General features: G+C 43.4%; 48 protein-coding genes (1 of these 48 running past the window's edge). 22 read left to right on the forward strand and 26 right to left on the reverse strand.

Annotated features, from left to right (window positions below; all coding sequences use genetic code 11):
- The first annotated feature begins 189 nt into the window (after positions 1 to 189).
- From AB6E30_RS03960 to AB6E30_RS03985, 6 genes are all read left to right on the forward strand, one after another.
- A complete protein-coding gene (locus tag AB6E30_RS03960; RefSeq protein ID WP_017059802.1) occupies positions 190 to 402 on the forward strand; it encodes a DUF1656 domain-containing protein in 213 nt (70 codons plus the stop codon).
- 10 nt (positions 403 to 412) lie between these two features.
- On the forward strand, positions 413 to 1279 hold the full coding sequence (locus AB6E30_RS03965; RefSeq protein WP_017059803.1) for an HlyD family secretion protein: 867 nt from the start codon (positions 413 to 415) through the stop codon (positions 1277 to 1279).
- Between the two features lie 9 nt (positions 1280 to 1288).
- A complete protein-coding gene (locus AB6E30_RS03970) occupies positions 1289 to 2644 on the forward strand; it encodes an FUSC family protein (protein WP_102319722.1) in 1356 nt (451 codons plus the stop codon).
- A gap of 326 nt (positions 2645 to 2970) precedes the next feature.
- The gene (locus AB6E30_RS03975; RefSeq protein WP_104216369.1) at positions 2971 to 4629 is read left to right on the forward strand and encodes a hypothetical protein; all 1659 of its coding nucleotides are present in this window, start codon (positions 2971 to 2973) and stop codon (positions 4627 to 4629) included.
- 251 nt (positions 4630 to 4880) lie between these two features.
- Positions 4881 to 7115, forward strand: coding sequence for a carboxylesterase family protein (locus AB6E30_RS03980; protein WP_372102679.1), 2235 nt, complete (start codon positions 4881 to 4883; stop codon positions 7113 to 7115).
- A 79-nt stretch (positions 7116 to 7194) separates the two neighbouring features.
- Complete coding sequence (locus tag AB6E30_RS03985) at positions 7195 to 8652, forward strand: phospholipase D family protein (protein WP_372102681.1); 1458 nt, start codon at positions 7195 to 7197, stop codon at positions 8650 to 8652.
- Positions 8653 to 8753: 101 nt separating this feature from the next.
- On the opposite strand, the gene AB6E30_RS03990 is transcribed toward AB6E30_RS03985, so the two are convergent.
- The 7 genes from AB6E30_RS03990 to AB6E30_RS04020 all read right to left on the reverse strand — a co-directional run bounded on the left by AB6E30_RS03990 (position 8754) and on the right by AB6E30_RS04020 (position 17921).
- Positions 8754 to 9518: an aspartate/glutamate racemase family protein gene (locus AB6E30_RS03990; protein WP_017070494.1), complete on the reverse strand. Its 765-nt coding sequence runs from the start codon at positions 9516 to 9518 to the stop codon at positions 8754 to 8756.
- Between the two features lie 228 nt (positions 9519 to 9746).
- Positions 9747 to 11465, reverse strand: a complete 1719-nt coding sequence (locus tag AB6E30_RS03995; RefSeq protein WP_102319724.1) for an autotransporter assembly complex family protein — start codon at positions 11463 to 11465, stop codon at positions 9747 to 9749.
- Positions 11466 to 11696: 231 nt separating this feature from the next.
- The gene (locus tag AB6E30_RS04000) at positions 11697 to 12986 is read right to left on the reverse strand and encodes a DEAD/DEAH box helicase (RefSeq protein WP_017059810.1); all 1290 of its coding nucleotides are present in this window, start codon (positions 12984 to 12986) and stop codon (positions 11697 to 11699) included.
- A gap of 201 nt (positions 12987 to 13187) precedes the next feature.
- Positions 13188 to 13928, reverse strand: coding sequence for a DUF1223 domain-containing protein (locus AB6E30_RS04005; protein WP_017059811.1), 741 nt, complete (start codon positions 13926 to 13928; stop codon positions 13188 to 13190).
- 175 nt (positions 13929 to 14103) lie between these two features.
- The gene (locus AB6E30_RS04010) at positions 14104 to 14292 is read right to left on the reverse strand and encodes a hypothetical protein (protein WP_017059812.1); all 189 of its coding nucleotides are present in this window, start codon (positions 14290 to 14292) and stop codon (positions 14104 to 14106) included.
- A gap of 313 nt (positions 14293 to 14605) precedes the next feature.
- Positions 14606 to 15607 (reverse strand): TerC/Alx family metal homeostasis membrane protein, encoded by a 1002-nt coding sequence (locus AB6E30_RS04015; protein WP_017059813.1) that lies wholly within the window; start codon positions 15605 to 15607, stop codon positions 14606 to 14608.
- A 574-nt stretch (positions 15608 to 16181) separates the two neighbouring features.
- Complete coding sequence (locus AB6E30_RS04020; RefSeq protein ID WP_372102682.1) at positions 16182 to 17921, reverse strand: bifunctional UDP-sugar hydrolase/5'-nucleotidase; 1740 nt, start codon at positions 17919 to 17921, stop codon at positions 16182 to 16184.
- A gap of 238 nt (positions 17922 to 18159) precedes the next feature.
- Here AB6E30_RS04020 and AB6E30_RS04025 point away from each other — a divergent pair, with 238 nt between their 5' ends.
- On the forward strand, positions 18160 to 19959 hold the full coding sequence (locus tag AB6E30_RS04025) for an ATP-dependent endonuclease (protein ID WP_372102684.1): 1800 nt from the start codon (positions 18160 to 18162) through the stop codon (positions 19957 to 19959).
- Positions 19960 to 20130: 171 nt separating this feature from the next.
- On the opposite strand, the gene AB6E30_RS04030 is transcribed toward AB6E30_RS04025, so the two are convergent.
- The gene (locus AB6E30_RS04030; protein WP_017059817.1) at positions 20131 to 20625 is read right to left on the reverse strand and encodes a DUF1097 domain-containing protein; all 495 of its coding nucleotides are present in this window, start codon (positions 20623 to 20625) and stop codon (positions 20131 to 20133) included.
- Between the two features lie 204 nt (positions 20626 to 20829).
- A complete protein-coding gene (locus AB6E30_RS04035; RefSeq protein ID WP_136978571.1) occupies positions 20830 to 21735 on the reverse strand; it encodes a LysR substrate-binding domain-containing protein in 906 nt (301 codons plus the stop codon).
- A gap of 273 nt (positions 21736 to 22008) precedes the next feature.
- Between AB6E30_RS04035 and focA the strand changes: the two genes are divergently transcribed.
- A complete protein-coding gene (gene focA / locus AB6E30_RS04040) occupies positions 22009 to 23460 on the forward strand; it encodes a formate transporter FocA (protein ID WP_136978570.1) in 1452 nt (483 codons plus the stop codon).
- A gap of 274 nt (positions 23461 to 23734) precedes the next feature.
- Here the strand turns inward: focA and AB6E30_RS04045 are convergent, their stop codons facing one another.
- From AB6E30_RS04045 to AB6E30_RS04055, 3 genes are all read right to left on the reverse strand, one after another.
- A complete protein-coding gene (locus AB6E30_RS04045) occupies positions 23735 to 24304 on the reverse strand; it encodes a YceI family protein (protein ID WP_017064630.1) in 570 nt (189 codons plus the stop codon).
- Positions 24301 to 24840 carry a cytochrome b gene (locus tag AB6E30_RS04050; RefSeq protein WP_372102685.1) on the reverse strand — a complete coding sequence of 180 codons (540 nt, stop codon included), beginning with the start codon at positions 24838 to 24840 and terminating at the stop codon, positions 24301 to 24303. Before AB6E30_RS04050 ends, AB6E30_RS04045 begins: the two co-directional genes overlap by 4 nt.
- Positions 24841 to 24993: 153 nt before the next feature.
- Entirely contained in the window at positions 24994 to 25239 is a 246-nt protein-coding gene (locus tag AB6E30_RS04055; RefSeq protein ID WP_229647529.1) for a DUF2164 domain-containing protein, read from the reverse strand.
- A 252-nt stretch (positions 25240 to 25491) separates the two neighbouring features.
- Between AB6E30_RS04055 and AB6E30_RS04060 the strand changes: the two genes are divergently transcribed.
- Together AB6E30_RS04060 and AB6E30_RS04065 are read left to right on the forward strand one after the other, a co-directional pair.
- Positions 25492 to 26127, forward strand: a complete 636-nt coding sequence (locus AB6E30_RS04060; RefSeq protein ID WP_372083712.1) for a hypothetical protein — start codon at positions 25492 to 25494, stop codon at positions 26125 to 26127.
- Between the two features lie 577 nt (positions 26128 to 26704).
- Positions 26705 to 27442, forward strand: coding sequence for an EAL domain-containing protein (locus AB6E30_RS04065; RefSeq protein ID WP_372102687.1), 738 nt, complete (start codon positions 26705 to 26707; stop codon positions 27440 to 27442).
- Between the two features lie 196 nt (positions 27443 to 27638).
- Here AB6E30_RS04065 and AB6E30_RS04070 read toward each other — a convergent pair whose 3' ends face one another.
- The 3 genes from AB6E30_RS04070 to AB6E30_RS04080 are packed head-to-tail and all read right to left on the reverse strand — an operon-like array spanning position 27639 to position 32838.
- On the reverse strand, positions 27639 to 30698 hold the full coding sequence (locus tag AB6E30_RS04070; protein ID WP_372102689.1) for an efflux RND transporter permease subunit: 3060 nt from the start codon (positions 30696 to 30698) through the stop codon (positions 27639 to 27641).
- Positions 30695 to 31750, reverse strand: a complete 1056-nt coding sequence (locus AB6E30_RS04075) for an efflux RND transporter periplasmic adaptor subunit (RefSeq protein WP_372102691.1) — start codon at positions 31748 to 31750, stop codon at positions 30695 to 30697. The genes AB6E30_RS04070 and AB6E30_RS04075 overlap by 4 nt, the downstream gene beginning before the upstream one ends.
- The gene (locus AB6E30_RS04080) at positions 31750 to 32838 is read right to left on the reverse strand and encodes an efflux RND transporter periplasmic adaptor subunit (protein WP_372102693.1); all 1089 of its coding nucleotides are present in this window, start codon (positions 32836 to 32838) and stop codon (positions 31750 to 31752) included. Before AB6E30_RS04080 ends, AB6E30_RS04075 begins: the two co-directional genes overlap by 1 nt.
- Before the next feature lie 150 nt (positions 32839 to 32988).
- Between AB6E30_RS04080 and AB6E30_RS04085 the strand changes: the two genes are divergently transcribed.
- Positions 32989 to 33729 carry a TetR/AcrR family transcriptional regulator gene (locus AB6E30_RS04085; RefSeq protein WP_102393232.1) on the forward strand — a complete coding sequence of 247 codons (741 nt, stop codon included), beginning with the start codon at positions 32989 to 32991 and terminating at the stop codon, positions 33727 to 33729.
- A 127-nt stretch (positions 33730 to 33856) separates the two neighbouring features.
- Here AB6E30_RS04085 and AB6E30_RS04090 read toward each other — a convergent pair whose 3' ends face one another.
- The 3 genes from AB6E30_RS04090 to AB6E30_RS04100 all read right to left on the reverse strand — a co-directional run bounded on the left by AB6E30_RS04090 (position 33857) and on the right by AB6E30_RS04100 (position 36131).
- On the reverse strand, positions 33857 to 35128 hold the full coding sequence (locus AB6E30_RS04090) for a DEAD/DEAH box helicase (protein WP_372102695.1): 1272 nt from the start codon (positions 35126 to 35128) through the stop codon (positions 33857 to 33859).
- 57 nt (positions 35129 to 35185) lie between these two features.
- Positions 35186 to 35797 (reverse strand): ACP phosphodiesterase, encoded by a 612-nt coding sequence (locus AB6E30_RS04095; RefSeq protein WP_048612524.1) that lies wholly within the window; start codon positions 35795 to 35797, stop codon positions 35186 to 35188.
- Between the two features lie 205 nt (positions 35798 to 36002).
- Positions 36003 to 36131 (reverse strand): hypothetical protein, encoded by a 129-nt coding sequence (locus tag AB6E30_RS04100; RefSeq protein ID WP_017059831.1) that lies wholly within the window; start codon positions 36129 to 36131, stop codon positions 36003 to 36005.
- Between the two features lie 443 nt (positions 36132 to 36574).
- Between AB6E30_RS04100 and AB6E30_RS04105 the strand changes: the two genes are divergently transcribed.
- Entirely contained in the window at positions 36575 to 37798 is a 1224-nt protein-coding gene (locus AB6E30_RS04105) for an aromatic amino acid transport family protein (protein WP_017059832.1), read from the forward strand.
- Positions 37799 to 37946: 148 nt separating this feature from the next.
- A complete protein-coding gene (locus AB6E30_RS04110) occupies positions 37947 to 39371 on the forward strand; it encodes a methyl-accepting chemotaxis protein (protein WP_017064641.1) in 1425 nt (474 codons plus the stop codon).
- Between the two features lie 408 nt (positions 39372 to 39779).
- On the opposite strand, the gene AB6E30_RS04115 is transcribed toward AB6E30_RS04110, so the two are convergent.
- The 3 genes from AB6E30_RS04115 to AB6E30_RS04125 all read right to left on the reverse strand — a co-directional run bounded on the left by AB6E30_RS04115 (position 39780) and on the right by AB6E30_RS04125 (position 43173).
- Positions 39780 to 40505, reverse strand: a complete 726-nt coding sequence (locus AB6E30_RS04115) for an HAD-IA family hydrolase (RefSeq protein WP_372102696.1) — start codon at positions 40503 to 40505, stop codon at positions 39780 to 39782.
- 304 nt (positions 40506 to 40809) lie between these two features.
- Complete coding sequence (locus AB6E30_RS04120; RefSeq protein WP_372102697.1) at positions 40810 to 42618, reverse strand: HD domain-containing phosphohydrolase; 1809 nt, start codon at positions 42616 to 42618, stop codon at positions 40810 to 40812.
- Positions 42619 to 42678: 60 nt separating this feature from the next.
- Positions 42679 to 43173, reverse strand: coding sequence for a hypothetical protein (locus AB6E30_RS04125; RefSeq protein ID WP_017064644.1), 495 nt, complete (start codon positions 43171 to 43173; stop codon positions 42679 to 42681).
- A gap of 248 nt (positions 43174 to 43421) precedes the next feature.
- Between AB6E30_RS04125 and AB6E30_RS04130 the strand changes: the two genes are divergently transcribed.
- From AB6E30_RS04130 to AB6E30_RS04145, 4 genes are all read left to right on the forward strand, one after another.
- Entirely contained in the window at positions 43422 to 43901 is a 480-nt protein-coding gene (locus tag AB6E30_RS04130; RefSeq protein WP_372102699.1) for a CreA family protein, read from the forward strand.
- A 129-nt stretch (positions 43902 to 44030) separates the two neighbouring features.
- The gene (locus AB6E30_RS04135) at positions 44031 to 45335 is read left to right on the forward strand and encodes an inosine/guanosine kinase (protein WP_017069885.1); all 1305 of its coding nucleotides are present in this window, start codon (positions 44031 to 44033) and stop codon (positions 45333 to 45335) included.
- Between the two features lie 294 nt (positions 45336 to 45629).
- On the forward strand, positions 45630 to 47378 hold the full coding sequence (locus AB6E30_RS04140; RefSeq protein ID WP_372102701.1) for a formate--tetrahydrofolate ligase: 1749 nt from the start codon (positions 45630 to 45632) through the stop codon (positions 47376 to 47378).
- A gap of 237 nt (positions 47379 to 47615) precedes the next feature.
- Entirely contained in the window at positions 47616 to 49520 is a 1905-nt protein-coding gene (locus AB6E30_RS04145; protein ID WP_372102703.1) for a diguanylate cyclase, read from the forward strand.
- A gap of 63 nt (positions 49521 to 49583) precedes the next feature.
- Here the strand turns inward: AB6E30_RS04145 and AB6E30_RS04150 are convergent, their stop codons facing one another.
- Positions 49584 to 50189 carry a beta-phosphoglucomutase family hydrolase gene (locus AB6E30_RS04150; RefSeq protein WP_017069882.1) on the reverse strand — a complete coding sequence of 202 codons (606 nt, stop codon included), beginning with the start codon at positions 50187 to 50189 and terminating at the stop codon, positions 49584 to 49586.
- Between the two features lie 87 nt (positions 50190 to 50276).
- Here AB6E30_RS04150 and arfB point away from each other — a divergent pair, with 87 nt between their 5' ends.
- Entirely contained in the window at positions 50277 to 50687 is a 411-nt protein-coding gene (gene arfB / locus AB6E30_RS04155; protein WP_372102705.1) for an alternative ribosome rescue aminoacyl-tRNA hydrolase ArfB, read from the forward strand.
- 93 nt (positions 50688 to 50780) lie between these two features.
- Here the strand turns inward: arfB and AB6E30_RS04160 are convergent, their stop codons facing one another.
- Positions 50781 to 51098 (reverse strand): helix-turn-helix transcriptional regulator, encoded by a 318-nt coding sequence (locus tag AB6E30_RS04160; RefSeq protein ID WP_017059843.1) that lies wholly within the window; start codon positions 51096 to 51098, stop codon positions 50781 to 50783.
- A gap of 200 nt (positions 51099 to 51298) precedes the next feature.
- Here AB6E30_RS04160 and AB6E30_RS04165 point away from each other — a divergent pair, with 200 nt between their 5' ends.
- Complete coding sequence (locus AB6E30_RS04165) at positions 51299 to 51625, forward strand: hypothetical protein (protein ID WP_102427961.1); 327 nt, start codon at positions 51299 to 51301, stop codon at positions 51623 to 51625.
- 116 nt (positions 51626 to 51741) lie between these two features.
- On the opposite strand, the gene AB6E30_RS04170 is transcribed toward AB6E30_RS04165, so the two are convergent.
- From AB6E30_RS04170 to AB6E30_RS04180, 3 genes are all read right to left on the reverse strand, one after another.
- On the reverse strand, positions 51742 to 52812 hold the full coding sequence (locus AB6E30_RS04170) for a trypsin-like serine protease (protein ID WP_136978562.1): 1071 nt from the start codon (positions 52810 to 52812) through the stop codon (positions 51742 to 51744).
- A gap of 279 nt (positions 52813 to 53091) precedes the next feature.
- Positions 53092 to 54225 carry a glycine cleavage system aminomethyltransferase GcvT gene (gcvT, locus tag AB6E30_RS04175; RefSeq protein ID WP_136978561.1) on the reverse strand — a complete coding sequence of 378 codons (1134 nt, stop codon included), beginning with the start codon at positions 54223 to 54225 and terminating at the stop codon, positions 53092 to 53094.
- A 447-nt stretch (positions 54226 to 54672) separates the two neighbouring features.
- Positions 54673 to 55296, reverse strand: coding sequence for a helix-turn-helix domain-containing protein (locus AB6E30_RS04180; RefSeq protein WP_017059847.1), 624 nt, complete (start codon positions 55294 to 55296; stop codon positions 54673 to 54675).
- Between the two features lie 440 nt (positions 55297 to 55736).
- On the opposite strand from AB6E30_RS04180, the gene AB6E30_RS04185 reads away from it, so the two are divergent.
- The 3 genes from AB6E30_RS04185 to gcvP form a co-directional block, all read left to right on the forward strand.
- A complete protein-coding gene (locus AB6E30_RS04185; protein ID WP_008216961.1) occupies positions 55737 to 57029 on the forward strand; it encodes a serine hydroxymethyltransferase in 1293 nt (430 codons plus the stop codon).
- Positions 57030 to 57080: 51 nt separating this feature from the next.
- Complete coding sequence (gcvH, locus tag AB6E30_RS04190) at positions 57081 to 57461, forward strand: glycine cleavage system protein GcvH (RefSeq protein ID WP_017067508.1); 381 nt, start codon at positions 57081 to 57083, stop codon at positions 57459 to 57461.
- A gap of 90 nt (positions 57462 to 57551) precedes the next feature.
- Positions 57552 to 57671, forward strand: the beginning of a protein-coding gene (gene gcvP / locus AB6E30_RS04195; protein ID WP_372102707.1) for an aminomethyl-transferring glycine dehydrogenase. It continues 2760 nt past the right edge of the window; only the first 120 of its 2880 coding nucleotides appear in the window; its start codon is at positions 57552 to 57554; the stop codon falls past the right edge of the window.

A 57671-nucleotide genomic window follows, 5' to 3' on the forward strand; every position in this document is an offset into this window, starting at 1 on the left:
GTGTTTCCACTTCAAGAACGACAACCTACCTACCGTTGTTTTACTGGCTTACGGCTCTCAACAAAGAGGCAGTTGGCATAATCACCGAATAAAGTTGGATTTTGACGGGTACGATCCTCTATAAGCGATTATCACAATAAATCGAACTCCGTTATCGTTGCATTCATCAAACAAATAGAGAACAGAACCATGAATACCATGCCGCATGAGCTTGTGTGGGATGAAGTCTACTTCCCACCGCTGTTATTGGTTATCGCACTGGCTTACATACTGACAATGCTAACAGGGTCAATCGCGACACGGTTTGGCCTTCATAAGTACGTCGCCTTTCCTGCAATAGCAGAACTGAGCTTGATCGTGATTTTTACTGGCGCTATCGGCCATTTTATTACCATTTTTTGAGGCACTTACTGTGATCAAACGTTATCTCATCACACTTTTATTATTGGCTGCTGCGGGAACTGTGGTTTATAGCTATTACCAGTCGTACTCAAGTAACCCATGGACCAGAGACGGACAAGTCAGCGCTTATATCGTCTCGATTACACCTCGAGTCACGGGTCAAGTCATTGAAGTGCATGTCGAAGACAACTCGAAGGTAAAAAAAGGCGATCTTCTTTTTGAGATCGATCCGAGTATTTACAAGGCGACCTACAGAAAAGCACTTGCGACTCAAAAACAAGCATTTGCCCTACTCGCCAAAGCCAAAAACGAAGAGCAACGCGCGTTGAATTTAGAGAAAAGAACGCCCGGTGCCGTGCCCGTGCTGACACTAAACAACTTGAACAACGCGGTAGAAACCAGCGCCGCAAATGTCGAACTGGCAAAAGCGAACGTAGAAGAAGCACATCTCAACCTTGAGTACACCAAGGTATATGCGCCTACTAACGGCTATATCACCAATCTGAACCTACGTGTTGGCTCTCAAGTTGTCGCGAATTCACCTGTGGTTGCGCTAATTGATGAAGATAGCTTCTGGATTGAAGGTTATTTCAAAGAGACTGATTTAGTCGGTGTCGATGCTCAGGACACTGCTTATGTGACCTTAATGATGCACAACAATGTTCAGCTAGAAGGACATATCAAAAGTATTGGTTTTGGTATCGCGAAGCAAGACGGCAGCACAGGTAATGATTTATTGCCAAACGTGAATCCAAACTTCCAATGGATACGCCTAGCTCAACGCATCCCTATCAAAGTGAAGTTAGACAAAATACCAGAAGACGTACAACTGCGTGTTGGTATGACTGCCTCGATCAAAATAATCAAAAATAGCTAGGTGATTCTTATGTTCACTGCATCGACTAAAGACGCGATTAAAGTCGCACTCTCTATAGTTATCGCAATCTGCCTAGCGTTGTGGTTTGGTTGGGAAAAACCGTATTGGGCTGCGATAGCCGTCGCAGTGATGGCATTGAACGAGAGCTTCGCCCATTCAATAAACAAAGGCCATAACCGGTTAATGGGAACCTTGTTAGGGACCGGTTATGCCTTTTTCCTCATTGCGATGTTTTCACAAGATCGATTTTTGTTTCTAACATTTCTTACCGTGTTCTTGGGCACTTGTATTTTCATGTCTAGTGACGAGAAATACGGCTACATCTTTTCAATAGGATTTACCGTGTGTTCGATTGTTGCTTGTCTGGGCGGGTTTGATAACCAAACCACCTTTCACTTTGCTGTACTTAGACTTCAAGAAACACTATTAGGTGTTGTTGTGTTCTCTATTGTGTATCGCATCGTGTGGCCAGTGAATACTGAACTCAACTTTGTACAACGTTTCGAAACCAGTAAACAAGCGTTGTTAGTTGCGATGGAAAAAACAGACAACATCGACATTGCCGCACTTGAAAGCAACACCGCGAATATTGATAAGCTGTATCAACTTTTAGATCTGCCACTGACCGGAAGCTACCACCTTAAAGAGAACATCCAAACATGGCGCTTGCGTATCGATGAAATGGCACATATCCAAGATACATTACTCAAACAAAGTAACAGCGAATCAGACTTAGATATCCAATGGGCAGTTCTTACTCACAACTTGAAGACGTTCGATGTATTAACACCAGAACAATCTCTTGTTGAGGGTGAACTCAATGTCATAGGTGATCATAAAGACGTGTCTTGGCATCATGCACATCGCACGTTTGTTGAACATTTGAATGAAGATGGGCGCAAAGTGCTGCAAGGCGTGTCGATGTTTATCACATCGCTGTTGGTTTGGATTTATCTTCCAGTTCCAGGTGGTTTCATATTTCCTATGTTAGCCGGTGTATTCTCTTCTATGGTGCCGACCATGCCACCAAGCGTTATTAAGGACGCTTTTTATGGTGTGTTGGGTACAGGGTCGGTGGTTCTGTTGCAATACATCTTTGTGATGCCATTAATGACAGAACTATGGGAGCTGGGACTATTCTACTTCCTTAACATTATGGTGATATGGAAAGTGTTCGCGACACCTAAGCTCATGGTACACCGAATATTGGGTATTAACTTATTAGTTGTTCTCACATCTGGTGCGCTCAACCTCACACCTGTTTATGGAATTGAAACGCCACTTTTGATGCTCGTAAACATTTTGATTATTCTGATGATAGCGAAGTTGTTTACTGATCTATTTAGAGTGAGGGTAGCTGCTTAGAACTAAATGCGCTTAACAACTCACAACAAAACGGTCTGCCAAGTATTTTTACTTCACAGGCCGTTTTTTTATCTATTGAAAATCATTATAAATCAATTGATTAATGCTAATTATTACTAAGTGAGGATAGCGTCCATCAAAAGCGATTAACGCGATCTGCCACCTCCTATTAAAATCCTCTCATTGATTGACGCAATGCATTTTTAGTCGCGACATTCACACTAGCAATCCTAACGGATAAATACATAACAACTGAACACGACGTTCAGTATTACATCGACTGTTTGAGTCTCGAAGGTTTGAGGCCACTCAGCGTGGAAACCGTCATGAGTTTTTTTGAAATACGCACCAGCGCCTGTAAGACCCATACTCTTTCTGTGTTAGCGAGCGCCCTATTACTTACCACCCCCAATTTTGCGTCTGCGGCAGAAACCAATACTTACAGCGAAGTTATGGAAAAAGGTCGAGCACTATTTGACAAATATGGCATCAGTCATGATTTACCAAAGCTAGCAATCAGTTCGCTCGTACAGGGCGAACACCTAGTTGAACACGCACATCGAACCATACAAATTGGCGATGAGGTTCGTGACTCAAGCGTCTATCTGATAAAAAACACAGACAGCAAAGGCAACATCGACCTGCGCGTCAAATACAACCCGCAAGAGCTGGATGAAAACGAAAAACTGATCGATGAAATTGAAGAGTTTACGCGCACTGAGTATCGACTAAGAAATTATGCAGAAAGCTTCGATCCATCGTCAGTGAAAGTCAATGAAAAAGACAACGGCGACGTGACCATTAGCTTCAACTATTCGAAATACGGCTTACCACAAGACATCGCCTATTTCCGTTTCTTGAATGTTGATATTGAACTTGTAGGCGGCACACCAAAACGCATGGTAATCACCAACGACAAGCCATTTAATCTTGGTAAGTCAAAAGTCGATACCTATTACCAAGTGATTGATTTCCAAACGTTAGACTCTGGTAAAGTCGTTATTGAACGTAAGACAACTAACATCGAGGGTACGTCTAAAACGAAACCGATGACCATGAGCGCTGTAACTGAACCCGTCGCAATTTATGAAGACGACAACGGCGTTAATGTCCTGCATGAAGAGCGTCTAAAAGAAGTTTCAGATCCTCGTATGCAAGAAGCGAGTGTTAAGTTAGATCGAGTATTCCCTTTAATGGGTGACATGGTGCGTCGTCAAGGTATCGATTTGCCATTACCATTCGGTGTTTCAGTTGCTTATCGCAATCAAGACATGAACCTTCCTATGACCGATTACGTGATTGGCGGTGTGCGCTTGAATGACCTGTTCGACCCTGAAGATAGCGTTGCAACGGTTAAAGCAGAAAGTCTTTCAATACGTGGTGATGTGAATATTCTGCCGTTCTGGAATGTATTCGGATATGTAGGAAAGGTAAACGTTGACGCGAATGTTGATGCCTCTTACACCGGCGCTGCGGGAGAATATCTACAAGATAAACTCAATAACAAACTACCTGGTCTAGGTGACAAACTATGCGAGGGCGTATCAGCACTGTGTAACAGTGGGCGTTTAAATGTACCACTGCATCTCGAATATGACTTACGCGGTGCGGGTACAACACTATCTGTTGGTTACAAAGAGTTCTTTGCATCACTGACCGGCACCTATTCACAAACCCGTCTGAAAGGGATGGATGATTGGGGTGACGGCATTGTCACGATTCAGCCAATGTTGGGCTACCAATTAGTTGATTATCGCGCTCAATTCTTCGTTGGTGCTGAATACCAAGGTTTAGATTCACGTATGCAAGGTACTGTAAAGACAGACGATATTGAGTTTGATTACGACGTTGGTGTCGACATTAACCAGTGGGCATTTTTAACCGGAGTCAACAAACAGATTGGCAAGCATTACAACATGACCGTGTTGTACAACAAAGGTGAAACTCGTTCGGCTGTGACATTGAACCTTGGCTATCGATTCTAGAACGTTTGATCTTCTAGACCTAATAAGCTCTTAGCTCATTGAACTCTGATATCGGTGTAAATCTCACGTTTACTTGCGCCGACATCATACCAACGACATTGCACCCCCTTGTTTTCAACAGAGAGCAAGTGAAATAAACAACCACGTCAAACGCACCAATGATGGAGCGAATCACCTGATGGAAGGACAGGTTTGACGGTATCGATGCGCTGTTCGTTACTTTACCAAATTTTATTGTGGACACCTTTTTTATGACTATTGCATATCGTTCTCTCATCGCGCTCGCTATTGCGGCCGCTCTTGCTGGCTGTGACACAGACGTTGAACCAACGGTTCCAAAGCCAGATAAACCTGAACCTCTCGTACCTGCACCTGCAGAAACCTTTACCACTCAAATCGGCGATGTGATGATTACTGCGACCAAAGAAGAGCTGGTGATTACATCTAATACCGAAGACGACAAACTGGCTTCTGTTGAGTCTTTTAAAGGCATTAAGTTTGCCGACGCAGAGCGTTTTGAGCACAGTGACATTGTTGATCTTGAGGGTGACATTGATGCGACTGCGTTTGGTGATGCTTGTCCTCAATTAAAGACCGTTTCACAGATACAATCTGAAGACTGTTTGAACCTTAACATCTGGCGTCCAGTAGGCGTAGATGCTGATGCTGATCTACCGGTTTATGTATTCATCCACGGTGGTGATTTTGAATACGGTTCTGGTGCAGAGCCGCTCATCCAAGGTGATACGGTTGTAGCGCAAGGCGCCGACGAGGGTAACCCGTTTATTTACGTGACATTTAACTATCGTCTAGGTCTACTGGGTTCAATGTGGGTTGACCATGAAATGGGCGGTAACTTTGGTATTGGTGACCAAAAGCGTGCGATGCAGTGGGTTAACAAGAATATTGATAAGTTTGGTGGTAGCACTGAAAACGTCACTTTGATGGGCCAAGGTTCAGGAGCGATGTCGGTTGGCATACTTCAACAAGATAACGTAGTCGATTCGATAGTTAATGCTGATGGTGACGTAAAGTACTTTGAACGCGCTATTATGCAGAGTAACCCATACGGTTTTGAATATAAAAGCAATGCAACAGCACAAAATAGTAGTGTTGCTGTATGCGAGGCATTAGAGACAACCGATACGAAGCCTGAGCTGAATGGCTTGAAAGTCGCTTTAAAAGCTATACTGGCTTTAAACATATTGCCAGAGGATATTCAAGATACTTTAGAATCTATCGCTGATGATCAGCCATATTTAGCACCTGTAACTGTATGTGCAGATGACTCTATCGAGCAGCAACAAAATTTAACACTAGACAAGATTCTCGATGCGCAACGTAACACCTTACTTTCACCTGTAAACAAGGTACTAAATTGGGTTGAAGGCAGTGTGTTAGGGGTCATAAATGATGATAACAATACTCCAATGTCGAATTTATTGCCATTTGCACCATATATTGACAGCAATGGTACAAATCAAGGTTTACACCTGACCAGCCAACCGATATCAGAAGATTTTTCTGTACCGACAGTCATTGGTAACAATGAAAAAGACGCGGATACGATGGCTATGCTGCCTAGTCTGACATTCCTAATTCCAACCATTTTGGAGCTATTAAAGGAAGATGTAGACAACGGTACTTTTGAATCGCTAAGCGAAAACAATCAAGGTTTAGAACTCGCGGTATGGCTGCAACTTGATGGCAATAAGCAACGCATTATCGATATGGTGTCAGCAATGTCTTCTGAAGAAGTTCAAGCGCAGATTGAACTCGGTGATGTGCTGAATTTACTACCATCCACCGCATATGAAGCCGTGACCAAGCTATTTTTTGGCCTAGGTAACTCTGACATGAACAACGAATTACTGGAACTTGCAGACTACAAGCCTGAGTTGGAAAATGAACTGGGTGGTGCAACACAGAACATGACTGAGTTCAAAATGCTGATGAATGACATGCTATTCCAAGCGCCAGCACGTAACCAAGCGATTCGTTCAACTGAAAATGCAGACGTATACGCGCCAGTTTCAATGTACCATTTTGCGTTCAAGCCTAGCTTCAACGTTTGGACATACAATACTCAAGGTGAAGATGGCGATTTAGATATCGGTGACCTGCTAAAAACGTTTGCTTGTATCTCCGGTGCTTGTGGTGGTTCAGAACTGCCGTTTATTTTCAACAAACCGTATAAACTAGACGGTTCAGAAGTGAGCCTAAGTTCAAAAGACCAAGCTCTGATGAACGACATGTCTCGCCTATGGTTCAGCGACAATCTGTTTACAGACTATGAGTACAGCCAGCAACAAGATAACGTACTGTTCGTCGATGGTGATGGTCAAATAACCATTGAAGACGATTGGGATGCTCTATTCAACGAATCTGAAGATGGCAGTATGCCTAACGGTAGACTTCAAGGCTTAAATGATCTTGGGCTAACCTTAAAATACATGCCTGATTACGAAGTTCCTAACCAGAACTAACGCTTAGTCACCAATCACTCCCACAATGGCCAGTTGTCTGGCCATTGTCACCTATACCCTATTTTTACGGAACATCACAATGTACTTCACACGTATTCACGCGCTGATAGTGCTATTTTTGTCGATCTTAGTTACTGGCTGCGCCCAACCTTACCCCGATGTTGAACCCGACTTCGAAGCTAACTGGCAAAGCACAGAACATCAAGCCGAAGTCTATTTGATCCCGAGTGCGCCTGAAGCCTTTGCGCGCCGCATTGATCTGGTTCGCCAAGCAAAACACTCGATTGATATGACTTACTTCTCTTGGGAAAACGACACTCTGGGTCTGATGCTGTTAAACGAGCTGAAACACGCCGCTGACCGCGATGTGGCCGTGCGCCTCACACTGGATGACTTGTTGGTATTCAATGACAAATGGCTTGCGGAGTTGGACTCACACGCCAATATTGAGATTCGACTGTTCAACCCTTTTGAGTCACGTAAAGCTGGCTGGATTGGTCGTGCGCTCAACTTCTCTACTCATCAAAAACAGTTAGATAATCGACTGCATGAGAAATACTTTAACGTTGATCACCAATCGATGATCCTCGGTGGGCGCAACATCGGTGATGACTACTTTGGCTACAGCGAAAGTGCCAACTTCTTTGATATGGATGTGCTGTTTAAAGGCGACGTGATTGCTGCTTTCGACCGAAACTACCAAGCGTTGTGGAACAGTGAGCATGTAGTGCCAATTCAAGAACGCATTAAAATCAAAGAGAAAGAGCAATACCAAGCGTTCACCAAAGCGTTGAACAAAGGTGAAAAGAATCAAGCATTGATCACGTCTGAAGTCGAAAGGCAGATAAAGAGCTTAAACCAACCGAAGTTCATTTCAGCCTCTGTCACGCCGGTATTTGACTCACTGGAGAAACTCAATGACAACAAGCCCTACTTTCGCCAACGTATTGAACACTTGATGAAGCAAAAAGTACCGACACCTTCTAAGGTTATTATTTCTACGCCTTATATGGTGCCAAGCGATAACAAGTTTGTATTCGTCGATGCACTTAGAGAGAGCGAAGCCGAAGTCACCTTACTGACGAATTCATCGGCTTCTAATGATTCGGGCTTTGTGCCTGCGTATTACGAAAAACACCGTGAGACTCTACTCGACAAGGGCGTAAGTATCTATGAGTACAAAAGCCAAGCGATCAATGATGATCACTACTTTCATGTTGATACCTACTACCACAACAAGACAGTAATTTTAGATGAGCGTGTCACCTATATTGGCTCTTCTAACTTCGATCCAAGATCAGACTTTCTCAACGTTGAGTTTGGAGTGTTGGTTGACAGTGAAGAGTTTGCGAAGCAAGTGACACACTACTTAACACGTCAGAAAGAGGAGTTGTTCTGGGCTGTGTCGCGAGAACAATCAGGTGACACCATCTGGGCTTCAGAGGAACAAATCCATACTAAGAACCCGAACTACAGTTCATGGAACAAGGTACCTGATTGGTTATTTCGAAAAATGAATGGCGAGTTCGAGCTTTAAGTGTTCAGCTTCGAATCTTAATTTTTAATTTTCTCCAGTCCAAATGTAAAAAAGCCGCGTAATTCGCGGCTTTCTCATGTTTCAAATACACGTATCTGAGCTTATAGACGGTAGGTCATCGCTCTTTGGGCTACGTAGTTCACCATATCAAGCGTTGTGAAGATCGAATTAACATCATTAATGTTGTAATCCACATGTCCACGCTCCACATATTGCTCAGCGAGACGGTAAATATCAACGACACGCTCAGCTACCGCTTCCATAGGATCAATAAAAGTGACTGTTGGAAATGCCGTTTCAAGTTGCTTTCTAACCAAAGGAAGTTCCGTGCATCCCCAAATAACCGTATCAACGCCCTTCTCTACGATGGATTGAATCGCTACAGCAAGCAGTGCGGCATTACGCTCAAACTCGCCCGCTTTGATCCCGTTGGTTTCTCGGATTGCTTGTCCACACTCTGTCATCTCACCGGTTACTTCACCATAGATAGCACTATGCACGTTATGCTCTTGCTCAAAGGAATCTGGCTTAACGAACACCAGATTCGCGTCCGTTAGGTAACGATCATAGATTCCCGAATTGTATGTGCCGTTGGTACATAAAATACCAACAACAGATTCAGAGTTCTGCTCTTTGATTTGATCAACGGTGGTTTGAAGCATGTCGACGATATAAACGTTGGTGTGCTTTTGAACCTCAGGTCTAAAGTAATGAGCGGTGTTACAGGTCATTACGCCAAACTGAACATTGGCATGTTCTAAAATGCACGCTGACTCAATCAGTTCAGGCACAGGATCGGTACCGCCTTCGTTAATCACTTCAGATCGATCGGGGATATCTGAGTTTTTCACCACTATCATGGCCATGTGGTCTTAGTCTTTAAGTGCGCCGTGTTCAGTTTCTTTCTTGGCGACGATATCTTGGAACAGAGCATCTGCTTCAGGGCCCATATTACCAAATACACCGAATCGTAGCTTTTTCATTGTTTTTACCTTTGTGTTTGCTAAAGCACAAAGGTTATTACGCTCTTTCGATTTACTTGAATCCTATTAGATGGTTCGCATCCTCGCGAGTGCATAAACAGCGTACAAAAATCAGAATTGAGTACCCAAGGAAAAATGAATACGAAATTCGTCGCCTTCAGGCGCATCTAAGCCGTAAGCAAAATCGAGCTTAACTGGCATTAACTGTGAGTTCCAAATCAAACTCACGCCCGTCCCACGCTTCCAATCCGCTTGTTGATCAAATGCATCACCCACATCAAGAAATGCGCCCAACCAAATTGAACGATAGACTTGATGCTGATATTCGAGCCCAGCAGTTAACATATAACGTGCCCCCGTTAGTTCACCATTCTCGTCTCTAGGGGAGATAGATTCGTAACCATAACCTCGCAGGTTTCCATCGCCACCAGCAAAATACCGCAGTGACGACGGCACATCAGATAATGATTTGGCAATGTTGATGCCTACGTTGGAGCGGAAATGGAGCTTCTGCCTGTCACTAATATCCCATGAAAGGACACTGTTTCCTTCCAACCGCAACAGCCTTGAGTCAGAGAACAGACTAGGGTCAGAATACTCGACAGAATAGATGTGTCGATGATTGAGCTCCAACTGATCATTTTTACGATCAACCTGAGAAAAACTGATGCCAGGTAACAGTAATTGCGATTGCTCTTCCTCAGACGCCTGACGGTACTGTTCGTGCAAGTATTTGACATAAATGGTGCTTTGCCAATCACTGTCTAATTGCCAGTAACGTTCGAACTTAAGATCGTTTGTAAAGCTATTGGTGTCTCGGTGATCAATTCGTTTCGATTCAAACTGAATACCAAAGTAATCCGTTGTGACTTTCTCTGTGGGGATTTTGTACCCCAACTGAAGTGATTGCTCCTGTTCAGACAAATATGTCTGTGTTTCAAAGCTGTGGCCTCTCCGGTTATACCAAGGCTTTGACCAACTGAGAGAGGCGCGTAAACCGAGATCTGTAGAATAGCCGCCACCGACCTGCACGATATTTCGAGAACTTGGCTCGGCAATGATTTCAATTGGAACTTCTAGGTTGTCATCAAGTTTGTCAAAGTCACCATGTACGATGACACTTCGAAACCATTGAGTGTCTGACAAATCAGATTGCAGTTCACCTAACTTGATGGTGTCAAAGTCATCACCTTTTTTAAAGGTGGGTATTTTCTCGATACGAGTAGGGTCAACCCCATCATCAGGAATACTTATAGAACCGAACTTGTAGCGTGGACCACTTGCAAAATACAAGTGTATATTCGCGATGTTCTCGCTAGGAATAACTTCAATCTTTGACTCGATAAACCTGCCGTCAAAATAACCTTTCCGCTTTGCTAAAGAGAAAATCGCACGCTTAGTTTGGTCATATTCTTGGTGAGACAAAGTTAAACCTGAGCCTAACTTGCTTTGATTGAGTATATTGATGAACTCCGCATCTAGGCTAGCTTCACCTGTTATTTTTACTATCGATTCTGCGATGCGCATGACAGGACCAGAATCGATGTTAATGATCACGTTATCAGAATCATTGAGGTCGATATCGAGCTGTGGGTGATAATAACCATAAGGGTTGAGTGCATCTTGAATACGTTTAGATAGCTTCGTTTTCGATAGCTGTGATGCAGGAACATCGGCTAAAGGTTCTAAATATAATTCTACATTTTCGGTGAGAGTTTTATTAACCCCTTTAACCTCAAATTCAGCAGCACTAGAAGAGTGTTGGGTAAACAGGAAAAATGAAGTGGCCAGCACTAATTGTTTAATCGAGGTCTTCACGCGGTTACCCAATTGCTCAAAACCCGAACAGGTTATGAGCAAAGCGTTAAATCGCCGAATCTCTTATGGAGGACGCTATCCTTCGAACGGCTTATCGGGTTGTTTAACACTGCAACAGTCGTTTATTAACGACTCAAATCCCAGCCCTACAGACACAAAAAAGGCGCAATTAAGCACCTTTTGAATGTCTATTACTTATTGATTTATATGGCTTGCTGATTTATATGGCTTGCTGACTCAAGATCAGTTGTTGTTCAGCCACACATCTTGGTTTTTTGGAGCTTTCTTCTTCTTTTTCTTCTTGCCAGTACCGGCCGGTGGCGCAACAGGTTTTAGTGCTGCGATCAGTTCAGCTGTCGCTTCTTCATCCACTTCAAAGCCTTCAATTTGCTCACGCTCAAGACGAATCTTGTTCTTCTTCTCGATGATTTTGAAGTGGTGGTAATCTTCGTGATCGATCAGAGATAACGCAAGACCAACTTCACCTGCACGACCACTTCGGCCGATACGGTGCATGTAGTCTGACGGGCTACGCGGTAAGTCAAAGTTGATTACCACTGGAAGCTTCTCAATATCCAGACCACGTGCCGCGATGTCTGTCGCGATCAGAACGTCAATCTCGCCAGATTTGAAATCTTCTAGGATACGAGTACGTGAACCTTGCCCTTTATCGCCGTGGAATACTTCTGCGATGATACCGCGCTTGTAAAGCTTGTCTGCTAGGTGCTCACAGCTGTTCTTCGCATTAACGAAGATCAGAGCTTGGCGCCATTCATGTTGTTGAATTAGGTGTGCGAGTAACGCTGTCTTGCGACCTTTTTCTACTTCGAATACACGTTGAACCAGTGTGCTCGCATTGGCACTTTGAAGTTGAACTTCAATTGGATCGCTTAGAAGTTCGTGAGTCAGCGTTTTAACTTGCTCTGGGAAAGTTGCAGAGAACAACAAGGTTTGTTTTTTGCTCGGCAAGAGCTTCAAGATTGCATCAAGTTCTTCGGTAAAACCTAGGCTTAGCATTCGGTCAGCTTCATCAAGCACTAACGTTTTCACTTTGTCTAACTTGATAGCGTTGCTTGAAATAAGGTCAAGCAGACGACCCGGTGTTGCCACCAAGATATCAGTGCCGCCACGTAGCGCCTGCATTTGAGTGTTTACCGATACACCACCAAACACACAAACCGTTTTAATCGCGCCATTGAAATGCACAGCGTAAGATTTAACGCTGTCAGCCACTTGCTTAGCAAGTTCACGAGTAGGAACCAAGATAAGGCCAGAAACAAAGTTACCTTTGCCTGAACGACGGTCCAGAGGGGCATCTTCATGAATCTTTTGTAACAGCGGCAGTGCAAATGCTGCAGTTTTACCTGAACCCGTATTTGCACCTGCAATTAGGTCGCGTCCTGCTAACACACTTGGAATAACTTGCGCTTGGATAGGCGTTGGCTGTTGGTATTCAAGCTCAGATAAACGAGCCATCAAAGGAGAGATTAAGCCAAGATCAGAGAAGTTGGTTGGTGTAGTGGTGTTAGTCATTAATTGCAGGAACTCAAAGCTAAAATAATAGCGCGCTATATTAACGTATTTCAGCAATATTACGTAACTAAATCGCCCTTTCGCTTCTATTTCACTGATTAATATCCGTCAGAAGCGAAGTTATCGATGTGAGAACCTCGATACTCGCCGTACCAACTTCGTCTAAGAGTATTCCAGCTACACAATTGTCGTGGGTTGCAGTTAGTTCAGCCAACCTGCTACCGTTTGTTCCGGTGCATACGAATTCGGCTCGGTTAACCAAACAGCGACTGCGTCTGGTGTAGCGACAAGTGGCTCAAAATTGATATTAAATTGCCATTCAGACTCACCACGCTGATAACCATCGTAAACCACAACAAAATCATGTTCGAGTTTCTTACCCCTGTTCTCACCCGCCTTAACGCTGGTGACTTCGTTCATCGCCAGCAAAGCTATATGAGCAACATAATCCCCTTTGCCTTCGTAACTTACGCTGAACGTATCGCCTTTATAGTTGACCGTTAGCTTGGGGTTATTTTGTTGTTTGAGCGAAGGCAACGTTCTGTCTAACCAGTTAAAGTAACCGCGCCACTCTTTTCCATCGACAACAAAGCCGGGGGTGTAAACCCCACTTGTTACTCCATAAGCTTTGTACAAGCGTTGCTTCTGACTAAACGCCTTACTCGCGAACTTGTCGCCCCAACCTAAGTAATCCCAATAATCGACGTGATAGGCAAGCGGAATAACTTGTGTCCAAAGTTTTGGATGGTCTTCAAAAGTACTGAGGTACTGATCAGCAGGTGGACAACTTGAACAACCTTCAGAGGTGAAGAGCTCGATAACCTGTGCGGGCTGGCCTTCATTACTCCAGGTTTGTGCAAGCGACACTGAGGAATAGAAGCCGATCGGTAAGGCAAATAAACAAAGTTTAATCAATGATGAATTGCGTTTGGCGTGTGACATACCGAGATCCTTGTACAAAGCGAATTGAATGGCGCTCAAATACAGACCGTTATGCCTAGGTTTTTCTTTCAGGTGCTTAGTTTACGAAGAGATTGAGTTTATTTCAGATACAAAAACGCCAGCTTTAGAAGCTGGCGTTTTCTTAAAATTCTATATTTACATGTTAACGCTGAGATTAACGGTTAATACCGATATCGCGTTGCATGTGACCAGATAGGTCGCTTGCGTAGTAACTACGTGGAGAGTTGTCTACGAAAAGAATATCGAAAATGTGTGCAATCAATCCTTTGAAGTTAACCGAGTAGGTTTTCTTATCCATAGAGTTAGGAACAGCGATAGTATTCATTTGTACTGCTTGAGCCATGATTGCCTCTCTATAAATTTATTAATGTGTTTCGTTCTGATGACAAGAATAATAGGTGATATTTTGCAGGTTAAAAAATGACTAAAATTAGATTTTGGGATTAGTTTTTCTAATAAAACAAACCATTAACAATGCCACAAAATAGATATGCAGATTATGTGATTACAAATTCAATATAGTGTTTAAATCATGCATTTAGTACAAATACCCCGCAAACAACAGTGGCCAATGTCACAGAAAATTTACATAAATAAATTTTCCACTTCATCAGCCACGTGTTCATTATCGACTTTTCGATAAGTTATATTTGTTTTTAATTTACTTGTTCAATGCCTGGCTTCTTCGCATAAACCGACGCTATAACCGCAATCGTCATCGTAGAAACCAATACCGCCAATGACCAGTAAGTTGGGATAGCCCACTCGCTATCAACCAGAAGCATTTTCACACCAATGAACACCATGATGAATGAAAGCGCGGGTTTCAAATAGATGAACTTGTCCATCATACCTTGCAGTACAAAATACAACGAGCGAAGACCAAGTAACGCAAACACGTTAGCCGCAAGTACCAAGAACGGTTCTTGTGTTACCGCAAAGATCGCAGGGATAGAATCTAATGCAAACATCACGTCCATGACTGCGATCGCACCGATGACCAACATCATTGGAGTGAATGCCCATTTAGCACCCTGTTTAACCATTAATGCAGGACCATGGAAGTCCTCTGTTACCGGCATCACTTTACGAAGTAGCTTTTCAGGCAGAGTATTCACACTCTCCTCTTCGCCCTTGTCTAATGCCAGCTTAATACCTGTACCAATCAAGAACGCAGCGAACACGTAAAGCACCCAGTGATATTCCGCCAATAGCTGTGCGCCTAGTGCGATCATAATTGCACGAAGCACCAATGCACCAATTACGCCCCAAAGAAGCGCACGAGGTCTTAGATGCTCAGGAACTTGGTATTGAGCAAAGATCATCGCAAAAACAAACAAGTTGTCTACGCTAAGGGATTTTTCTAACAAGTAACCCGTAATGAATGACACGGTTGCTTTTTGCGCTGTGTAGTCACTGTTCGGCGCATAAATGTCCCAAAATAGGTAAATCGAGCCAGCAAACAAAAACGCAAGTACAAACCAGAAAACACTCCAGATTGCCGCTTTCTTGATAGTAACGTTACCGCCACGAGTCTGATAGATATCAATAGAGACGAGAATAACCGTTAGCAGGAAAAAGCCCGCATAAGTCGTCATGATTGGCGATGAAAAAAAGGATTCACTATTTGTAGATAATAGAGATTGAGTTGAGTTCATTATTCCTCCGGGCGGAAGAACTGTACAAAGACCTTCCGCAAACAAAGCATATCAAGCTCCATTACGGATCTTGACTGTGATTGCGTTGGTCTCGTTGAAGTGAAATATGGGATTTCACTTTTACATACCGGATAGACTCTTGGCCTAACGAGATGACGATATGTAAACTTGCGCTAACTACTCCCCAAACGCGTGGATAATAATCCTCTGGTTGTGTTTCGTCTATATAAATTTGCACGGAAAAAGCAAAAAAGGAGCAAACGCTCCTTTCTGATTGATGCCACTTTGTCAAATAGACACGCGAATTGATTCTAAGAATAAATTCGCAAGTCAAACACACTATTGCACTGCGTAATGAAGTTGCAAAAAGAGCAATTTACAGCCCTGCGGCAGGTATTAAATACACTAACGCTGACCAAACTGATACCCAACCGACAACCGCTACCGCATCTAACCAATCTTTCTTATCCATGCATATCTCCACAAGAAGGCGACCTGCAGAGATAAAGCATAAACAATGCCAATTTTATAAATAACCCAAAGTAATAGTGTTAAATATCAGTATTAGCTTTAGTTATCTAAAACACTCCATGCAATTCAACGGTTCATTGAGTTGAAGCGACTCTGGGTGGTCTTGCAGAAACTCGATGAAGCAGTCTGCCATAGAGTCAGTGGTGACCGTGCCATCACCGATCATATCCAACACAGCGTTATAGCCCTCTTTGCCTTTCATTGTATAGGCTGACGACGCGCCCCGGTAAATACGGTTGCGAGAAACAGCTTGCCAACCTGAATCATCAGAGTGAATTTCTAGATGGTGAACCCTGTGTCCTATAGGCGCTTCTTTGTGGTAACAAAACCTCAAATTATGTGTATAAGGAAAGCTACCTGAACCTGTGCCCACGACACCATTATCAATCGCGTTATTGATTGCACCTTCAAGCATGCAAGCGATCGTTTCACCTTTTACTTCATACACACCAATAGGTACGGCAAACGGTAGTAGTTTTCCGGCAATATCGGCAACAGAGACATCGCCGCTGTTCAGTGAATTTCTTACACCACCGGCGTTGTGAATGGCAAAGTCAACGTGATGCCCTTTCTTGTTCATTAGATGGTGAAATGATTGAGCAACCAAGGGGGCTAGTTGACTCGGGCCTTTAGCATCTGGAATACGTACATGGCGAAGTTTAGTGTCTGCATGAGCAATCACTTGTTGCTGAAGCTTTCGAACTCGCGGCTGGTATTTATCCGTCAGAATGCTCTGCAGCTCAGGATCTTTCTTACACACTGCAATATTAGGGTGATTGTTTAAAAACTCACACGCCATATCGTGGGCATCGTCTTGCCCTACTTCACTCAGTTTCGCGTCTATAAAGAGTCGACGGCCTAATAACAGTTCGTTTTTACCATTGAAGTGCGTCACTTTGCCTTGAGAATCGAACTCGATTTCGCAGTGTCCTAAGCTCATGGCGTGGAAACCCGCTTGCACAACATAGGTATCACCAATTTTCACACCGTATTCATCATCTTTAACTAAGCCGATATCAGAGAAATCACCTTGTAAGCGATGACTATGACCACCAACGATGACACCAATACCTGTTACGTTGGCTGCTAACTCTAAATCAGCTTCGTAACCAAGATGGCTAAGTAACACAATCTTGTTGATACCTGCTTGATGGATTTGCTCAATGGTCCCTTTTGCTGTTTCCAAAGCATTTTCAAACGGTGTATCGATATCTGGGTTAGCGATGCCTGCCATCTTGTCGATGCTTAAGCCGAATATTGCGACCTTCTCGCCATCAAACTCTTTCGTTATAAAAGAAGCACTTAGTGTTTCAGGCCGATAAGGCTTAACAATGTCGTTGTCCGCTAGCGTATGAGTTTTATTGATATCCTCATTCGATAGATTCCAGTTACCGGCCAACAGCGGGAATTTGATTCTTTTCGCGAAAATCGCAACGGGCTCATTACCCATGTCTAACTCGTGATTACCGAGCGTCATGGCATCTATATTAAGGGCATTCAACAAATCGGCATTGGCTTTTCCCTTGAATAAGGAAAAGTACAACGTGCCTTGGAAGCAGTCACCAGCGTGCAAGAACAAGGTTCCAACCTTCTGACGCTGGGCATCTTGTTCTATTTGTTTGAAGCGTGTTGAAATTCGAGCAAAGCCACCAGCACTGACATAAGGTTCAATGATGTGGTTGTTCATTTTAAGTGATAGCTGTAACGAGGTTGGTTCAAAGTATGAGTGGGTGTCGTTGATGTGTGCCAACACTATTTTTGTCGGCTTATTCTTTTTAGTCATATTTTCTTCTCTCTTTGTCCCTTCATACTAGGTCGAGAATCATGACAGAATCGTGAATTTTATGAAACTGCACTGCAAAAAAATACTCGAGATAGATCAAAAATCTCATTTTGCACCGTATTAATAAACAACGGTTTTTGTGACAGGTGAGCATACCGGATTTGGATTTTTCGATTATGATTAAAGATATCTGTTAGCTTTCAAATAATTAGCAGAGCCTTCCGTTAGGAGTAAGCCTATGCAACTAGAAAGAATCGAGATTTCTGGCTTTCGAGGTATCAAGCGCATGTCACTCGCGTTTGACGAGCTAACCACGCTTATTGGTGAAAATACTTGGGGTAAGTCTTCATTATTGGATGCCCTTTCCGTCATTCTGCCCTCAGACGGTGTGCCATATCACTTTGAAATGACCGATTTTCATGTCGATTACTCTGTTTCACACCCGCAGTCTCAACATCTTCAAATTGTTCTCGCTTTAAAAGCTAACGATAAGAGCGAACTTAACGCAGGTCGTTATCGCAAACTCAAACCTATTTGGGTTCAAGATGAATTTGGCGTATTTCGCATCTACTATCGCATCAGCGCGACGTTAGAACAGTATGAGACAACAACACACTATGCATTTCTTGGTTTGGACGGTAATCCGCTCAAACTCCATCACTCAGAAAAGCTCGCTCAAGAATTAATGACCTTACATCCTGTGATCCGTTTACGAGACGCAAGGCACTTTGATCGCCCTTTCAACGGAAATTCACTCAACCACAATGCTCACCTGCCGACTAATGTTCACGCTAATAACGGTCACGCTAACAATGCAAACGGAAATGGGAACAACAATCCAAATAACGGGCATGGGAACGGACATAATCACACAACCAATGGTCATGGCACGAATGGAAACGCCAGTAACGGCAATGGCAATGGCCGTCAGGCAAGAATAGAAAAGCGCATCGACAACACCTGCCGCCGCCTTATGGCGATACCCGGACATGTTAATAAGGGTGAAATGCGCAGTAGCCTAGAGTCGATGCAAAGTCTGATTGAGCACTATTTTTCTTTCAAAAGTACTTCTCGTCGTAACCCTAGAAAACAGCGAGACGGATTGCTTTATTCTGCGGGTGCCAATGATCAGAGTATTCATCAACTTGTCGAAGAGACCAAGAACAAACAAACTCGCTTATTATTCATGGGGTTACTTAACGCTTATCTACAAGCTAAAGGGCCAAACGACTTAAGGCGATGTGCGCGCCCTCTTTTGATCCTTGAAGATCCAGAAGGTCGATTACACCCAACACACTTGGCAAGGGCTTGGAGCTTGATGCAGAAATTGCCCATGCAGAAAATCCTGACCACCAACAGTGGCGACCTACTTGCGGCGGTCCCACTTCAATCGATTCGTCGCTTGGTTCGTCAGTCAGACAAAACCATCGCCAATCAACTCAACATGAACCATTTCAGTAAGGATGAACTTCGACGAATTGGTTTTCATATCCGCTTCCACCGCTCTGGGGCACTATTTGCTCGCTGTTGGCTATTAGTAGAAGGTGAAACCGAGGTTTGGTTGTTCAATGAACTTGCCAACCAATGTGGCTATAACCTAGCAGCAGAAGGTGTGCAGATTATTGAGTTCGCCCAATCAGGACTTAAGGCACTGATTAAGGTCGCGCAAGAGTTTGGCATCGATTGGCATGTGGTAACTGACGGCGATGCGGCGGGTAAAAAATACGCAGCAACGGTGCTATCGAAGCTTGGTAATGATCAGGAAAGACATCGACTCACGGAACTGCCAGATAAAGATATCGAGCATTACCTATATATGAATGGATTTGAGAGCTTTTTCCGTGACATGGTTAAGATTCCATACGATCACCCTATCCCTCCAAAGAAAGTGGTTGCCAAGGTATTGAAGAAACATGCAAAACCCGACCTTGCACTCGCCATTGTTTCTCATTGCGAGAATCAAGGACAAGAATGCATTCCGCTTTTATTAAGGTGGACATTAAAACGCGTGATCACCATGGCGAATGGAAATACCTAAACATAATTTGTTTTATAGATGCTATCAGTTTCTCTACTGATGAAATATTTAGCTAGTCGCCTCAACCAAAAAAGGCACACCAAACGGTGTGCCTGTATAAATCGATATACAAATTAATTGGGGGTTATCTTGCAAGAGTTCACAGTGACTAACTAAGGTTAGGTTAACGAATTAAGCCTTTGCCTGTTTAGCGTGTTGTTCAACAACTTCCGAAGATTGAGTCGATTTCTCGTGAAGCCATAGCCCCGTTGCTTTCATCAAGTATCCAAATACACCACCAAGCAGTAAAGATGGCACTACAAGTTGCCAATCACCACCTGCAGCAAACGTCGCACAGCAACCAATGAAGGTGCCTGGGATATAACCTAGCCACGCTTGTTTCGCTTGAATACACATAAAGAAAGCCACAATAGCAGTAATCATGTAGCCTAAAATCTCTAACCCTGCGAAGGTTGAGCTTTCGATAATCACCATTGCCCAGAATACGCCAGTCATGTTGGTCAATAGGCTACCTGCAAGTCCTTTAACGCCGCCTGTTGGCGAAGCAAAGTAACTGGTGCAACCTAAGAAACCTGCCCATGACAATAAGCCGAAAGAGATAGCAATCCATCCCCATAGACCTGACAAAATACCTGTTGTTAATGAAATCGCGACTAATGTACTCATACTATTTCTAAAGCCTAATTACGTAATTGAACGCAACCGGATTTAGCCTCACTTAAAATCAAGTAAGCATACTATGGGAAGATAGCCCTTATTTAGCCGATCACGATCACGTTAATAATGTATGCAGATGTGTATTTATCACTAGATAGAGACCGAAATCGCTTATTCAACATATTTGGTTATCAGTATTTTATCAATTTATCGTTACAGAAACGATGGCTTGCCTTTCATCATGCGCTTACCTTCTCGCTTAATACACTCAGCAAGTGGGTTCTCAGACATATCTGCACGCCAAATAAAGGACAAGGTTCTTTCCATTTCAAGCTCAGGGACATTTAATGTGACCAGTTGACCAGACTCAACAAACTGTTCGACATCGAGATAAGGTAAACACGTTAAATATGGGCCGTTTGCAACCAAACTTCTTAAAACAGGAACGTGTTCATACTCTCGCCAAACATCAAGATCACCAATTAAATGGTGAATAGAGCTATCAAAAACTTTGCGAGTACCCGAACCATGTTCACGTAATACCCATTTTGCTTGTTCTAATTGCGCCAAGCTTACTCGTTCACGCTTCGCAAACGGGTGATGAGCCGATGCAACCACCGTTAAATGGTCCGTACACCACACTTCTTGGTGAACTCGGTTGTCATCACAACGACCTTCGATAACACCCAAGTCATATTGATAATCTAATACACCATCAATGACTGCGTCGGTACTTTGCACGCCAAGCGAGATTCGCATCTCAGGAAAGTCGTTATCAATAATACTGATGAGATCCGGAACTAGGTGTTCCGCTGGAGTTTGGCTAGCACCTAATTTGAGTTCGCCACTCAACAAATGCTGCTCGTAAAAACCCATCTCAATTTGCTGCGCATCTTGCAGTAAACGCTTCGCTTTTGGTCTTAACCACATGCCCCAATGAGTCAGGGCCATTTGCTTGCCCTGCCTTTCAAACAAAGGCCTGCCGAGCATTTTTTCCAACTGTGCAAGAGACATACTTGTTGCTGACTGAGTCAACGCCAATTTGTCTGCTGCCTGACTAACGCTCCCGGAGTCTGCTACTGCATCAAATACCGCGAGTTGCTTTAATGAATAACGCAAAATTCATCCTTAATGCTTTTAATTATTTGTGTCCTGATGCTCGTTTTTTATAAAGCCAATGAGCAATCAATTTCATTCTACGCGTAACCAAATCTATATCAATAAATTTGATGTGGTTTCTAAAAATTATCAATTTTACCTCTACCCCTCAACGCCCTAATCTGGAATGGCAGGACACAACGAGCCCTGCAAAACATTACTGATTAACCATTACGGATTAACCAGGTCATTAACACTAGGAATTACACATGACGGATTGTTCAAGGGGGGGATATGGCAACCAGCACTTCTGAAAATCATCAACTGTTCTCACCAACAGAAATGATGGCGGAAGCAGAGAAGTTTGCATTAAGTAAAGCAAATAAAACCAGCAGCATGACATTGAGTTTGGCAATCATGGCTGGCGCATTCATCGGGCTTGCTTTTTTATTCTACATCACGGTAACCACGGGCAGCGCTGATGCTGGATGGGGACTGAGTCGCTTAGCCGGCGGTCTTGCCTTCAGTATGGGTTTGATCTTGATTGTGATTTGCGGTGGTGAGCTATTTACCAGCTCAGTGTTATCAAGCATCTCATGGGCTAACAAGCAAATCACCTTCACTAAGATGCTGTCTATCTGGGGCAAGGTGTATGTCGGCAACTTTATCGGTGCCATGTTCCTATTGGCTTTGGTAAGCGCAGCAGGCTTGTATCAACTGGATGGCGGGCAATGGGGCTTAAACGCTTTAAACATTGCTCAACACAAGCTACACCACACCCCAGTTCAAGCGTTTGCTTTGGGTGTGCTTTGTAACTTGTTGGTGTGTTTAGCGATTTGGTTAACGTTCAGCTCTGCTAACGCAATGACCAAAGCAATGATGACCGTGTTACCCGTTGCAATGTTCGTAAGCTCAGGCTTTGAACACTGTGTGGCGAATATGTTCATGGTTCCGCTAGGCATCACGATTCAAACATTCGCCCCGGAAAGCTTCTGGATGCAAATCGGTGCAACACCAGCGCAGTACGCAGACTTAAACGTCATGCAATTTGTCACAGCAAACTTAATACCAGTGACAATCGGCAACATCGTAGGTGGTTCAGTATTGGTCGGCTTAGCCAACTGGAGTATCTACCGTCGCCCACAACTTAAAGCAGCAAAAATTACCGCTATTACACAAACAACAGAAATTACGTCAGTTAAGGAAATTACTATGAACACAGCAACTACTATCAAGCAAATCATGAACACTCAACCAATTACATTGAGCGTTGAAATGCCAACATCAGTCGCGATTGATACACTTTTAGACGCGCAACTTGTTAGCGCTCCTGTTTGTGATGTTGAAGGCCGTCTAGTGGGTATCTTCTCTGTTCATGACGTAATGGTTGACCTTTGGTGCCAAGATTACATCCCAACTAAAGGCCAAAAAGTCGTAGACCTAATGAGCCGTGACGTTGTGGCAATCGATGCAAACGACAAGCTAGTAGACGTTGCTGAGTTCCTATGCATCGACAAAGAGCAACTGTACCCGACGACAAGCATGGGCTTCGCAACTCGCTTGACATCTCTTTCTCTAGAAGAGCGTGCAAAAGCGATGAAAGTAAGCCAACCACATATGCTTCCAGTGTTAGAAAATGGCGTGATGGTGGGTGTGTTGACTCGCATTGAAGTGATGCAAGCACTGCGTCCAATCTACGGTGACCGACTAAACGTGGTTCCTCAAGCTGAACTAGAAACAGCTTAACTAATCGTAAGTTGAACTATTAGGGATTAGTAGTTCAATTAGATAACTCAGTCATGGCAACGTTGACTGGCTAGAGGCAAATGGTGGCTTTTAACGTACTAAACGGTTTGACACAAAACAGACCTAAACGCGTTGCCATTTATCTCAATAAAAAAGGCGCAAAGTGAAAACTTTGCGCCTTTCTCTATTTCTAACTGCTGACCTATTTAGTATCGACCAAACTTTTGATATTTCTAAATAATGTTGATACCTGTCAGAGAGCTAGAAAGCTAGATTACTTTTTTACGCCTTCAACGTGTAGTTCCATGTCTACATAGCTTGAAGCGCCCATTACTGGAATGTTGAAGTCAGCAAGTTCTAGACGAGTTGTACCCACGAAACCAGCACGCTCACCGCCCCAAGGGTCTTGACCAGCACCGATGAATTCAGCTTCGATAACGATTGGCTTAGTTACGCCGTGAAGCTTAAGGTCACCCATTACTTCAAGTTTGCCGTTGCCTTTATCAACCACTTTTGTGCTGTTGAAAGTAGCGTCAGAGAATTTACCTGCATCAATGAAGTCAGAGCTACGGATGTGCTTGTCACGCTCTGCGTGGTTTGAATCAAGGCTTGTTGTATCAATAGTTACGTTTACTTTTGATGCTTCAACGTTGCTTTCATCAAATGAGAAATCACCTGAGAATGTGTTAAAACGGCCTTGGATAAAGCTATAACCTAGGTGGCTAACTTTAAAGTTAACTGAAGCATGCGCACCTTTTGTATCAATCACGTAATCAGCGGCGTTCGCAGCGAAAGGCATTGCCATAGCAAATGCTAATCCTGTAGCGATAATTGACTTTTTCATTTTGAAGCTCCTATCATTTTTCGTAGCGTATCGTCTTTGTCGATAACGTGGTGTTTTATCGCCGCTAAGGCGTGCACTGATGCCATAATGATCAGTACCCATGCAGCATAGTAGTGAACCGTACCTGCGAGATCAGATTGGTTTGCAAACAGTTCGCCCATACTTGGTACAGTGAACCAATTGAATACCTCTATCCCGCGGCCATCTGATGTTGAAATCAAATAACCTGAAATAAATAAAACCGCTAAGTTAATGTACATAAAGCCGTGAGCGATCTTCGCTGCTGCAACTTCATAGCTTTTACCTTCTACTTTAGGTGACGCGGTAACTAGTTTCCAAACCAAGCGGATAACAGTAACAGTAGCCAAAAGAATGCCTACCGAGCGGTGATAGTCTGGCGCTGTTTTGTACCACTCGCTGTAATATGAAAGATCAACCATCCACAGGCCTACACCAAATAAGCCAAATACTGCGAGAGCTGAAATCCAATGCATCGCTCTTGCTAAAGGGTTGTAATTTCTAACGTTGTTGTCCATGCATCTCTTCCGAATGTTAACGAGTAGTGTAGTTTCGAAAAGCGTACCCTACACCAAGTTTGTGTAACATATTATTTACCAAGCTTTACATTGGTAACATCATTTCAAATTAAACGAGTTATTCAAATTATTTGAACAAGTTTGGGCTAAACGTTAGATTTCAACGATTTGTTCGATCTCGTAAAGCTCATCTGAGATATCTAACATTTTACGTTCCATGACTTTTTGAGCGTCTTCTATCCCTTTGTTGTAGTAAACCGCCCCAAACTTTTTACTTATGAAATCGACCAAGAATTCCGTGTCGAACTGACCAAGCTCCACATCAAGTTCATCTTGCAGGTACTTTTGGAGCGTATTAGTAAGCTCAGACTTTTGTTTCGAATCTAATTGAATGGTCATGAATGTTTCCAAATAAAGAGTAAGTAGATCAATTGTGATTTGCTGACTAGACTATAGTCGAGGTAACTAGCTAGAATTCCTCATAATTTAGAATACAGACCTGTAGAGCGCCAGTGCTATCCATAAAATCACTCAGCAATGGTTAATTTTGATAGAGAGATCAAGAACTCGCACTTTGACGATAGGTAACGGAACCGCAATTACCGTACTATTGCCCATCAATAAGATAGTAGCTGTGTATAAGGGACTTCATTGTTATTAGATCTAGTGATTAAAAGCGTTAATCAATTTCAAGACGATTGCCTAAAGCTCTGTGAACGCCACTACCCTACGGTGCACAATCAAGGGATCAGTGAGCACCATATAGGAAAGGCATTTGCTCGCCGAATGGAGCACACCTTCGTTAGCTTTAATCATGCAAGCAACATCAGCCCGCTCGAAATGCTTTCTTCTGGTGAAACCCCACGACACTTCCGAATCTCCTCTGAAATAGGAACAGTTTGGATGATCAGTCACCACATGGTGAGCGCGGGGAAAACTTGTCGTAGAAAGTTGATGTTGGACATTCATAACTGGCAATCAGAGTATGGATTTGCAATCCAACCCAATGACGTTTTGATCATTGTCTCCGACCATTGGATAACCCGAAGTAAAAACAGCGGTGAACTATTGCATTGGTGGATGGGTGAACTCCCAGACGAGATCACGGAATATAGCCAACAAGGTATCACGCTAAGAGAGAGTGATTCTCAATTCGCTACTGACTTAAATAATAATTTTAAAATCAGCCCTTGCTTCATTAAATTTGGACACCCTTTAAAACGGTCAAGAAATCAACAACTGGTTCGTAAATACCTGCAACTTTATGCGGTACTTCAATGGCAGTAGGAATACGGGTCAACTTTTTCGTTCAGTTTTGAAAGTACATTGTTAGACCTCTATCCCAATATTTTATAAAAACACATATCAAGCCCTGCCCAATAATCAATCAAAGTTTATCTTCAATAAAATAATAACTTATCAGATCATCATTCATATTTTGAGAAGTAGATATCATTTATATGCAAACGGAGCTGCTTGTTGATATTGCAACTTTGACATTCCCCCATAACCTGGGGCTTTGTCCCTACTTTTAACTGGTGTATTTACGCTGAAAGCTTATATTGATTGATGTTGATATGAGATAGATTACTCAGAGATTAAATTCACAATAATCATTATTAATGGTGAATGATAAATAATTTTAATGACTAATATCAATTATCATGCTGTTTTTTCGTTAATTATATTTAATTAAATATTGGCTCTACAAATGAGTTTTTATTAATTGACAATTTACTTACACCTGTCAATATTGTGACAGCCGAGACATGTATGTCCGCCATTGAATAACCCCTCTTTATTAGCGACTATGATTTTATCAGACAGAAGTGAATTTATTAGCTGTATATCCGTAGATGCTGATATGCAGTTTATTGCGAAATACCAAGACCTGACGCTTAGAAGCGTCTATCAACCTATATTCGACTCTTCTATGACTCAAATAGGTGTCGAGGCTTTGGTGCGCATTTCAAATAACAAAGGTGATATTGTTCGTCCTGATCACTTCTTCCATTCCGACGAAACCTCAAGCACAGACAAAATCAATGTAGAGAGGTTGAGTCGAGCGATTCATATCCGTAACTTCGCACAATCGACAATCCGTCATTTACATCTATTTTTGAACGTTCTTCCAAACGTTGGTGAGTTGTTTGCTGCAGAAAAGGTCAGCGATAGCTTGTTAGCTAAGCGCCTGCATGAGCTTAACTTATCGTGCGAACAAATTGTGATGGAGTTGGTCGAGCTTAATGTAGAGAGTGAAGAACGTTTGAAAGATGCAGCCCACTCTCTAGCTGAAAATGGTTTTCAAATTGCTGTTGATGATTTTGGTACTCAAGCGTCAACAGAACAGCGCGTTCGTCATATCAACCCGCATATCATCAAGATCGATCGCTCTGTCATGTTGGATTTTGAACAGGGCAACACAAGCGAAATGGAGTTGGTTCTCAATCTTGCTAATCAAATTGGTGCTAAGACCGTAATCGAAGGTATCGAAACCCAGCAACAACTCGCAGCAATGCAAAGCTTAGGCTTCGATATGTATCAAGGCTATCACTTGGCGATGCCAAAGCCGATTGAATTAGATCTCCGCCTCGCAATCTAGAACTGCCCTCTATTCTCTATTCTCTATTCTACAGGAAGCCGCTTGACCATTGGTTAGCGGCTTTTTTAATACTTCCCTATTCGTATCCGCTTGCCACTCTCATGTGTAAACACATTTCAGGAAGGGACAACACGCATAAAAAAGCCCAGTCGAATTTGACTGGGCTGGCTTAAAAAAATCTGTTTTATATCATTCCCTAATAACCCGCAGTGGACGGTTTGATTCTATATAGAATAGCGAACATCACTGGTACTACTATTAGCGTTAGTACGGTAGCAAAGCCTAAGCCTGCCATGATGGTAATCGCCATTGAGCCGAAAAATGCATCGAATACCAAGGGAATCATCCCCAAGATAGTCGTCAGTGCTGCCATAGATACCGGTCGTACACGACTGATCGCGCTGTCTACAACCGCTAGGTATGGGTCTTTACCTGTTGAGAGTTCGGTGTTGATCTGGTCAAGCAGGACGATACCGTTTTTCAAAATCATGCCGCTTAAGCTCAGTAGGCCAAGGAACGCTGTGAAGCTGAATGGCATATTGGTACCTAACAGACCAATTGAAACACCAATGATAGAGAGTGGAACCGTAAACCAAATCACAAGCGGCTTACGAACCGAGTTAAACAGAAGCATCGTGATGATAAACATCAGCAAATAACCCATTGGCAGTGAACCAAACAGAGATTCTTGCGCATCTTTAGAGCTTTCGTACTCACCACCCCAGCTAATGCTGTAGCCTTCTGGTAAATCTAATGCTTCTACCTTTGGTTTCACACGAGCAAACAGACTCGCTGGCGTTTCATCACCAAGAACATCGTGGTCAGCCAATACTGTTAGCGTACGTTTTCTGTCGCGACGCTGAATCAGTGGCTCAGACCATTGAAGCTCTACGCCATCAATCACTTGCTCAACTGGGATGTAAGTTTGTAGTGATGGGCTCCAAATCTTCACATTGTTTAGCGATTCGAAATCAAAACGCTCTTCTTCCGGTAAACGCGCCACGATAGGTAACATATGAGTACCATCACGCAGTAGGCCGATGTTGTAACCGCCAAACGCCATCTGTAATGTCTCAGACAAGTCAGTTTTTGAAATGCCTAGGCGACGAGCCTTAGATTCGTTGAACAGTGGTACAAGTTCTTTAGTGCGTTCACGCCAGTCATGACGAACATTTCGAGAGCCTGGATCGGCAAGCAAGATGTCTTCGACTTCAACTGCAATGTTACGCAGTACTTGTGGATCGGCACCGATAATACGCGCTTCAATTTTTGAAGCGGGTGACGGACCAAACTCAATCAACTTGAACTGGAACGTTGGTTGCTCAAATTCGTTCGCTAAGTCTTTGTCTAGCGCCGCTAGAGCCTTAAACATAGTGTCGCGGTCAGTGGTTCTTACTTGTAACTGGGCGTACGCTTCGTAGCTTTTCTCTGGTTGGTAAGTCAGTGCGAAACGTTGCATGCCCTGCCCAACCGTTGTCGTTACAAACTCCACGTCGTCTTGCTGGCGAATGTAGCTTTCAACTTTTTCTGTCTGCTTGATCGTTTCACGAACATCGGTGCCTTCTGGCATCCACATGTCTACGTAAAACATTGGGGTATTTGACGGCGGGAAGAACTGCTGCTTCACCATACCAAAACCGACGACAGAAACTGCTAATAGAGCGACCATACTAACTACAGTAAGCCATCTAAATCGAAGTGCTACTTTCAGACACGCACCGAATACCACAAACAGGATGCCTTTGTATGGGTCTTCGTTCTCATCAACCTTGTCTTCTTCTTTAAGCAACATCTCGGCAAGGAATGGCGTTAGTGTTAGTGCAGTTACCCAACTCAAAAACAGTGAGAAACACAGTACCCAAAACAGTGAACCCATGAATTCGCCTGTCGCATCCTTCGACAAACCAATCGGTGCAAACGCTGTGATAGCGATAATGGTCGCACCTAACAGTGGCCATTGTGTTTGCTTGACGATGTCTTTCGCTGCTTGAAGCTTGGTTTTGCCTTTCTTCAAGCCCACCAAAATACCTTCAACGACAACAATCGCATTATCCACCAGCATACCCAGCGCGATGATCAGTGCCCCCAGAGAGATGCGGTGCAGTTCAACATCGTTGTAATCCATCAGGATGAAGGTACCGAATACCGTCAATAGAAGAACCAAACCGATGATCAAACCACTGCGTAAGCCCATTGCGAACAACAATACAATGATAACGATGGCTACCGCTTCAACTAGGCTGATTAAGAAGTCAGCCACAGATTTGTCTACTTCTTGCGCTTGGTTGTAGAAGTAATTCAGTTCTACACCCGCTGGCTTAATGCTTTCTAGGCGATCCAGTTCCGCATCCAGTGCTTTACCAATCTCAACCACGTTTACACCAGAAGAGAACGCAATACCCAAGTTGATTGCTGGTTTACCGTTGTACGTTAATACATTGCCCGGCTTTTCTTGAATACCACGAGTTACTTCAGCGACATCTTTCAAGCGAATCAGGTTACCTGTATCGCGACCATGAATGATCAGGTTTTCTAGTTCTTCAACCGTGCTTAAGGTGCCGTTTGGCTTGATCGTAAGGCTTTGACCATTCAGCATCACCTCGCCTGCCGATACCACACTGTTTTGCTGTGCTAGCAGTGACGTAACCGTCGACATATCTAGGTTCAATGCGGCTAAGCGTTCCAGTGACATCTCAACAAACAGTTGTTCTTGTTGGTCACCTGCAATGCTTACTTTACCGACACCGTCGACCAGTTCGATTTCACGCGTTAGGTAATCTGCGTACTGTTTGAGCTCAACGTAATCGTAACCATCACCGGTCAGCATGATCATCACACCAAACACATCACCAAAATCATCGATGATCTGAACGGAATTTACACCACTTGGCAGTGTTGGTTGTAGATCGTTGATCTTACGGCGCATTTCATCCCAGATCTGAGGCAACTCGTCTGGACCGTAGTCCATCTTCATACTGACCATAATTTGGGACATACCGTTCGATGATGTCGAGGTAATCTTGTCGATGTACGGAAGCTGTCTTATCTCTTTTTCTAGTGGGTAAGTCAGCTCTTCTTCAACTTCCATTGACGTAGCGCCAGGGTAAGTTGAAATAATCATTGCATCTTTAATGGTAAAAGCTGGGTCTTCTAAACGGGATAGATTACCAAAAGACGTCACACCGCCAATGGCCAAAATGACTAGAAACAGCCAGCTGATTACTTTGTTCTTTATTGAATATTCTGCGATGTTCATTCTGCTTTTCCTGACAATTGGATTCCGTCACGGAGTTTTCTTAAATTCGAATTTACGAGTAGCTCACCTTGCTCAACACCATGAGCGATGAGTGCGCCTTGGCCACTGATCTTGTCGACTTCTACTTCGCTTTTGAATGCTTGTCCGTCTTCCATTTTCCACACATAGAACTGATTCGCTTCAGAGCCCGCTTCTAGCGTTGTCATTGGTAATTGGTAGCCTTGAACATCGCTCAGGCCCGCTTTCGCCATATCTACATTGACCGTAACGCTCGTGCCTGGCAGGATTTCACTTTCAGGCTGCTGCATCTGCATCCAAAATTCGTAGGTACGGGATTGTGGGTGCAGTTCACTGGTGTGTTCTAGATACGTCAGTGGATATTGGCCTGTGTGACCGCCAAAGGTCGCCTCAGGACGATAGCTATTTGAAAGCATGTCTGGGCTAATTGACGCCAAGATCGAATCTGATACTTGAATTCGCACATACACCTTGTCGTTCTGGTACACACTCAGTAGTGTTTCTCCAGGCGTCGTATTTTCGAATCGTTGCTTATCGACAGTTGAGACTGTTCCTGAGAATGGCGCTAAAAGTTCTGTGTAACCTAGCTTGCGTTTTGCCGCCGCCAAATTCGCCGATGCGAGCTTGTAGTTAGCCGTCAGTTGGTCGTGTTCTGATTGCGATAACATTTCGCTGCCAAACATCTCAGTACCACGGGCCAACTGTTTGCTCGCCAGTTTGAATTGAGATTGAGCATCAGTCAGATCTTGGACGTACGTTGCGTTATCTAAGGTGGCTAATAACTGCCCTTTTTCGACGTTATCGCCCGCTTCTACTAATACTTGTTGAATCTCGCCTGCTAGCTTAAATGCCAAGGGAGTCAATTCAGCTGGCATCACCTGTCCATTAAAACTTCTGAACTGATTAGTAAGCGGTGCGCCAACTTCAAAGGTAGAAACCAACAAAGGTGGTTGTTCACGGTGAACAGCTTCATTGTTACAGGCTTGAAGTAACAGAACCGACGCGACAACAACTGATAATTTTGAAAGGTTCATTAAATACCGCCCTCACGAAGCCAAGCTTTTACTTGTTGTCCGTCTGATAACACATCCACACCCGCTTCAACGATAAGGTCACCAGACGACAATCCGTCGATAACCTTGCCTTGCTCATCAAGAAGGACTTGTACTTTAGAAATCAGTTGAGAGTCAGGGTTATAACGCCATAGTTCACCATGGGCTACGTCTTTGTTTAACCAAGCTGAATCCACAATACCAATACCGTAGTCAGATTTATGCTTCTGAACTTCAACTTGCGCTGTCATCCCAGAAAGTAAATTGATGCCTTCCGGCTTTTCGATGGATACAACCGCTTGGTAGCTGTTGGTGTCTTCATCTGGTTGTGTAGAGATTTCTTTAAAGCGAGTCGGGATACGAATACCACGGTGGCTATCCATCACAACCCACATGTTTGAGCTCGTTAGGTCTTGAATAGAACGATCTTCAAGCTTTGATACTGGAATAGAAAACGTCACGTCCATCTCACTGTGATTCAAAATATTCAGTACAGGCTGCTTTTCTGCGATCAATTGATATTGTTTTCCAAACACCATCGATACCACGCCATCGAATGGAGCAACTAAGGTGGTGTAGCCAAGGTTTGTTTTTGCTTGGTCCAACTCAACTTCAGCGGCAGTAAAGGTGTTTACGGCTTGGTCGTAGTAATCGGTACTGACCAGTTTTTTCGCATACAACTCAGAAGCTTGTTTGTATTGGCTGTTCGCCAGATCAAATTTAGCTTGGGCTGCGTCAACGGCAATACGGTAATCCGTCGCGTCTAATACGGCTAACACCTGACCTTTCTTCACTTCTTGTCCCATACGAACATCGAAGGTTTCTATATCTCCACCCACTTGGAAAGAAAGTGCCGCACGGTCGGTTGCATCAACCTTTGCAATGAAGCTATCGAGATCAATATCAGTCTGTTGTGGGATTTCGAACAGCTTGACTGGCTTGATTACCTGCACATTTTCCTCTGACTGAACTTTGTCACATCCAGTTAGAGAGCCTGCGAGCAATAGTGCTGCAATAACAGCTCCCATGCGCTTGCTCGATATGGCATTGATCGACAAATTGAACTGCATGATGCCTCTCCGTTTAATTATTATGATTTATTACACAGGTGGGCAGTATATTTAATATTAAATAATTCTCAAGCTTTACTTTCCACTTGTGCAGTATTTTTTATTTCAGTAAAAACAGTGTAGAATGTTGTAATCAGGTAATTATGTGAAATGAAGATGACCGAAAAGAAACAAGGTAGAAGAAGCGCAAAAGACGCTGAAGAGACTAGATTTTTGATCATGGGTGTTGCTGCGGATATGTTCTGTGAGCAGGGTTATGATAGCGTTTCGCTTCGTAACATCAGTGAGAAAGCCGGTGTATCGCATAGCCTTATTCGCCACCACTTTGGCAGCAAAGAAAAAATCTGGCATGCGATAAGCGATTGTTTACACGCCTATTTTCAGTCTTATATTGCTAAGATTATGGAAGAGTTACCAAAAGGCGTCGCACCAAACATTACTATCTATTTATTTAGTATGCGCCTCTTTAGCAACATGATTCACTCACGAAAACCGATGCAACTTATCACTGACTCTGTTCGTCAAAAAGATAACTTGGTCGATTACTTTATCGACAATGTTGGCGATGTCGAAAAAGAAATCAACATGTTAGCTGAACAGTATAACGATGCGAATCCAGAGAGCTTGATCAACATTTATGAGATTAAGTGGCAAATGATCATGTATGCGCACGGAGCAGTATGTCTCACTCCCTTTATGGAAAGCACTTGGAATGAAGGTGATATGGTCACCTCACCCGAAGACGCCCTACTTAAGCATTGGCACCTTTTCAACACGCAGATGGTAAGCAAGTTCAATATTGGTGAAGAGTGGGTTCTAAATCCAACCTCGATTGAAGAGCTGATTTATGAAGTGCCCTGTGTATGGAAGTGCAACCAAGAACATCATTAATCCAGTGTTTTTATCTTCCTTGGTCGTAATTTGATTTACTTGAAACAAAAATGCGCCGTTACAGAACTAACTGCAACGGCGCATTTTTATATGTAGAGATCTTTAAACTAGAGCTTTGTCCAGCTTTTTAGCGACGAGCTTTACCGCGATTTTGATGAATCTTAAGCTTTGCTTTCATCTTACGTTTTTCTGATGAACGGCTCTTGCTGCGACCACCACGATCGGGGGCTAGATCTTTTTCTAGGCTTGGTTCAAAGCCCTCCAGCCACTCTTGAGGCAAGCGCGTATCAAGTAATCGCTCAATGTCACCCAATAGGTAAGCTTCATCTTGACTCATCAAAGAGATCGCTAAACCGCTGTTACCTGCACGCCCAGTTCGTCCAATGCGGTGAACATAATCTTCGGCTTTGAATGGCATGTCATAGTTCACAACTTGTTCTAGCTGCTGGATATCAATACCACGAGCTGCCACGTCGGTTGCGATCAACGCACGAACTTTGCCTGACTTGAAATCGTCCAGGGCTTTTTGACGCGCACCCTGGCTCTTATCGCCATTGATTGATGCCGCTTTAATGCCGTCTAACTTTAGCTCTTTAACGAGAGCATCAGTACCCTGCTTGGTCTTTGTGAACACCAACACTTGTTGCCAGTTTTTTGAGCCAATCAAATACGCTAACAATTCACTTTTACGCGACTTATCTACCGGGTAAACCATCTGTGTTACGGTTTCAGCGGTGCTGTTTTTTGGCGTAACTTGAATTTCACTTGGCTTTTGCATCATACGGTGTGCAATCGCTTTGATTTTGTTATCAAACGTTGCAGAGAAGAACAGGGTTTGACGCACTTCATTCATGCGAGAAAGAATACGTTTGATGTCAGGCATGAAACCCATATCTAACATACGGTCAGCTTCATCCATTACCAGTACTTCCGTTTGGCTCAACATGATGTTTCTAGTGAACATGTGATCAATAAGACGACCAGGCGTCGCGACCAGGATATCTGCACCACCGCGTAGGTTATCAGTTTGAACCTTCATGCTAACGCCGCCGTAAGCCACCACGACTTTAATGTCGGTGCCCTTTGCGTAGCTAGTTAAGTTATCGAAAACCTGTTGTGCCAATTCACGAGTTGGTACTAACACAAGCGCACGAACGAGCTTAGGGTTCGGAATAACATTGTCTTTTGTCTCGATTAATCTTTGAATAATCGGTAAACCAAACGCGGCCGTTTTACCTGTACCCGTTTGAGCACCAGCAAGTACATCTTTGCCTTCTAATACCAATGGAATCGCTTGTTCTTGAACACTGGTAGGAGCCGTAAAATTAAGCTCAGACAGCGTGGCAAGAAGATGCTCAGATAATCCTAGTTGGTTAAAAGATTTTGTAGATTCAGACATAGTATGATGCTCAAAGATTAAATAGGCGCGGATTGTAGCAAACCTGCATTACGCTGTTTACCTTTCCTTTTGATTTTTCTTCATTTGAAGCGCATTAAACTGCTTCGCTTCTTCTAAAACGTTGGGATAAAGCTCATTAAAGTGACACTGCAACGTATCGTAGTGACGTTCGAGGTCATCGTAACATGCCTCGAGCATACCGAGCTTAGGCCTTCTCAACGCCATTCGCTGCAATACCACCTCTATAGACGACATGTCTTGATAGCTCTCTAACCATCGATGCTCAGCCATTTTCTGATGAACCATAACGAAATTTTCTGGCCAGTGTGGCTCTTGATGTTCAAAGATCTGCTCATGGCTATCTAAACAAAAACGTTCTAATGTCTGCTGTGAAAACTGAGCCCAATGATTGGCTAAGCAGTGATCCCAAAACACATCGAGTGCGATAGGCGCAAAGCGTCGTGTTTGGTCTGAGAAAAGTGATTTTGCAGAACGAGATACATCATGACGATCAGTATAGCTATCAACAAATCGATGAAGCCTAATACCGTCAGAAAGGGAATCAGAATAGTGTTTATTAGGGTCGCCTTTAACAAAATCACCTAACAGGTTACCTGCTAAGTTACTGTTACAGTGCTTGGCGATGTGAAGGTGTGCGAGAAAGTTCATTGAACCTCATTAAAGTATCGAGAACTAAGTAACATGGTAAACGTACTCGTTTATCTTCGCGAACTTTAATGAGGATAGTTTTGGTATGACGTGTGAGCGAATACGATTTGCTCAGTTTAGAATTGTTTGCTTTGAGAAGCTTTAGCTAAGAAAACTTTTAGCTTTAAAACGTTTCAGTTGAAACTGAATTAAAGATCTTAAAAGCTTAGTTCGAAGACTTGAAAAGCTCTTCTGCTAACTGTTTCACTGTCTGCTCATAGTCAGACAAATCAATGCCAATTTCCATAGCATCTAACAACTCTAGACTTTCGTCATTATAAGATTGGTCACTCATTGTGCCCCCTCTATTCCTTGATGTGGACATGATGTCCGATTAACTAGTGCACCATCTTGGACTTATATTATGTCACTTTGATGAACGCACTCTACTCTACCCATTCCATATTCATAGCTTAAAGCTACTCGCGATCATTAACGCTTTTTTGCGTTAAAGGGTATACGCGAACGACATATGTACTGCCACCTTACACCAAGTACAACAAATTACTCGTAAATTTTGAAACCGATCATGGTCAAACGTTTGCTTTGCTCATTTGAATGCTGACACGCCCTTTGTGTAAATATTAATTTACAGTGGATGTTTTTAATTACAATAAGAATTGCATTTGGAATTAAACTCAATCAGAATACTTCAAAATCGAGATATTCTTTGGGTTTATGCGCTTAAGCTAGAAGAATTACAATGAAAACACACCCTAACGTAAAGAATTATATACAATGAATAAATCAAAGGTTTTTGGTAGTACTTTGATCATTGCAGGCACAACCATTGGTGCTGGCATGCTCGCTCTTCCACTTGCTTCTGCAGGTATTGGCTTTTCAACTTCACTTTTCTTGATGCTGGGTTTATGGGCGTTAATGGCTTTTACTGCGCTATTAATGGTAGAGCTTCACCAATTCGCAGAATCTGACGCTACCCTACACACGTTAGCTCATACCATTTTGGGGACAAAAGGAAAGTGGATTGCGAGCTTCGCGGTGATGTTTCTTTTCTACGCTCTGTGTGCGGCATACATAGCTGGCGGCGGTGCGCAATTTAACCAACGAATTTCGGATATCGCGGGTATCGAACTTAATGCTCAAATCACCACGCTTCTATTTACCCTATTAGTTGCCGGCGTTGTTACGATTGGTACACATAGTGTTGATAAAGTTAACCGCGTTTTGTTTGGCTTAAAGCTTATCGCGATGGTTTTGGTACTCAGCTTCCTAGCGCCAAACATTACCTCTCAATACTTAATGAGCATGCCTTTACAGCAAGGCCTTATTGTTGCGGCTATTCCGGTTGTGTTTACCTCTTTTGGTTTCCACGGCAGCATCCCATCAATTGTTCGATACCTAGATGGTGACGTTCGTTCTTTACGTAAGGTAATGATTATTGGCTCGGCACTGCCTCTGGTTATCTACGTTTTCTGGCAAAGTGTTACTTTGGGCGTGATTAGCCAAGAGCAGTTGTTGTCTGACACAAGCTTGGGCGCGCTATTAGTCTCGCTATCGCAAACGGTTCATCAATCCAACCTAAGCGTGATCGTCGGTGTGTTTGCAGACCTTGCACTGCTGACATCTTTTATTGGTGTGAGCTTGGGCTTATTTGAATTCATGGGCGACTCACTGAGCAAGAAACTAGGTAACGCAAAACGTGTTAAGACAGCTGCTATCACCTTCTTACCGCCACTGGGGTTTGCCTTATTTTACCCACAAGGCTTCATCATGGCTTTAGGCTACGCAGCCATTGCACTTTCAGTGCTCGCGATTCTGTTACCAACAGTGATGGTCTACAAGGTTCGTTACACTGATTTCTCTGTCAAACCACAATCTTCAGAAGCCAGTTACCAAGTGTTAGGCGGTAGCAAAGCGTTGTTTTTAGCAGGTAGCGTTGGCGTATTTATCATTGCGATTCAAGTTCTTATTTCAGTAGGGTTACTGCCTTCTTTAGGCTAATAAACCTATACAGAACTAATTTACTTGATTCAGATCTCATAAATGACATATCACTATCATTAATTTTCACAATTAGTCGATTTAAGTCACATTTTTATTGAGGTCGGTTATTTAGAGTCCACGGTAAAGGATTTACCGTGGAGTTTTTATGAAAGAAGTACAATTTCGAACGATAGACAAACTGTTTATTAAGATGTCGATCAACGACAAGTTTTGGGTCATTTTCTTAATCTTTTTTGCCGCTCTGGCAAGCCTAGCTGGACTGAACTACGTCAACAAAATGGAACACATTGACGTAACTGCAAAACAGCAGGTCGAGTATCAACTGCAAGGCATTTTATCAGCATCAGATTCCCCGGCATCTGTTCGCTCTGTTAGCCAGCAAACTCGCGCTCAACAAACCACTATTTCAAATAATGGTTCTGTGACTGCCACAGCACTCGCACAAGATGGCAACTACTACTCACTTACCGTTTCAACTAACGATATACAGAATCAAAAGCAGCAAGCACTGTACACTTTATTACTGAGCTTCTTGTGGTGTGTGCCTTTTGGTCTTTTCTGTTACTGGGTAGCGACTTTCCTAGGCGGCGCACTTTGGGTTCTTTATTCAACGACTCAAAAGATTGGTGATGGTGACTTAACATCACGCCTTGGCTTCCACCCTGGCCGTGATGAGTTCGGCACGATTGGTTGTGCGCTTGACCGTTCAATGGACACGCTTAGTGAGTTAGTCAACAACGTAAACCACAGTGCAGCAACGCTAAGCGAAACATCGGCTTCTTTCGAAACTGAGATGAAGCGCAGCGAAACACAAATCATGAGCCAAAATGCCTCTCTAGACTCTGTAGCGACAGCAATGGATCAGATGACAGCTTCGGCAAATGAAGTCTCTAACATCTCTGCACGCTCAACTGAACAAACAGAACAAGACGCGCAGCAAATCAACGATAGCCATGCGAAGGTTCAACAGGCAATCTCGGAAATCACCACCCTTTCTTCTTTGATTGAGCAAACCTCATCTTCTGTTACTAGCTTGAATGTGAATACGAGCCAAATTAACGAGGTCATCACGACGATCAATGCTATTTCAGAGCAAACTAACTTACTTGCTTTAAATGCCGCGATTGAAGCCGCTCGTGCGGGCGAGCAAGGCCGAGGTTTCGCTGTTGTTGCTGATGAAGTAAGAACACTGGCAAGCCGCACTCAGTCGGCTACTGTAGAAATCCAAGCGATGATTGAACGCTTACAGCAAGAGAGCCAAAATATCGCGAAGATCACCGAACAGACGGTTGACCAAGCGCAAACCAGTAGCCAGTTGATTTCAAACATTGGTCACGACGTAAACTCGATTGCAGATTCAGCTCAAGCACTAATGGACATGAGTATCCAAATCGCAACATCAGCCGATGAGCAAAGTAACGTTGCCAATACGATTGCAGCAGAGCTTAACGATATTCGAAGCCAATCCGATGTGATTAAAGACGTGGCTCAGAATTCTTCAAATGGCGTATCTAGGCTAACAGAAGCGTCGGTTTCTCTATCTCAGACATTGGCACGCTACCGAACTTAAGGATCAACTGGTGAACTAGCGGCGTGAATTGAAAACAAACTAATGAGGACTCGTAATGGGTCCTTTCTTTTTGGCTTTTGTTTAATAACATTACAAGAACCATGGTCAATAACGATGACATTATCAATTACCATGAAGCAAGTCGCAAAGGAGAGATTAAGAAGTGTCAGAACTGTCTAATATTCGAGCTTAGGAGTAATCTAATTGAACGGGTCTTTTTTCGCTTACCCTCTTGCTGCAGGTGACACATAATGAATAAAACAGAAACACCAAACACCGACGACATTACATGCCCTTTATGCCAACACGACGAATATCTGCTTTCAGAAAGTGGAGAAAAGTTTACTTGTGCATCTTGCGGTTTCCACACCAAACAATTTAGTAAGGTAGTCAGCCTTCAACTAAGCTCTACCCCACCAAAGCTGCAGAATTCGATATACCACCATTTGAGCAGTGCTTGCCATTAATCCAAACTGAGATTTCTTCTAAACTGTAGATATCCTGAGCCGCGAGTTCTGCTGAGTCGGCTTCGGAGTCTACGATTGCTTCATCAATACTCGGGCGCAGTCGAAACGATTGGATACCCGCGCGAACACCAGCCTCAATCCCTTTCAACGTATCATCCACGTAGATGCACTCATTCGGTAGAAAGCCCATGTTCATGGCCGTGTACATGATTAGATCAGGCTCTGGCTTCCAACTATTAGCATCAAAAGCTGAGAACACTTTGCCTTTGAAGTCGTCTAGCATGCCTGTCATCGCCAATGAAGATTCAACTCTAGATTTCGGTGCATTGGAAGCGATACAAAACTCGATGTCTTGTTGTTTGAGAAATTCAATAAGTTCGATAGCGCCGTCCATCGGTTTTAAATGACGCTGGAACAGTGCTTCTAATTCACTGCGGTATAACGGCTCAAGTGTATCAATCGAGATAGATAGCCCAAGACGTTCTTGTGTATCCATTAAGATGTCGGCTAGCTTCCCGCCTTGAAAGTGCGCATAGCAGTCGTTGACGTTTAGCTCCGCCCCAAAGCCAGTGAAAACGTTCACCAAAGCTTGGCAGCACAGCTTTTCACTATCGATAAGTGTTCCGTCACAATCGAAAATCACACATTTAGTCTGTTCTAACCGCATAGGTATCTCACTCAGATTGAATCCAAGTTTTATCCTATAGTGTTCTTTCAATGCGCGAGATGATTGAGGTAACAGTTTGCAGATACAGGCTTATTTCTCTTCGCGAAATATGGAGTTGATCACTTTATCGCTCGGTATAAGCAACAGCTTTCATCAAATTAACCCAGATTCTACGAAATCAAAGACTGCGAGGTTTACATAAGCGACTCAATTTCAGGGGAAAATATATAAATCACTACTTTCTAGCCGGATCGTGGTGAATCGATAAAAAAATGGCTTATAGGCTACTCAGATAAAGAAACGGTTAGCTAACAACCGACTCTTCTAATACCTTTGCTTCAATAGTAGGTGCAGACGCATATTCTATAGTTCCAGTATCGGGATACGAATCTCGGATAGCGACAAACTCGGGTAAGTGTTTCAGTAGCAATTTAGTTAGCTGAGGATCAAACTGGTAGCCACACTCTCGCTCGAACAAATCGACCACCATCTCTAATGGCCACGGCTCTTTGTAGCAACGTGCACTAAGCAGTGCATCAAATACATCGGCTACGGCAGTGATACGAGCAAACAGGTGTATTTCATCTCCCACTTTGCCATTAGGGTATCCAGCACCATCCCAACGCTCGTGATGTTCGTTAGCAATGATTGCTGCGAGGTTGGTAATATCACCCGCTCCGCTCTTCAGTAAGTTATAGCCAGCCGTAGTATGAAGCTTCATCACCTCCCACTCTTGGTCGGTTAATTTCCCAGGTTTATCCAAGATTGATTCAGGGACTGAAATCTTACCCACATCGTGCATTGGGCTGATGATCTCAATCATCTCGACCTCACGATGGCTCAAGCCACGATACTTAGCAAGCAAAGCGGATAACTTGGCTACACGCTTAACGTGATTACCCGTCTCACCAGAGCGAGTTTCAATGGCTTCACCCAGCACATGAATCATGTCTTTTTGAACATTCAAAGTTTGTTTCTGTAGTGCAAGGATTCGCTTGTTCTTTTTTGCCAACTCTTTCTTTTGGCGAAGGGTAATAAATTGCATCACGATAATCACGCTCAGCCCTGTAATGACCATGATTAAGCCCAACAACAATTGAAAGTTCTTTTGTAAAAAGGAGGAAGGCTCGTTAACAATCACAGATCCTGTCGGCAGTACATTATCACCAATACCAAACTTTTTAAGCGCCGGATAATTGAAAACAAAACGCTTGTTGTCACCGGGAACTAAAGGTGTAGAAAAATTAAGAGGCACATACTTATCCAATGCACTAACGGCCTCTTCACCCATACTTCGCGAGTGGTTTACATAACCTCCGAGTACATCACCGACTATATTAAACTGCCATAACGCAAACACTGGTGCGGCGCTCGATGCAGATAAGGTTTCCGCGACCTCTTGATAGGTATGATATACACCTTGATCTAACTCAGTATTGTAGTGGCTCAGTAAGACTGCATCGTCAGCAGATACCCCTTTCAAGAACTCACTTGTTTGCTTGAGCGACAAATCGCGTATTTCGACCAAATTAATCGATGGAAAGTCTGCCATAATACGGCTTATATCTTTACGGATCAGCTCAGAAGTGACACTGTAATCATTGATGAAATAGAGGTTCTTTAGATTAGGTCTTAATTTGGAGATCAGCTTAATATTAACGTCTATCTGATCGTTCTCGTAAAGCACAGTTGCTCTGTCAGACACCGCGTACATGTCGGTGCTGAAATCATTGATGCCGGCTGCAACGACAGGTGTGGAGCGATCAATCAAATTAGGCAGAGATTCAAGAAAATTGGCTGCGTTATCGTCCGTCGCAATTACGCCATCAAATTTATAACCTGCATACTTCGCACGTAAGTAGTTCGCGAGAGAGTCGTAATACTCTGGGCTGTGGATACGCTTTGAATCCAAATACTCTATTGAGAGTTTAACTTCGGTTTGAGACTGACTGAACGCACTGTCTATCCCTTTTTGGAAGTCAGCAGTCCATTGATAAGAAGGTTCGTATGAGTGTAAAACTAGGATGCGTTTTATATCCCAGTCGTTAGCAAAACTGAGTGAAGAATAAGCGCTAACACATAATACAGCGATTGATATCAATAGCTTGTACATACAATACCCTTTAAATAAGACGGGGTATTGTACTTAGATTAACGCTTTGTCAAAGAATCTTTAGTTCTCGATCCATACTTTATCGCAAGAAGCATGATCTTGTGCCCAAAAATCGTGTAACTGCTTAGCAAAGTTGTTGATACTTTGACCATTTTCAGCAACGACATCCGAGATCAATAGGGAACCATCCGCTTCTGTGACGATAGCGCTCGCCACAACTTCACCGTTTTGAGTACCAATATATAATACATGATCGTCAGAAAGCATAATTTGGCTCAAGAACTCAAGCATGTGTGCCCTTTCGATTTCATCTTGGTAAACGCTTGCTTGGTTGAGTGAAAATAGCACGGTCAATTTATGGAAATCGACTTTATGCAGTTCATCAATTTGGGAAGGAGTTTGATCTTGTGCTAGGAGTTGGTATGTCTTGGATGGAAGTTTGCTTTGATAAAGTTCACGGCCGAGGAGGCTCTCTTTTGCGGGGTAAGCAATATCGAGCTGACTAAATAGCCATTGGTTTTTCTTGTGTGCAATTTCAGGTATTTCGTTATTCATTCTTTTAGTACCTACGGTTAGTATCCCCAAATATCGCAGTTATTTGGAAGACATACGGTCGGCTGAGGTGCCGAGCTACAAGCAGAGAGCATACAGAGCATGACCAAGGCCAACAAGTACTTTAAATGCTTCATATTTTTCATTATCCAACAACATCCTTTAAGAACTTAACGAAAAGCTCTACACTCGTATCCAAGCTTTCAATATCCTTATAGTAAACAGAACTATATAAATAAAAAGGACTTCTTATGAAAAAAGCCTTAATAGCAGCAGGTATCGTGACAATGTTAGCTGGCTGTTCGGACAACGAGGTTGGCGACGTCTCACTGGGTTTCTTCACAATGAAGGATATCAAGATGTCTTCATTAGATGACGATAAGATCGCGGGTGTTACCTGTCATATCGCATCAATCGAAGCAAACCTTAGCCTTTCTGATCCAAGTGATAGCTCTATCTCTTGTCGTCAAACAGGTGAAATTACACCAGAAATGATTGCTCAAATAGACAAGAGTAAGTCTGGCGAAGTGGTATTCAAGCAATCGAAAAGTATCTTCTTTAAAACAATGAAGGTTCGTCGTATCTACGATGCAGAGAATCAGTCGCTGCTTTACTTGTCTTACACCACCAAAGAAACAGAAGGTAGCTTCAAACACAGCCTTTCAACTGTTCCACTATGGGGTACAGAGGCTTACGTTGATCCAGCGACGTTAGTAAAGCCAACCGAGTAGTTTCAAACATATAGTTAGTTGAATCACCTGTACAGACATTGTGCAGGTGATTCAAAATGTAATAAAAATGAAAGAAACAGAAACAAAATGTGATATCATGCGGCAAAATTTTTTCACTGTATTTTTCATATGAAGTTTCCTGGACAGCGTAAATCTAAGCACTACTTTCCAACTCACGCACGTGATCCGTTGGTCAACCAAATTCAACAAACGCCTAAGCTTCACCGCGCAACGATTGTGGGTGTTGGCCAAACGATTGTTGATATCGAAGCCCGTGTTGACAACGAGTTCCTAGAAAAATACGAGCTGAGTAAAGGTCACTCACTGGTATTGGAAGAAAGTAAAGCAGATGCGCTGTATGAAGAGTTAGTTGAGCGCGGTTTGATCACGCATCAATATCCTGGCGATACTATCGGCAACACACTGCACAACTATTCCGTACTTGCGGACAGCAAATCTGTCCTGCTTGGCGTAATGTCTAAGAAGATTGAAGTTGGCTCATTTGGTTATCGTTACCTTTGCCGCACTTCTTCTCGTATGAATCTAAACCACCTTCAAACTGTTGATGGTCCAATCGGTCGTTGCTACACGCTTATTTCTGAAGATGGCGAACGTACGTTTGCAATCAATGAAGGCCACATGAACCAACTTCTTCCAGAAAGCATTCCTGAAAAAGTGTTCGAGAAAGCGTCTGCATTGGTTGTGTCGTCATACCTAATGCGTGGCAAACCTGAAGATCCGATGCCAAAAGCGGTACAAAAAGCGATTGAATACGCGAAAGCGCACAATGTGCCTGTTGTACTAACACTTGGTACTAAGTATGTGATCGAAGGCAACGCTGAATGGTGGCAAGAATACCTGAAAGAAAACGTAACCATCGTCGCGATGAACGAAGATGAAGGTGAAGCGCTAACGGGTGAAAAAGATCCTCTATTGGCTGCTAACAAGGCACTTGAGTGGGTTGACCTAGTTCTATGTACTGCAGGTCCTATTGGTCTATACATGGCAGGTTACACTGACGAACCAGCGAAACGCGAAACCACACTGCCATTATTACCGGGTAACATCCCTGAGTTCAATAAATACGAATTCAGCCGTGCGATGCGTAAGCAAGACTGTAAAGACCCAGTAAAAGTGTACTCTCACATTGGCCCTTACCTAGGTGGCCCACTTGAGATTAAGAATACCAATGGCGCTGGCGATGGTGCACTTTCAGCACTACTTCACGACATGGCAGCAAATAGCTACCACCACGTGAATGTACCAAACTCAGAGAAACACGAGCACACTTGTCTAACTTACTCTTCACTGTCTCAAATTTGTAAGTACGCAAACCGTGTAAGCTACGAAGTGTTGACTCAGCACTCTCCTCGCCTTTCTCGTGCATTACCTGAACGCGAAGATAGCTTAGAAGAAACATACTGGGATCGTTAATCCACCATATTAGGCAGTTACCTCTTAAAGGTTAACGCCAAGTGAGATTACCCATTCCTTGAAGGGCTGCTATATGCAGCCCTTTTTGTATTCAACACCAATATAACGGCAGCTGAAGTTAATCATATCGAATATTTTGCTCGTTTAAGATTTGATCTCGCGCAATGACTCTTTAGATCTGTTATCTTCCAGCACATAATTCGTGTGGTTTGCCTTTACTTGGCAAATTTATACAGTACTATCGCCACGCAAACGTTTACGTACCGCCTTTCGGTTCTGATATAAGGATCAAATATGCTGTCTGATATTGATATTTGTCGCTCTACTCCCCTTAAAAACATCAGTGAGGTTGCCAAGCAAGCTGGCCTGCACCACAACGAACATCAGCCATTAGGGCAATTCAAATCTAAAGTGTCTCTCACGTCACTTGAACGCCTCGCCAACCAACAAGATGGTAAATTAGTCGTAGTCACGGCGATCACACCGACACCTCTTGGTGAAGGCAAAACCGTCACTACTATCGGATTAGCACAAGGCCTCGCAGAGATTAACCAATCTGCAATGGCCTGCATTCGCCAGCCTTCAATGGGTCCGGTATTTGGTGTAAAAGGTGGCGCTGCGGGTGGTGGTTACTCTCAAGTTGCCCCTATGGAACAATTAAACCTGCACCTGACGGGCGATATTCATGCTGTTACGGCCGCTCACAACCTCGCCTCTGCCGCCATTGATGCACGTTTGTATCATGAACAACGGGAAGGCTTAGAGGCGTTTGAAGCGCGTTCTGGCTTAAAAGCCTTGGATATTGACCCAAGCAGAATCGTTTGGCGACGTGTACTTGACCACAATGATCGCGCACTACGCATGATCACGGTTGGCAAGAACGAAGCAGACAAAACAATTAACGGCTTTGAGCGAGAAGATGGATTTGATATCTCAGCTGCTTCAGAGCTAATGGCCATTCTTGCTCTAGCCAATGACCTTCAAGATTTGAGAAAGCGCATCGGACGAGTGGTACTTGCCTACAACAAACAAGGCTTGCCGTTGACCGCAGATGACTTCAACGTTGCAGGCGCAATGACCGTAACCATGAAGGATTCTATTGAACCAACATTGATGCAAACCCTTGAAGGCGTTCCTACCCTAATTCACGCCGGGCCTTTCGCGAACATCGCACATGGTAACTCTTCAATTATTGCCGATAAGATAGCGTTAAAACTGAGTGACTTTGTCGTGACCGAAGGTGGTTTCGGCTCAGATATGGGCTTTGAAAAAGCGTGCAACATAAAAGCAAAAGCGTCGAACAAAAAGCCCGATTGCGCTGTGGTTGTTGCAACATTACGTGGATTAAAGGCCAACTCTGGTTTATACGATTTGAGACCCGGCACTCCATTACCAGATTCAATTTTTAATGATGACCAAGACGCGCTAATTGCAGGCTTTGAGAACCTAAAATGGCACATCAACAACGTTAAGCAATACCAAGTGCCTACAGTTGTTGCGATTAACCGATTCCCACAAGACTCAGCTCAAGAGCTCGATGCTTTGAAACAGATGATCACCGACTTCGACTCAAGCGTTAACGTTGAAGTAAGCGAAGCATTTGGTCAAGGTGGCGAAGGCGCGACTCAACTGGCTCACGCTGTAGTCAAAGCTTGCCAAAAACAGAGTGAATTTAAGCCTTTGTATCACTCAGAGCAAAGCCTAGAAGAAAAGCTGATGGCAGTTGCTGAAGTTGGTTATGGCGCGGCAAGTATTTCGCTATCTCCACTGGCTAAAAAACAACTGGCTGAATTCAAACTGCATGGCTATAGCGACCTATCAGTTTGTTTGGCAAAAACACCACTATCGATCTCGACAGAAGCACACGCAAAAGGTGCACCAACCCAATTTGACGTGCCTGTTAGAGAACTAAAATTGTGTGCTGGTGCTGGCTTTATTTACGCGTTGTGCGGCAATGTAATGACCATGCCAGGCTTGCCTGACAAACCGGCGTTCATGTCGTTAGATATTGATAGTAATGGAAATATCGTCGGCCTAAGCTAGCTGCCCTTAGTTAGATAATCGGCAATTAATCGCGATTAATTTAGCTTAGGTTTCGGAGCAGTGTTCTATATTGAGCAATCATTTACTAACGAAGTGATTGCTCAACAATCAAGCTTAAATGCAAAAAGTTGCACTTAAATCGTAGTTATATGCGAATCTTGTCTTAACTTCTCGGTCAAGATCACATTAAAAACCTTATAAAATATATAGTATTGCGCTGATTCTTTGAGGACAGCGATGAATACAAGTATAAAAAAACTAGTCAGCCAATTTCTATGTACCATCTTTGCCCTAGGACTAGTCCCTGCCCTCTACATAAACTCTGAATTTGACAGAATTGAAGCTCAGCACACGCTAAATATCCAACAGTCCAGCCAGAACCAGATCGAATACAGCTTTCATGAACTCGCTGTTATTGTTGAGCAAATCTCTAACTCTGTTCCTTCAATCGCCGACTCTCAAACACTACTCCGAGCGATTCGAGAACCTTCTATTGTCCATAAAGAAACCCTGCAAGATCTTTGGGTGATGTTAGCTCGTGGCCAAAAATACTATTCCCAGCTTCGTTATCTCGATCTAGCCGGCAACGAAGTGTTCCGTGTTAACTACAAAGACGGTCGAGCAACAGTCGTCCCCGAGAGCGAACTGCAGAACAAATCTTCTCGAGATTACTACCAGATGCTACAAAAGTTAGAGATTGGCGATGTCAGCTCTAGAGGCATTGATCTTGAAATGGAAAATGGAGAAATCATCCACCCGTTAACGCCGGCGCTACGCATTATGACGCCAGTCGCTGAAAACAACCGCATTATTGGTTACTTCATCGCAAACCTGAACATGCTTGAGATTTATAAGCGCCTTCACTATCAAATTGGTGCATCTTCTGCTGTTCCTATTATTCTCAACAAAACCGGACACATAATCATGGGGCCGGATCCTACGGAATCTTTCGGACATGTAATTGAATCACGTTCAGAGCAGACTTACGCAAAGTTATACCCTGAGCTTTGGACTGCGATTCAAGACAAGACATCTTCGAGCTATTTCGATGGTGAGAACTGGTATTTTCATTCCGACATCAGCCCTAAAATCAAACAGTTTGAAAGCCCTATTTACATGGTTCTTCACATTGAAAATCAGCAGTTCAGCAGTCAATACCGACAAGAAAAACAAGCGATCGTCGTTCAGATCATCACCTTGTCTTTCTTGATTTCGATGATCTCCGCTGGCTTCGTATTGTGGAACAGCAACCACAAGAAGAACAGTATCGAGAGCCAACTTGCTAAGGCCGCAATGAATGGCATGTCTGCCTTGGTGATTACCGACAGAAACAACCGAATCATCAAAGTAAACCAAGAGTTCACCCGTGTGAGTGGCTACGAGTTAGAAGACGTAAAAGGCCGCCAACCGTCCATGTTTGCCTCTGGTCGCTACAACGAAGAGTTCTACATCAAGATGTGGAGCATCATCAAAGAGAAAGGCATGTGGGAAGGCGAAGTGGTTAATCGTCGTAAAGACGGGTCTTTGATCACGGAAATATTGCGAATCCAAACCATTAAAGACTCGAAAGACGTGATTCAGTTTTATGTCGCTTCATTTGTGGATATAAGTAAACACAAAGAGCTAGAAAACAAACTGAGAAACCTGAGTGAAAAAGATGCCTTAGCTGGGTGTTGGAACCGCCGTAAATTCGATCTTGAGCTGCGAGATGAGTGCTCTCGTGTTAATCGTTACCCTACTCGCGAACAGTCTTGTTTAGCGATTTTGGACATAGACCACTTCAAACGCATCAACGACAGATTTGGTCACGATTATGGAGATCGCGTCATTCAAACCGTTGCTCAAGTATTACAACGAGAGTGCCGAGAAACTGATTTTGTGGCTCGTATTGGTGGCGAAGAGTTTGGCGTTATTCTGCCTCATACCACAACAGAAGAAGCTGAGTATGTACTTAACAGATTGAGAATCGCAGTCAGTATTGAGCTCGATAACGTGGTGACGGTCAGTGGTGGAATTACCAACCTGACCAACGACCCTGCTCTTAACTACAAGTGCGCCGATTTAGCACTTTATGAAGCCAAAGCAGCAGGTCGAAACAGTGTGTGCCTGTTCCTAGACAGCGAAATGAGCGAAATCGCCTAACAGAAAATCAGTATTGTTCCGCTAGGCTATTAGTTTGGCGGTTTAACAACCCAATCCTTGCAATCAGCTTGGTGCAGGATAGAACTCTAGTTTGTTCCCCTCTACCACTAGAATACAATCCATGTTCGCAGCATGAGCAGCCTGCTTACCTAGGTTCGTATCTTCAAACACAACACACTGCTTTGGCTGCAAACCCATACCAAAACACGCATCTAAGAAAGTATCCGGATTTGGTTTGTGATTCTTAACGTCTGTTGCTGTCACGAGAATATCGAGCTTACTCAAGATCTCTGTCTTATCCAGTAACTGTTCGGCACTTTTACGTTGACTGCCCGTTCCGACTGCAATCTTCTTGTTACCCAGATGCTCTAACAACAGAGAGTGAGTACAAGGGATAACGTCTCCTTTGTCTTCGATAGCCGCAAACGACGCCATTTTAAACGTAGAAACCGCTTGTGGGTCGAGCGATAAACCGTATTTGCTGTTCACCTCACCGGCTATCTTATAACTCGGCATGCCACCTAAGCTATGCAGCCAAGACGCTTCAAAATGAAAGCCAAACTCTTCAGCCGTTCGCTCCCACGCCTTTACATGTGCAGGCATTGTATCGATCAACGTACCGTCCATATCAAAGATTAATCCTTCATATGCCGTTAAATCTATTTTCATCACTACTACCACTCTTAAATAAAGTTACTGATACCATAACCAATATTCAGTATCATGGCGCCATATTACCGTTCAAAATGGATGTTTATGTTACAAATATCTAACTCTGTTTCGATTCAAGACTGGGAACTCCAGTTAACAGCGATCAGAGCACAAGGAGCCGGCGGTCAGAACGTCAATAAAGTATCGAGCGCGATACATTTACGTTTTGATATCAAGCACTCTACCCTACCTGACTTCTATAAAGAAAAGCTCCTCGCACACAAAGATAGCCACATCACCAAAGACGGTGTGATTATCATTAAAGCGCAACAGTATAGAACTCAGGAACAAAACCGAGATGATGCTTTAGTGCGCTTGAAAGAATTGATCTTGGAAGCGACAAAGGTTCAAAAAGTAAGACGAGCAACTAAGCCGACGCGTGGCTCTCAGAAAAGACGTTTAGAAAGCAAAAAACAAAGAAGCACCACCAAACAGCTGCGTGGAAGAGTGAGCTGATGGCTTCATGCCCTCAGAGAACACATTACCCTAGAAGTATCTGTCAATTTGACTAACGAATCGATCTATTACGCTGTTTATTTGAAAGAAAGACTACTGCTTCTTTTTGACCGACAAAATCAGCTTGATCAACAACAGGCGCTCTTCGCTGGTCAGCAGACGACTGACCGCAGCTACATCTTCCGCTGTTACTTGTGATGCGCCAACAATATCAAGCACCACATCCAAATCCGTCACTTTTAAGGTTCTAGTGATTGAACGATACTGAGACATCTTGATGTCCGCCTCTCCGCGTTCAATCCTTTGATAGGTTTTTAAGCTCATTCCTGCACTCGAGGCTAACTTTTCTTGAGACAAGTTGGCTTGTTTCCTACGCTCAATCAGCGCCAATATTATGGGTTCTTGTGACATAAGCTCATCCTCAAAAGACAGTTATGTCCTAAATTCAGCAAGAAGCAGACCATATTGACTTGTGATGGTTTACATAGGCCATCAAAGGCATATTATTCACTTGATAAAACCGTTACGTTTCATAAACCTTCACACTGATATCAGTTGTGAACGTACAGGCTAGGTAACTTGAGTATTCAAGTGTTGGGAAATAATAAAAATTGCATATTGCGAATAAGAAAGACGTCAAATTGGAAATTGCGAATCGCTATACATTGGCATTTCCTTGCATTAGTCACGCATTAGAATCAGACAATCCCCGCCCAGAAATTATTGCAATACAACATAAGCTACTCACGTACAAAGAGGTGTTGCTGCACGGGAACATGTTGGAAGGTAAGGAATTAAAGCAAGCTTTTTCTGCATTGAACGAAAATGAAAAAGGTGTGGCTCAAGGCGGTATTCAAAGCATCAACGACGCAGTAAAAGAGATGGATGTGATTGTCGAAAGGTACAGTAGAAAAGCGTCTACTGAATTCTGTGCCTAATCTACTAATATCAACAATTAGCACCAACCACTGAACGGCTTAAACAAACAAAAAAAAATGGCCAGTCATAGTTGAATGACTGGCCGTTTGTTTAGCTAACATGAAGACGTGGGTATCTAACGAGACATCGTTCTTCTAAACCTACCGAGTAACATCAACGCGCCTAGCACGCCAAACGACAAACTGCCTCCACTGCCGCCTGAACCAGATGAAGTCCGTGCATTCACATAAGCCGTTCGCTTAGCTTCTGTTGCTGAAATTTGAACGGTTTCAGAACTATCTATCACACCACCAGTTACATCTGTAATCCAATCTCTGTAGTCATAGATTTCAGTGAATACCGAAGTTACTCTTGAGCTGCCACCACACGTTTCAGGACCAAAGCTGGTAATCCCTACTTGTCTGTAAACCGAACCATCCTTCCAGTAGACAGGACCTCCAGAGTCACCTTGACAAGTGCCACCGTACAAGCCAGAAGTAGCCACATCTCCAACGAAACAAATTTGATTCTCTGTTAACTCATTGCCAGCAGCAAATACCGTTTTACAAGTCGCATTGTCTACATAATTGAGGTTTGCTTTTTGTAGCAAAGTGGTTCCGTCGAAACCAGTGCGTGTATCACCATGGCCCACAGCGGTAAACGCCTCAGAAGAACTGCGATAACCATCCGAACTAGGACGCTTTACAACATCATTGATTGAGTCGATATTCAGTGCGCTTTCTAACTTAAGTATTGCAACGTCATTGCGTAATAGGTCGCTCAACGCATTTGAATAATCTCTGCGATAGTAAACCTCAGATACACGAGCTTTTTGGATGTTACCGTTGGGAAACTGAGAAGTATCTTCAATTTGAGGGACGACAACAGTAAACAACTGCCCTTCTTCATTACCGTATATACAATGCGCTGCGGTTAGAATATGCGTTGGATCTAAAATTGTTGCACCACAGTAAGGGCCTGTTGAGTAAACACCGTCATAATCAATACGATCAATGAACAAGCTTGCCATCGAAGGAAATTCCGTGACTGAAGCGTCGCTACCATTCACAATATAGGGTGTTACACCCACATCAGGAGTACTTTCGTCCGTGTTTTCCGTTGCCATAACACTTGATGTGTAAATTAATGGCGCTAAAAGCCCTAAAACGGCTTTACGAACCGGACTCATTGTATGGTTTACGTTCATAGTTAACTCCTTGTACCCCCTACTACTTATTTACAAAAATGATGAATCGTCACCATAACACGTCACAATCGTGATTATAGTAAGTATTTGTAACGATATCGCCACATATCTCATTTTATAAACGAATTTTAAGTAACCGTTGTTAGTGGGTAACGTTAAAAGCAATACGTTACCAAAGACATACGCTACCAAAATCAAAAAAGCCTACCGTTAGGCTTCCCAATAAAGAGAAGCAAACAATAGGCTTTCATTTAGCTTAGTGGTTTCTCTTAAAAGAGATTAGCCACGATAGTAACGCTGAGGTACGAATGGCATTTTTTCTACTGTCATTGGTAGCTTCTTGCCACGAACTTCAGCGAATACTTTAGTGCCAATAACCGCTAGGTCAGTACGAACGTAAGCCATAGAAACAGGCTTGCCCGCGTTAGGACCCGCAGTACCACTTGTTACAACGCCAATCTTGTTGTCTTCAGCATCGAACAGCTCAGCGCCTTCACGTACTGGTGCTTTAGTCTGACCAACAAGACCAACACGCTTGCGTTGAACGTCTTTAGTCGCGATTTGCTCAAGGATGATATCAGCACCTGGGAAACCGCCAGCGCGCTCACCGTCAGTACGACGAACCTTTTGAATACCCCACAGAAGGCTTGCTTCTACTGGAGTCGTTGTTGTATCTAAGTCATGACCGTATAGGCATAGGCCACACTCAAGACGAAGTGAGTCACGAGCACCAAGGCCAATCCACTCTACTTCTGCTTCTGATGTTAGTTTACGAGCAAGTGCTTCAGCGTGATCGTTCGGTACTGAGATTTCATAGCCATCTTCACCTGTGTAACCACTGCGGCTTACGATGCACTCTACGCCGTCGATATCGACTTTTTGAACATCCATGAACAACATGTCTGCAACGCTTGGTTGGAAACGAGCAAGAACTTCAGACGCTTTCGGGCCTTGAAGAGCTAATAGAGCGCGGTCATCAATCACTTCCAATTCTACGTCTGCAGGAAGGTGAGCCGTTAGGTGGTCGATATCTTGTGTTTTACACGCCGCGTTCACAACAACAAATAGGTGATCGCCAAGGTTAGCAACCATAAGATCATCCATGATGCCGCCCTGTTCATTAGTAAAGAACGCGTAGCGCTGCTTACCAGAAGGCAGGTCGATAATATCTACTGGAACCAGAGATTCTAAAACAGCGGCTGCGTTTTCACCGTGTAGACGCAGTTGCCCCATGTGAGAAACATCAAAAAGACCGGCAGCGTCACGAGTGTGTAAGTGCTCTTTCTTTACACCTAGTGGATACTGAACTGGCATGTCGTAGCCAGCAAAAGGAACCATTTTTGCACCGACTTCAACGTGAAGCGCATGCAGAGGTGTTTTTAGTAGGTCTTGATTAGCGTGTTCTTGAGTCATTTTATTCTCCATGAAGCGTTGCAGGCTTTCCAAATCGAATCTGCCGCTTATATCTCTATTTAGAGTCGCCTCTAACGATATGGGTTAACGTTAGAAACAGTAGATAGTAAAAAGTGATGTCTTCTATATAGGCTTTTATTACTAGCGATATAAAAAGAGGCTTCTGTATAAAAGCTATACGACTCACTTTCTAAGAATTCACTTCAGTAAACTTCAATCAACATGAGTAAACCGTGTTCACTATAGTAAACAAGCCTGAGTCAGTTTTACACCCTTAACAAGATTAAAACAGCTCAAAATGTGACATTTAACAATTTAAAAACAATTTTCAGTCGCATACAAAAACGCGATATTGATGCTTTTCACACCAATATCGCGTCTTTTGGCAAACGTTAGAAACAAAAGCAAACGTTTGCATTCACTATAAGAAATTCTAACTTTGTTAACTTATTTTGCAGTCACCCACAAAATCAGTGCATCTTCTGTACTAGTAGAAATCAACATATGTCCCATGTTGGCGTCGTAATACATGCTATCACCTTCGCTCATGGGTACCGGCTCATAGAATTCTGAGTAGAACATCACATCACCAGAGATCACCATCAAGAACTCTTCACCATCATGGCGAACCCAATCGTTATACTCTTCAAAGGTGCGTGCTCTCACTCGGCTCTTGAACGGCATCATCTTCTTATTCGAAAGTTCTGTCGCCAGCAGTTCATGCTCGTAAGTCGGAGTTGGGTGAGGTTTACCCTGGCCTGCTTTAGTTAAGTCACGACGTCCTGTGGCAACTTTTTTTCTTGGCGGCTCAAAGAGTTGCGGCATATCGATTTGCAAACCCATAGCCAATTTCTGCATCGCTTGGAACGTCGGTGAGATTTGTTCGTTCTCAATTTTACTCAGCGTTGAACGTGCCAAACCAGTGCGTTGGCTCGCCTCTTCTAACGTAATGCCCAGCTTGCTGCGGATATCTTTAATACGCTGGCCGAGCCTAAGTGGTTCGATATTCTGATCTAACGTCTCTTTAGCCAACGTTAAAGATGGGTACTCATCATAAATGTCTTCTGACATAGGTCCCTCATTTATTTCTTACTTCCTGTCTATTGATTTCATTGTTGCATGAAGCGCTTTGTTGATTAAAGAGCACACAGGAAAATAAAGCGTGCTCCCTGTAGCAAAATGAGAAAAACTGTTTCCTATTGGAAATTTTTGTTGAAAATTGATTTTATCGGAGCTATGTTATCGACTTGTTAGATGAAGAGATGCTACTTCAGCTTGCAGCAAGTGATAGATTTAACATTTGTAAGAGCTGTTTTTTACCCGAAATTTTTGGGAACCAATTCGTGCTGCATTGACCCTACAACGATCGCTTTGACGCTATGGTCGTATAAATAAGAAGCAACGCACTATTTATACACCTAAATAACGCAAACGATACCGATGCAGAAATCAACGTAAGACCTAATGGACTATAAAAACAATCACCATTAGCTTAATGAAAGGTCTCGACAATGAACGCTTATCAAAACCATAGCTTAGACAGTTTTTTCTCTACGAACCTATCTGCGACTGACGACGCAGTATTTGCTGGAATCCAAGCAGAGAACACTCGTCAAAACGAACAAATAGAACTTATTGCTTCTGAGAACATCGTTTCTAAAGCAGTAATGCAAGCTCAAGGCACTTGCCTTACCAACAAATACGCAGAAGGCTACCCAGGTCGTCGTTACTACGGTGGTTGTGAGCACGTAGATACAGTAGAAGCTATCGCGATTGAACGTGCTAAACAGCTATTCAAGTGTGAATACGCGAACGTACAACCTCACTCAGGTGCTCAAGCGAACGGCGCAGTTAAACTTGCCCTACTTCAACCTGGCGACACTATCCTAGGTATGTCTCTTGACGCTGGTGGTCACCTTACGCACGGTGCACGCCCTGCGCTTTCAGGCAAATGGTTCAACGCAGTTCAATACGGCGTAGACCGCGACACTCTTGAAATCGATTACGAAGCGGTACGCGCTCTCGCTATCGAATGCCAACCTAAAATGATTATTGCAGGTGGTAGTGCTATCCCACGCGTTATCGACTTCGCTAAATTCCGCGAAATCGCTGACGAAGTTGGCGCTATCCTAATGGTCGATATGGCACACATCGCAGGTCTTATCGCAACAGGTGCACACCCTAGCCCACTGCCACACGCGCACGTTGTAACGACAACCACACACAAAACACTTCGTGGCCCACGCGGCGGTATGATTCTGACCAACCACGAAGACATCAATAAAAAGATCAACTCTGCAGTATTCCCAGGCCTACAAGGCGGCCCACTAATGCACGTAATTGCGGCTAAAGCTGTCGCATTTGGCGAAGCACTTGGCCCAGAATTTAATACTTATATTAATTCAGTGATCGATAACGCAAAAGTTCTTGCTGAAGTGTTGCAAACTCGCGGTTGTGACATTGTGACTGGCGGAACGGACACGCACCTAATGCTGGTTGACCTTCGTCCTAAGGGCTTGAAAGGTAACGTAACTGAAGAAGCATTAGAGCGTGCTGGGATCACATGTAACAAAAATGGCATACCATTCGACTCAGAGAAGCCTATGATTACTTCGGGTATTCGTTTAGGTACGCCAGCTGGAACCAGTCGTGGTTTTGGCACTGAAGAATTCAAACTTATCGGTGAATGGATCGGCGATGTACTTGATGGCTTAGTTGAAAGCCCTGAAGGCAACGCTGAAGTTGAGCAACGTGTTCGCAAGCAAGTTAAAGAGCTTTGCAAGCGCTTCCCTCTTTACCGTTAGACCGTTTTTAAGATTTAAATTAAAACCTCATAAATTTTTGGAGAATAAGCAATGGACAATACACTAAAGTTTGCAGACAGCCACGAGTGGGTAAAAGACAACGGTGACGGTACTGTAACTATCGGTATTTCTGAGCACGCTCAAGAGATGCTAGGTGACGTTGTGTTTGTTGACCTGCCTGACACTGAAGACGAAATTGAAGCTGGCGAAAGCTTCTCTCTAGTTGAGTCAGTGAAAGCTGCTTCTGATATCTACGCGCCAATCTCTGGTGAAATCGTAGAAATCAACGAAGAACTAGAAGATAGCCCAGAGCTAATCAACGAAGAACCTTATGAAGGTGGTTGGATTGTTAAAGTGAAGATGTCTGATGCGTCTGAACTAAACAACCTTAAAGATGCGGAAGAATACCTAAGCTCTATCGAAGAAGACTAATAGGTAACCTCATTACGATAAAGCTGCTCTTGTGAGCAGCTTAATTTTAGGGGCTAGCTCACGGCTCCAGAGAGAAAGTAGAACGATATCATGACTGAATTACTTCAAAGCCAATTACTGAAAGACTTGGGTACACAAAACGAGTTTGTTGCTCGACATAACGGCCCAAATAAAGCAGACCAGCAAAAAATGCTTGAAGCGATCAACGCG

Source organism: Vibrio sp. 10N.247.311.12 (assembly GCF_041467515.1).
Classification (GTDB): Bacteria; Pseudomonadota; Gammaproteobacteria; order Enterobacterales; family Vibrionaceae; genus Vibrio; species Vibrio crassostreae_C.

Bases quoted from the DNA above. Each gene is read 5' to 3' on its own strand.
- AB6E30_RS03960 (WP_017059802.1), top strand. From the start codon at position 190: ATGAATACCATGCCGCATGAGCTTGTGTGGGATGAAGTCTACTTCCCA.
- AB6E30_RS03970 (WP_102319722.1), top strand. From the start codon at position 1,289: ATGTTCACTGCATCGACTAAAGACGCGATTAAAGTCGCACTCTCTATA.
- AB6E30_RS03975 (WP_104216369.1), top strand. From the start codon at position 2,971: ATGAGTTTTTTTGAAATACGCACCAGCGCCTGTAAGACCCATACTCTT.
- AB6E30_RS03980 (WP_372102679.1), top strand. From the start codon at position 4,881: ATGACTATTGCATATCGTTCTCTCATCGCGCTCGCTATTGCGGCCGCT.
- AB6E30_RS03985 (WP_372102681.1), top strand. From the start codon at position 7,195: ATGTACTTCACACGTATTCACGCGCTGATAGTGCTATTTTTGTCGATC.
- AB6E30_RS03990 (WP_017070494.1), bottom strand. From the start codon at position 9,518: ATGGCCATGATAGTGGTGAAAAACTCAGATATCCCCGATCGATCTGAA.
- AB6E30_RS04000 (WP_017059810.1), bottom strand. From the start codon at position 12,986: ATGACTAACACCACTACACCAACCAACTTCTCTGATCTTGGCTTAATC.
- AB6E30_RS04005 (WP_017059811.1), bottom strand. From the start codon at position 13,928: ATGTCACACGCCAAACGCAATTCATCATTGATTAAACTTTGTTTATTT.
- AB6E30_RS04010 (WP_017059812.1), bottom strand. From the start codon at position 14,292: ATGGCTCAAGCAGTACAAATGAATACTATCGCTGTTCCTAACTCTATG.
- AB6E30_RS04015 (WP_017059813.1), bottom strand. From the start codon at position 15,607: ATGAACTCAACTCAATCTCTATTATCTACAAATAGTGAATCCTTTTTT.
- AB6E30_RS04020 (WP_372102682.1), bottom strand. From the start codon at position 17,921: ATGACTAAAAAGAATAAGCCGACAAAAATAGTGTTGGCACACATCAAC.
- AB6E30_RS04025 (WP_372102684.1), top strand. From the start codon at position 18,160: ATGCAACTAGAAAGAATCGAGATTTCTGGCTTTCGAGGTATCAAGCGC.
- AB6E30_RS04030 (WP_017059817.1), bottom strand. From the start codon at position 20,625: ATGAGTACATTAGTCGCGATTTCATTAACAACAGGTATTTTGTCAGGT.
- focA (WP_136978570.1), top strand. From the start codon at position 22,009: ATGGCAACCAGCACTTCTGAAAATCATCAACTGTTCTCACCAACAGAA.
- AB6E30_RS04045 (WP_017064630.1), bottom strand. From the start codon at position 24,304: ATGAAAAAGTCAATTATCGCTACAGGATTAGCATTTGCTATGGCAATG.
- AB6E30_RS04050 (WP_372102685.1), bottom strand. From the start codon at position 24,840: ATGGACAACAACGTTAGAAATTACAACCCTTTAGCAAGAGCGATGCAT.
- AB6E30_RS04055 (WP_229647529.1), bottom strand. From the start codon at position 25,239: ATGACCATTCAATTAGATTCGAAACAAAAGTCTGAGCTTACTAATACG.
- AB6E30_RS04065 (WP_372102687.1), top strand. From the start codon at position 26,705: ATGCAGTTTATTGCGAAATACCAAGACCTGACGCTTAGAAGCGTCTAT.
- AB6E30_RS04070 (WP_372102689.1), bottom strand. From the start codon at position 30,698: ATGAACATCGCAGAATATTCAATAAAGAACAAAGTAATCAGCTGGCTG.
- AB6E30_RS04075 (WP_372102691.1), bottom strand. From the start codon at position 31,750: ATGAACCTTTCAAAATTATCAGTTGTTGTCGCGTCGGTTCTGTTACTT.
- AB6E30_RS04080 (WP_372102693.1), bottom strand. From the start codon at position 32,838: ATGCAGTTCAATTTGTCGATCAATGCCATATCGAGCAAGCGCATGGGA.
- AB6E30_RS04085 (WP_102393232.1), top strand. From the start codon at position 32,989: ATGAAGATGACCGAAAAGAAACAAGGTAGAAGAAGCGCAAAAGACGCT.
- AB6E30_RS04090 (WP_372102695.1), bottom strand. From the start codon at position 35,128: ATGTCTGAATCTACAAAATCTTTTAACCAACTAGGATTATCTGAGCAT.
- AB6E30_RS04095 (WP_048612524.1), bottom strand. From the start codon at position 35,797: ATGAACTTTCTCGCACACCTTCACATCGCCAAGCACTGTAACAGTAAC.
- AB6E30_RS04100 (WP_017059831.1), bottom strand. From the start codon at position 36,131: ATGAGTGACCAATCTTATAATGACGAAAGTCTAGAGTTGTTAGATGCT.
- AB6E30_RS04105 (WP_017059832.1), top strand. From the start codon at position 36,575: ATGAATAAATCAAAGGTTTTTGGTAGTACTTTGATCATTGCAGGCACA.
- AB6E30_RS04110 (WP_017064641.1), top strand. From the start codon at position 37,947: ATGAAAGAAGTACAATTTCGAACGATAGACAAACTGTTTATTAAGATG.
- AB6E30_RS04115 (WP_372102696.1), bottom strand. From the start codon at position 40,505: ATGCGGTTAGAACAGACTAAATGTGTGATTTTCGATTGTGACGGAACA.
- AB6E30_RS04120 (WP_372102697.1), bottom strand. From the start codon at position 42,618: ATGTACAAGCTATTGATATCAATCGCTGTATTATGTGTTAGCGCTTAT.
- AB6E30_RS04125 (WP_017064644.1), bottom strand. From the start codon at position 43,173: ATGAATAACGAAATACCTGAAATTGCACACAAGAAAAACCAATGGCTA.
- AB6E30_RS04130 (WP_372102699.1), top strand. From the start codon at position 43,422: ATGAAAAAAGCCTTAATAGCAGCAGGTATCGTGACAATGTTAGCTGGC.
- AB6E30_RS04135 (WP_017069885.1), top strand. From the start codon at position 44,031: ATGAAGTTTCCTGGACAGCGTAAATCTAAGCACTACTTTCCAACTCAC.
- AB6E30_RS04140 (WP_372102701.1), top strand. From the start codon at position 45,630: ATGCTGTCTGATATTGATATTTGTCGCTCTACTCCCCTTAAAAACATC.
- AB6E30_RS04145 (WP_372102703.1), top strand. From the start codon at position 47,616: ATGAATACAAGTATAAAAAAACTAGTCAGCCAATTTCTATGTACCATC.
- AB6E30_RS04150 (WP_017069882.1), bottom strand. From the start codon at position 50,189: ATGAAAATAGATTTAACGGCATATGAAGGATTAATCTTTGATATGGAC.
- arfB (WP_372102705.1), top strand. From the start codon at position 50,277: ATGTTACAAATATCTAACTCTGTTTCGATTCAAGACTGGGAACTCCAG.
- AB6E30_RS04160 (WP_017059843.1), bottom strand. From the start codon at position 51,098: ATGTCACAAGAACCCATAATATTGGCGCTGATTGAGCGTAGGAAACAA.
- AB6E30_RS04170 (WP_136978562.1), bottom strand. From the start codon at position 52,812: ATGAACGTAAACCATACAATGAGTCCGGTTCGTAAAGCCGTTTTAGGG.
- gcvT (WP_136978561.1), bottom strand. From the start codon at position 54,225: ATGACTCAAGAACACGCTAATCAAGACCTACTAAAAACACCTCTGCAT.
- AB6E30_RS04180 (WP_017059847.1), bottom strand. From the start codon at position 55,296: ATGTCAGAAGACATTTATGATGAGTACCCATCTTTAACGTTGGCTAAA.
- AB6E30_RS04185 (WP_008216961.1), top strand. From the start codon at position 55,737: ATGAACGCTTATCAAAACCATAGCTTAGACAGTTTTTTCTCTACGAAC.
- gcvH (WP_017067508.1), top strand. From the start codon at position 57,081: ATGGACAATACACTAAAGTTTGCAGACAGCCACGAGTGGGTAAAAGAC.